Source organism: Acidimicrobiia bacterium, from assembly GCA_041393965.1.
Lineage (GTDB): Bacteria > Actinomycetota > Acidimicrobiia > Spongiisociales > UBA5794 > UBA5794.
Genome location: JAWKJB010000002.1, coordinates 630,107 through 687,777, shown reverse-complemented (window position 1 = coordinate 687,777; position 57,671 = coordinate 630,107). Strand labels below are relative to the sequence as shown.

Annotated in this window: 55 protein-coding genes and 3 rRNA genes (1 of these 58 cut by a window edge); 31 read left to right on the top strand and 27 right to left on the bottom strand. The window is 62.0% G+C overall.

Annotated features, from left to right (window positions below):
* The first annotated feature begins 681 nt into the window (after positions 1-681).
* The 5 genes from R2823_08235 (at position 682) to R2823_08215 (ending at position 6,649) form a co-directional block, all read left to right on the top strand.
* Complete coding sequence (locus R2823_08235) at positions 682-2,379, top strand: ABC transporter substrate-binding protein (GenBank protein ID MEZ5176176.1); 1,698 nt, start codon at positions 682-684, stop codon at positions 2,377-2,379.
* 225 nt (positions 2,380-2,604) lie between these two features.
* Complete coding sequence (locus tag R2823_08230; GenBank protein ID MEZ5176175.1) at positions 2,605-3,528, top strand: ABC transporter permease; 924 nt, start codon at positions 2,605-2,607, stop codon at positions 3,526-3,528.
* Positions 3,521-4,555, top strand: coding sequence for an ABC transporter permease (locus tag R2823_08225; GenBank protein ID MEZ5176174.1), 1,035 nt, complete (start codon positions 3,521-3,523; stop codon positions 4,553-4,555). The genes R2823_08230 and R2823_08225 overlap by 8 nt, the downstream gene beginning before the upstream one ends.
* Positions 4,555-5,625: an ABC transporter ATP-binding protein gene (locus tag R2823_08220; protein MEZ5176173.1), complete on the top strand. Its 1,071-nt coding sequence runs from the start codon at positions 4,555-4,557 to the stop codon at positions 5,623-5,625. Before R2823_08225 ends, R2823_08220 begins: the two co-directional genes overlap by 1 nt.
* Positions 5,615-6,649: a dipeptide ABC transporter ATP-binding protein gene (locus R2823_08215; GenBank protein MEZ5176172.1), complete on the top strand. Its 1,035-nt coding sequence runs from the start codon at positions 5,615-5,617 to the stop codon at positions 6,647-6,649. The genes R2823_08220 and R2823_08215 overlap by 11 nt, the downstream gene beginning before the upstream one ends.
* Positions 6,650-6,694: 45 nt before the next feature.
* On the opposite strand, the gene ligD is transcribed toward R2823_08215, so the two are convergent.
* Positions 6,695-9,223 carry a DNA ligase D gene (ligD, locus tag R2823_08210; protein MEZ5176171.1) on the bottom strand — a complete coding sequence of 843 codons (2,529 nt, stop codon included), beginning with the start codon at positions 9,221-9,223 and terminating at the stop codon, positions 6,695-6,697.
* Positions 9,224-9,328: 105 nt separating this feature from the next.
* Between ligD and R2823_08205 the strand changes: the two genes are divergently transcribed.
* The 3 genes from R2823_08205 to R2823_08195 are packed head-to-tail and all read left to right on the top strand — an operon-like array spanning position 9,329 to position 11,304.
* The gene (locus tag R2823_08205; protein MEZ5176170.1) at positions 9,329-10,189 is read left to right on the top strand and encodes a Ku protein; all 861 of its coding nucleotides are present in this window, start codon (positions 9,329-9,331) and stop codon (positions 10,187-10,189) included.
* Positions 10,186-11,076, top strand: a complete 891-nt coding sequence (locus tag R2823_08200) for a tetratricopeptide repeat protein (GenBank protein MEZ5176169.1) — start codon at positions 10,186-10,188, stop codon at positions 11,074-11,076. Before R2823_08205 ends, R2823_08200 begins: the two co-directional genes overlap by 4 nt.
* 48 nt (positions 11,077-11,124) lie before the next feature.
* Positions 11,125-11,304 carry a hypothetical protein gene (locus R2823_08195; GenBank protein MEZ5176168.1) on the top strand — a complete coding sequence of 60 codons (180 nt, stop codon included), beginning with the start codon at positions 11,125-11,127 and terminating at the stop codon, positions 11,302-11,304.
* On the opposite strand, the gene R2823_08190 is transcribed toward R2823_08195, so the two are convergent.
* Both R2823_08190 and R2823_08185 read right to left on the bottom strand, forming a co-directional pair.
* Positions 11,297-12,577 (bottom strand): glycosyltransferase family 39 protein, encoded by a 1,281-nt coding sequence (locus R2823_08190; protein ID MEZ5176167.1) that lies wholly within the window; start codon positions 12,575-12,577, stop codon positions 11,297-11,299. The genes R2823_08195 and R2823_08190 overlap by 8 nt on opposite strands.
* A gap of 35 nt (positions 12,578-12,612) precedes the next feature.
* Positions 12,613-14,562 carry a PLDc N-terminal domain-containing protein gene (locus R2823_08185; GenBank protein MEZ5176166.1) on the bottom strand — a complete coding sequence of 650 codons (1,950 nt, stop codon included), beginning with the start codon at positions 14,560-14,562 and terminating at the stop codon, positions 12,613-12,615.
* 503 nt (positions 14,563-15,065) lie between these two features.
* Here R2823_08185 and R2823_08180 point away from each other — a divergent pair.
* The 3 genes from R2823_08180 (at position 15,066) to rrf (ending at position 22,167) form a co-directional block, all read left to right on the top strand.
* Positions 15,066-16,593, top strand: a 16S ribosomal RNA gene (locus R2823_08180).
* A 259-nt stretch (positions 16,594-16,852) separates the two neighbouring features.
* Positions 16,853-21,997, top strand: a 23S ribosomal RNA gene (locus R2823_08175).
* 53 nt (positions 21,998-22,050) lie between these two features.
* Positions 22,051-22,167 (top strand): 5S ribosomal RNA (rrf, locus tag R2823_08170).
* Together the 16S, 23S and 5S rRNA genes form the textbook arrangement of a ribosomal RNA operon.
* A 256-nt stretch (positions 22,168-22,423) precedes the next feature.
* Here rrf and R2823_08165 read toward each other — a convergent pair.
* Positions 22,424-22,549 carry a di-heme oxidoredictase family protein gene (locus R2823_08165; protein MEZ5176165.1) on the bottom strand — a complete coding sequence of 42 codons (126 nt, stop codon included), beginning with the start codon at positions 22,547-22,549 and terminating at the stop codon, positions 22,424-22,426.
* 570 nt (positions 22,550-23,119) lie between these two features.
* Between R2823_08165 and R2823_08160 the strand changes: the two genes are divergently transcribed.
* The 5 genes from R2823_08160 (at position 23,120) to R2823_08140 (ending at position 27,222) form a co-directional block, all read left to right on the top strand.
* Complete coding sequence (locus R2823_08160; GenBank protein MEZ5176164.1) at positions 23,120-23,719, top strand: hypothetical protein; 600 nt, start codon at positions 23,120-23,122, stop codon at positions 23,717-23,719.
* Between the two features lie 91 nt (positions 23,720-23,810).
* Positions 23,811-24,152 (top strand): single-stranded DNA-binding protein, encoded by a 342-nt coding sequence (locus tag R2823_08155; protein MEZ5176163.1) that lies wholly within the window; start codon positions 23,811-23,813, stop codon positions 24,150-24,152.
* Positions 24,153-24,216: 64 nt separating this feature from the next.
* Positions 24,217-25,755, top strand: a complete 1,539-nt coding sequence (locus R2823_08150) for a gamma-glutamyltransferase (GenBank protein MEZ5176162.1) — start codon at positions 24,217-24,219, stop codon at positions 25,753-25,755.
* On the top strand, positions 25,748-26,323 hold the full coding sequence (locus R2823_08145) for a GNAT family protein (protein ID MEZ5176161.1): 576 nt from the start codon (positions 25,748-25,750) through the stop codon (positions 26,321-26,323). The genes R2823_08150 and R2823_08145 overlap by 8 nt, the downstream gene beginning before the upstream one ends.
* Positions 26,324-26,433: 110 nt before the next feature.
* Complete coding sequence (locus tag R2823_08140) at positions 26,434-27,222, top strand: SURF1 family protein (GenBank protein ID MEZ5176160.1); 789 nt, start codon at positions 26,434-26,436, stop codon at positions 27,220-27,222.
* Here R2823_08140 and R2823_08135 read toward each other — a convergent pair.
* From R2823_08135 to efeU, 3 genes are read right to left on the bottom strand one after another with little or no spacing between them, the layout of a single operon-like run.
* Positions 27,161-28,279, bottom strand: coding sequence for an FAD-binding oxidoreductase (locus R2823_08135; GenBank protein ID MEZ5176159.1), 1,119 nt, complete (start codon positions 28,277-28,279; stop codon positions 27,161-27,163). The genes R2823_08140 and R2823_08135 overlap by 62 nt on opposite strands.
* Before the next feature lie 37 nt (positions 28,280-28,316).
* A complete protein-coding gene (locus R2823_08130) occupies positions 28,317-28,712 on the bottom strand; it encodes a cupredoxin domain-containing protein (GenBank protein ID MEZ5176158.1) in 396 nt (131 codons plus the stop codon).
* 19 nt (positions 28,713-28,731) lie between these two features.
* Positions 28,732-29,556 carry an iron uptake transporter permease EfeU gene (efeU, locus tag R2823_08125; protein ID MEZ5176157.1) on the bottom strand — a complete coding sequence of 275 codons (825 nt, stop codon included), beginning with the start codon at positions 29,554-29,556 and terminating at the stop codon, positions 28,732-28,734.
* Between the two features lie 106 nt (positions 29,557-29,662).
* Between efeU and R2823_08120 the strand changes: the two genes are divergently transcribed.
* Positions 29,663-30,379 carry an alanyl-tRNA editing protein gene (locus R2823_08120; protein MEZ5176156.1) on the top strand — a complete coding sequence of 239 codons (717 nt, stop codon included), beginning with the start codon at positions 29,663-29,665 and terminating at the stop codon, positions 30,377-30,379.
* Between the two features lie 18 nt (positions 30,380-30,397).
* Here R2823_08120 and R2823_08115 read toward each other — a convergent pair whose 3' ends face one another.
* Positions 30,398-31,042: a nitroreductase family protein gene (locus R2823_08115; protein MEZ5176155.1), complete on the bottom strand. Its 645-nt coding sequence runs from the start codon at positions 31,040-31,042 to the stop codon at positions 30,398-30,400.
* A gap of 312 nt (positions 31,043-31,354) precedes the next feature.
* Here R2823_08115 and R2823_08110 point away from each other — a divergent pair, with 312 nt between their 5' ends.
* The 4 genes from R2823_08110 to R2823_08095 all read left to right on the top strand — a co-directional run bounded on the left by R2823_08110 (position 31,355) and on the right by R2823_08095 (position 34,892).
* Positions 31,355-32,479, top strand: coding sequence for a DUF3179 domain-containing protein (locus R2823_08110; protein ID MEZ5176154.1), 1,125 nt, complete (start codon positions 31,355-31,357; stop codon positions 32,477-32,479).
* A 183-nt stretch (positions 32,480-32,662) separates the two neighbouring features.
* Positions 32,663-32,890 (top strand): PLDc N-terminal domain-containing protein, encoded by a 228-nt coding sequence (locus tag R2823_08105; GenBank protein ID MEZ5176153.1) that lies wholly within the window; start codon positions 32,663-32,665, stop codon positions 32,888-32,890.
* 45 nt (positions 32,891-32,935) lie between these two features.
* Positions 32,936-34,576: an ATP-binding cassette domain-containing protein gene (locus tag R2823_08100; protein MEZ5176152.1), complete on the top strand. Its 1,641-nt coding sequence runs from the start codon at positions 32,936-32,938 to the stop codon at positions 34,574-34,576.
* Between the two features lie 46 nt (positions 34,577-34,622).
* Positions 34,623-34,892: a hypothetical protein gene (locus R2823_08095; GenBank protein MEZ5176151.1), complete on the top strand. Its 270-nt coding sequence runs from the start codon at positions 34,623-34,625 to the stop codon at positions 34,890-34,892.
* Positions 34,893-35,076: 184 nt separating this feature from the next.
* On the opposite strand, the gene R2823_08090 is transcribed toward R2823_08095, so the two are convergent.
* Positions 35,077-35,760, bottom strand: coding sequence for an alpha/beta hydrolase (locus R2823_08090; GenBank protein MEZ5176150.1), 684 nt, complete (start codon positions 35,758-35,760; stop codon positions 35,077-35,079).
* A gap of 52 nt (positions 35,761-35,812) precedes the next feature.
* Between R2823_08090 and R2823_08085 the strand changes: the two genes are divergently transcribed.
* The 4 genes from R2823_08085 to R2823_08070 are packed head-to-tail and all read left to right on the top strand — an operon-like array spanning position 35,813 to position 37,586.
* The gene (locus R2823_08085; protein MEZ5176149.1) at positions 35,813-36,202 is read left to right on the top strand and encodes a VOC family protein; all 390 of its coding nucleotides are present in this window, start codon (positions 35,813-35,815) and stop codon (positions 36,200-36,202) included.
* 27 nt (positions 36,203-36,229) lie between these two features.
* Positions 36,230-36,484 (top strand): hypothetical protein, encoded by a 255-nt coding sequence (locus tag R2823_08080; protein ID MEZ5176148.1) that lies wholly within the window; start codon positions 36,230-36,232, stop codon positions 36,482-36,484.
* On the top strand, positions 36,481-37,101 hold the full coding sequence (locus R2823_08075; protein ID MEZ5176147.1) for a lipoprotein: 621 nt from the start codon (positions 36,481-36,483) through the stop codon (positions 37,099-37,101). Before R2823_08080 ends, R2823_08075 begins: the two co-directional genes overlap by 4 nt.
* Positions 37,102-37,148: 47 nt before the next feature.
* Positions 37,149-37,586 (top strand): hypothetical protein, encoded by a 438-nt coding sequence (locus R2823_08070; GenBank protein MEZ5176146.1) that lies wholly within the window; start codon positions 37,149-37,151, stop codon positions 37,584-37,586.
* A 12-nt stretch (positions 37,587-37,598) separates the two neighbouring features.
* On the opposite strand, the gene R2823_08065 is transcribed toward R2823_08070, so the two are convergent.
* Positions 37,599-38,714: an ABC transporter permease subunit gene (locus R2823_08065; GenBank protein MEZ5176145.1), complete on the bottom strand. Its 1,116-nt coding sequence runs from the start codon at positions 38,712-38,714 to the stop codon at positions 37,599-37,601.
* Positions 38,714-39,667 (bottom strand): ABC transporter ATP-binding protein, encoded by a 954-nt coding sequence (locus R2823_08060; protein ID MEZ5176144.1) that lies wholly within the window; start codon positions 39,665-39,667, stop codon positions 38,714-38,716. Before R2823_08060 ends, R2823_08065 begins: the two co-directional genes overlap by 1 nt.
* Before the next feature lie 94 nt (positions 39,668-39,761).
* Between R2823_08060 and R2823_08055 the strand changes: the two genes are divergently transcribed.
* Positions 39,762-40,955 carry a benzoate/H(+) symporter BenE family transporter gene (locus tag R2823_08055; protein MEZ5176143.1) on the top strand — a complete coding sequence of 398 codons (1,194 nt, stop codon included), beginning with the start codon at positions 39,762-39,764 and terminating at the stop codon, positions 40,953-40,955.
* Between the two features lie 28 nt (positions 40,956-40,983).
* Here R2823_08055 and R2823_08050 read toward each other — a convergent pair whose 3' ends face one another.
* On the bottom strand, positions 40,984-41,421 hold the full coding sequence (locus R2823_08050; GenBank protein ID MEZ5176142.1) for a hypothetical protein: 438 nt from the start codon (positions 41,419-41,421) through the stop codon (positions 40,984-40,986).
* Between the two features lie 74 nt (positions 41,422-41,495).
* Positions 41,496-42,098 (bottom strand): HD domain-containing protein, encoded by a 603-nt coding sequence (locus R2823_08045; GenBank protein MEZ5176141.1) that lies wholly within the window; start codon positions 42,096-42,098, stop codon positions 41,496-41,498.
* 199 nt (positions 42,099-42,297) lie between these two features.
* On the opposite strand from R2823_08045, the gene R2823_08040 reads away from it, so the two are divergent.
* Both R2823_08040 and R2823_08035 read left to right on the top strand, forming a co-directional pair.
* Positions 42,298-43,191 carry an NAD(P)-dependent oxidoreductase gene (locus R2823_08040; GenBank protein MEZ5176140.1) on the top strand — a complete coding sequence of 298 codons (894 nt, stop codon included), beginning with the start codon at positions 42,298-42,300 and terminating at the stop codon, positions 43,189-43,191.
* Positions 43,184-43,795 carry an RNA methyltransferase gene (locus R2823_08035; protein MEZ5176139.1) on the top strand — a complete coding sequence of 204 codons (612 nt, stop codon included), beginning with the start codon at positions 43,184-43,186 and terminating at the stop codon, positions 43,793-43,795. The genes R2823_08040 and R2823_08035 overlap by 8 nt, the downstream gene beginning before the upstream one ends.
* Positions 43,796-43,800: 5 nt before the next feature.
* Here the strand turns inward: R2823_08035 and R2823_08030 are convergent, their stop codons facing one another.
* On the bottom strand, positions 43,801-44,568 hold the full coding sequence (locus R2823_08030) for an SDR family NAD(P)-dependent oxidoreductase (protein MEZ5176138.1): 768 nt from the start codon (positions 44,566-44,568) through the stop codon (positions 43,801-43,803).
* 65 nt (positions 44,569-44,633) lie between these two features.
* Here R2823_08030 and R2823_08025 point away from each other — a divergent pair, with 65 nt between their 5' ends.
* Positions 44,634-46,343 (top strand): aldehyde dehydrogenase family protein, encoded by a 1,710-nt coding sequence (locus R2823_08025; protein MEZ5176137.1) that lies wholly within the window; start codon positions 44,634-44,636, stop codon positions 46,341-46,343.
* A gap of 8 nt (positions 46,344-46,351) precedes the next feature.
* Here the strand turns inward: R2823_08025 and R2823_08020 are convergent, their stop codons facing one another.
* From R2823_08020 to R2823_08005, 4 genes are all read right to left on the bottom strand, one after another.
* A complete protein-coding gene (locus R2823_08020; GenBank protein MEZ5176136.1) occupies positions 46,352-47,536 on the bottom strand; it encodes an acyl-CoA dehydrogenase family protein in 1,185 nt (394 codons plus the stop codon).
* A gap of 89 nt (positions 47,537-47,625) precedes the next feature.
* Positions 47,626-48,324, bottom strand: coding sequence for a ribonuclease HII (locus R2823_08015; GenBank protein MEZ5176135.1), 699 nt, complete (start codon positions 48,322-48,324; stop codon positions 47,626-47,628).
* Positions 48,325-48,371: 47 nt separating this feature from the next.
* Positions 48,372-48,917, bottom strand: coding sequence for a YqgE/AlgH family protein (locus R2823_08010; protein MEZ5176134.1), 546 nt, complete (start codon positions 48,915-48,917; stop codon positions 48,372-48,374).
* The gene (locus R2823_08005) at positions 48,914-49,747 is read right to left on the bottom strand and encodes an MBL fold metallo-hydrolase (GenBank protein MEZ5176133.1); all 834 of its coding nucleotides are present in this window, start codon (positions 49,745-49,747) and stop codon (positions 48,914-48,916) included. Before R2823_08005 ends, R2823_08010 begins: the two co-directional genes overlap by 4 nt.
* 36 nt (positions 49,748-49,783) lie before the next feature.
* Here R2823_08005 and R2823_08000 point away from each other — a divergent pair, with 36 nt between their 5' ends.
* Positions 49,784-50,404 (top strand): YbhB/YbcL family Raf kinase inhibitor-like protein, encoded by a 621-nt coding sequence (locus R2823_08000; GenBank protein ID MEZ5176132.1) that lies wholly within the window; start codon positions 49,784-49,786, stop codon positions 50,402-50,404.
* Positions 50,405-50,408: 4 nt separating this feature from the next.
* On the top strand, positions 50,409-51,452 hold the full coding sequence (gene add / locus R2823_07995; GenBank protein MEZ5176131.1) for an adenosine deaminase: 1,044 nt from the start codon (positions 50,409-50,411) through the stop codon (positions 51,450-51,452).
* Between the two features lie 16 nt (positions 51,453-51,468).
* Here add and R2823_07990 read toward each other — a convergent pair whose 3' ends face one another.
* From R2823_07990 to R2823_07950, 9 genes are all read right to left on the bottom strand, one after another.
* Positions 51,469-52,287 (bottom strand): alpha/beta hydrolase, encoded by an 819-nt coding sequence (locus R2823_07990; GenBank protein MEZ5176130.1) that lies wholly within the window; start codon positions 52,285-52,287, stop codon positions 51,469-51,471.
* 12 nt (positions 52,288-52,299) lie between these two features.
* On the bottom strand, positions 52,300-52,866 hold the full coding sequence (locus R2823_07985; protein MEZ5176129.1) for a hypothetical protein: 567 nt from the start codon (positions 52,864-52,866) through the stop codon (positions 52,300-52,302).
* The gene (gcvT, locus tag R2823_07980; protein MEZ5176128.1) at positions 52,863-53,909 is read right to left on the bottom strand and encodes a glycine cleavage system aminomethyltransferase GcvT; all 1,047 of its coding nucleotides are present in this window, start codon (positions 53,907-53,909) and stop codon (positions 52,863-52,865) included. The genes R2823_07985 and gcvT overlap by 4 nt, the downstream gene beginning before the upstream one ends.
* A 51-nt stretch (positions 53,910-53,960) precedes the next feature.
* The gene (locus R2823_07975) at positions 53,961-54,182 is read right to left on the bottom strand and encodes a hypothetical protein (GenBank protein ID MEZ5176127.1); all 222 of its coding nucleotides are present in this window, start codon (positions 54,180-54,182) and stop codon (positions 53,961-53,963) included.
* 218 nt (positions 54,183-54,400) lie between these two features.
* Positions 54,401-54,886: a MerR family transcriptional regulator gene (locus R2823_07970; protein ID MEZ5176126.1), complete on the bottom strand. Its 486-nt coding sequence runs from the start codon at positions 54,884-54,886 to the stop codon at positions 54,401-54,403.
* A 113-nt stretch (positions 54,887-54,999) separates the two neighbouring features.
* Positions 55,000-55,980: a TrkA family potassium uptake protein gene (locus R2823_07965; GenBank protein ID MEZ5176125.1), complete on the bottom strand. Its 981-nt coding sequence runs from the start codon at positions 55,978-55,980 to the stop codon at positions 55,000-55,002.
* A 29-nt stretch (positions 55,981-56,009) separates the two neighbouring features.
* Positions 56,010-56,507 carry a bifunctional nuclease family protein gene (locus R2823_07960; GenBank protein MEZ5176124.1) on the bottom strand — a complete coding sequence of 166 codons (498 nt, stop codon included), beginning with the start codon at positions 56,505-56,507 and terminating at the stop codon, positions 56,010-56,012.
* Positions 56,508-56,519: 12 nt separating this feature from the next.
* A complete protein-coding gene (hpt, locus tag R2823_07955; GenBank protein MEZ5176123.1) occupies positions 56,520-57,104 on the bottom strand; it encodes a hypoxanthine phosphoribosyltransferase in 585 nt (194 codons plus the stop codon).
* Positions 57,101-57,671, bottom strand: partial view of a D-alanyl-D-alanine carboxypeptidase family protein gene (locus R2823_07950; protein MEZ5176122.1) — the 3' portion only. Its footprint extends 476 nt past the window's final position; the window shows 571 of its 1,047 coding nt (coding positions 477-1,047); its start codon lies beyond the right edge, outside the window; the stop codon is at positions 57,101-57,103. The genes hpt and R2823_07950 overlap by 4 nt, the downstream gene beginning before the upstream one ends.

Below are 57,671 nucleotides of genomic sequence, written 5' to 3'. Positions count from 1 at the left end.
TCTGCAGGCGCGAGATCCGAATGCGGAAGGCGTCCCGAGTGGGTCGGAACGGACCCTGCCGGTGAAGCACCATCGCCGTGCTCACTGTCGCCAGTGACTCAAAACGCCTCGGGACAGACCTTGCGCCGATGAGAGCGGACGCGAGGCACGGAGCCGCCTTTGCGTGAGAACTCGGTCCGGTCCGGGGTTCGTTCGGCGGTTCCGAGTGACGCCTCTGCTCGGAAGTATATGTCTTGGCGGTGAGCACCATTCGGGTTGCGAATCGACCGTGCCCTGAAGGACTCACCAATCCGAGTACCCAGGGTACGCGGCCCCCGTGTGTGGGGGTCGGCAGCCCGCAGAACGCGGGTATGCCAGCCATCTTCTGGAAAAAGACATTTGCGGTAGGGCGTGCACAGCGGCATACTTATGGCTCGGTGGGCGCGCGCGATCCGCGCGTGTCCCAAGTGAGAAGTGGGATTCAAATGCCTGTGAGGCACACCGATATTCTCCGAACGCCGAGCACCGAGGCAACCACCGCCCACACCGTCGTCTTTCGATGGATGGGCGCGGACGGCTTTGATGCATCGGTTCGGCGAGCCATCGGTCGAGCCTGACGGTCGTTACGGCGCACCTCGGTGCGCCGTCGGTGTGTATCCGTTCGGGTGACCACCGGGGATCCCAAAAGACAAGGAGACAACTTTGACACGACTAAGGAAGAGGCGTTCCATTGCGTTCTTCGTCCTTGTCGTTGCGCTTGCCCTCGTGGCAGCCGCGTGTTCCAGCGATGACACCGCTGACGACACGACGACGACAACGACAACGACGGCTCCGCCAGCGGACACCACCACGACCACGACTCCGCCAGTGGAGCCGCCGACCGACACAGGCAAGACCCTGTCAGGTCTGAAGGTCGTGGACGACAGAACCTTCACGGTTGAGCTCGTGAATGCCGATCCGGAGTTCCCGGTTCAGCTTGCATACACGGCGTTCTTCCCGCTGCCATCGGTGGCGTACGAGAACACGCTTGGGTTCAACAACGCTCCGATCGGAAACGGTCCATTCATGATGGACGGCCAGTGGGAGCAGGACACGGCGATCAACCTCGTCGCATATCCCGACTACAAGGGTGAGCGGAAGCCAACGATCGACGGGATCAATTTCGTGATCTCCGCCGACCTCAAGACCAACTATCTCGAGGCCCAGGCGGGAAACCTCGATGTCCTGACGGGTATCGATACGGACTTCCTGGCGTCGGCACCCACCGACTTCCCGGATCGTTTCAAGACCTCGCCAAGCACGAGCATCCTGTATATGGCGTTCCCGGCATACCTGCCGCAGTTCACCAAGGAGCACCGTCAGGCGCTGTCAATGGCGATCGACCGTGAGCTCATCATCGAGAAGATCTTCAACGGATCCGGCGATGCGGCGCACTCGGTGGTTCCGTCGAACCTCGGTGGTCGTGATACGGTCTGCCCGAGCTGGGAGTACGATCCCGATGCCGCCAAGGCGCTCTGGGACGCAGCCGGTCCGCTCGACGGATTCGATGTCTGGTTCAACGCAGGTGGCGGTCACGACCAGTGGGTCGAGGCAGTCGTCAACATGTGGGCACAGAACCTCGGCATCGATGCCGGTTCCGTGAACTTCCAGACCGCTGAATGGGCGGACTACCTTGACCACGCCGACAACGGCGAGTTCACGGGTCCGTTCCGTCTTGGTTGGGGACAGGACTACCCGTCGCCACTGAACTTCCTCGAGCCGCTGTACGCCTCGTACATGACGGCTGCCGACGGTGGTTCAAACGCCTCGGAGTACAACAACCCGGCCTTCGACGAGCAGCTCAAGCTCGGGAAGGAAGCGATTGCCGCCTCCGGACAGCTCGAGGATGCGATTCCGTTCTACGAGGCAGCAGAGGACATCCTCTGTGACGATGCCCAGACGATGCCGATTCGCTTTGGTGTCAACCAGTTCGTCTGGAACGAGGGCACGGACAATGTCTACATGGACGCGTATGGGAATGTCGCCTACGATCTGATCACCGCCGACGACGGCGTCGTGTCGCAGGACCTGACGAACCCGCAGTCGCTGTTCCCGATGGACGCAAACGAGTCTGAGGGCACCGCGGTGCTCATGGGCAATGTGTTCACGGGTCTTGTCCAGTTCGACGGAGCGACCGGCGAGCCATACATGGCGCAGGCCGAGTCGATCACCTCCGACGATGGTGGTAAGACCTGGACCGTGGTGTTGCGCGAGGGCTGGACCTTCCACAACGGGGAGCCGGTAACGGCGCAGTCGTATGTGGATGCGTGGAGCTTCGGCGCACAGGCCAAGTACGGCTTCCAGAACAACGGCTTCTACAAGAGGTTTGTCGGCTACGACGAGCTGAACGCAGAAGGCTGATCTGGACGACATCCAGTCATGTGAGAGAGGCGGCCCCCGGGCCGCCTCTCTCATTGCGTCTCGGTCATCAGTTGTCAGTTGTCAGTTGTCAGTCATCGGTCATCAGTTGTCAGTCATCTGGCATCTGGCATCTGGCATCTGTCCTCTGATACCTGGAATCTGTCATCCGGTATCTGAACCCGCTAGAGTCCCCGTGCGCACGCGCCGGCACAGGAAGGGCACGGTTTGGGTCGATACCTCATACGCAGAGTGCTCCAGTTCATCCCCGTGTTCTTCGGCGCAACCTTCCTCCTCTTCGCGTTGGTATTCCTCATGCCCGGCGATCCGATTCGTGCGCTATCCGGCGACAAGCCCCTCGAGCCGGCGGTCATCGAGGCGCTCCAGGAGCGCTACAACCTCGACAAGCCCTTCTATCAGCAGTACGCCATCTATATCACCAATGTGATGAGGGGTGACTTCGGCACCGACTTCCGAGGTCGACCCGTCTCTGACATCATGAAGACCGCGCTGCCGGTCACCGTGCGACTCGCCCTCCTCGCCTTCGCATTCGAGTTGGTGATCGGCCTCGTTGCCGGTGTTGTGGCAGGTGTCCGCAAAGGGAGATTCTTCGATTCGCTCGTGCTGGTCTCAACGCTCATCGTGATTGCCATCCCGGTCTTCGTCCTTGGCTTCATCGCGCAGATCGTGTTCGGGTTGAAACTGGGGTGGTTCCCCATCTCCGGATACCGGCATGGCATCCAGAGCCTGCTTCTTCCCGCAATGGTGCTCGCGTCGCTCTCGCTTGCGTACATCGCCCGCTTGGCCCGAACCAGCCTCGTCGAGAACACGCGCGCAGACTATGTGCGCACCGCAAAGGCCAAGGGCCTCAGCCCGAAACGGGTCATCGGCATTCATACCCTTCGGAACTCACTCATCCCCGTCGCCACTTATCTTGCAGTCGACCTCGGCGCGCTCATGGGTGGCGCCATCATCACCGAAACCATCTTCAATCTCCCGGGTCTCGGGCGCGCGGTCTTCGATGCGACCCGTTCCCAAGAGGGGACGGTGGTGATCGGCATCGCGACCTTCCTCGTGATCGTGTACCTCGTGGCGAACCTGCTCGTCGATGTGCTCTACGGCGTCCTCGACCCGAGGATCAGGTATGAGTGACATCAGGGACGACGCGACCAGCACACCGGAGGCCGACGGAGCCCCACACCTGTATGCCGATGAGGCGAAGGCCCGGGCGAGCCGAGATCCGGTCAGGGCACAAGCAGAGAAGGCCGAAACCGATCGCGATCAGCCCATCCGCCAAACGCCGGGACTCGATGTCGGCCTTGCCGACATACCACGCGACGCGAGCCTGTGGGGTGACGCGTGGCGGCAGCTCAGGCGGCGCCCCATCTTCGTGATCTCCGCCGTGATGATCATCCTTCTCGTCATCATCTCGCTCTTTCCCAGCGTCTTCGCGACACATGACCCGAGGGACTGCAAGCTCATCGACTCGCTCCTGCGGCCGAGCTCCGAGCATTGGTTCGGCACGGACCTCCAGGGATGCGACTACTACTCGAGGACCATCTACGGAACCCGGGTGTCGATCACCATCGGTATCGTCGTTGTGTTCTTCTCGACAATCATCGCGATCATCGGTGGTTCGATCGCTGGCTACTACGGCGGAGCTGTCGACTCCATCATCGGTCGCATCACCGACATCTGGTTCGTGATCCCGACCATCCTGGGCGGCATCGTGATCCTTTCGCTCACGCAGAGCCGCGGGATTCCGCAAGTGAGCCTCGTCCTGATTGTGCTCGGGTGGGCGACGATGCTCCGCCTCGTACGATCGTCGGTGCTCGCCGTCAAAGCCAACGACTATGTGGATGCCGCGCGCGCAATGGGCGCAGGGAACACCCGCATCATCGTCCGGCATGTGCTCCCCAACGCGATCGCACCGGTGATCATCGTGGCTGCGATCAACATCGGCGTCATCATCGCCGCGGAAGCAGCACTGTCCTTCCTCGGCGTCGGGTTGCAGTTGCCAGCGATCTCGTGGGGTCTGATGATCAGCACCGCACAGCAGCGCATCATCACCGCTCCGTACCTGCTCGTCTTCCCCGGCATCTTCCTGTCGGTGACCGTGTTTTCGTTCATCCTGATGGGTGACGCTCTTCGTGATGCCCTCGACCCGAAACTCCGCTGATGACGACGACCGCACCCAAGAAGCCGAAGATCCGCCAGGAGACTCTCGCAGGACGACCCCTCGATCCCGACGCACCCCTGTTGGAGGTCGAGGACCTGCATGTCGAGTTCCGGATCGAAGACGGCATCGTCAAGGCTGTGAACGGCTTGTCATACACCTTGCACCAGCAGGAGACCCTTGCGATCCTCGGCGAGTCGGGCTCGGGGAAAAGCGTGAGTGCCCAGGCCGTGATGGGGATCCTCGACACACCACCCGGCTATGTCACCAAGGGCAGTGTCAAGTTCCGAGGCGTCGACCTCTTCGCCGCCCATCGCAAGACCAAGGCCCTCGCCCATGTCGTACCGGAGGTGCGGGGAACACGCATTGCAATGGTGTTCCAGGACGCTTTGACAGCGCTCAACCCGGTCTTCACCGTCGGTTGGCAGATCGGTGAGATGTTCCGCATCCACGAGGGGCTGTCACGCAAGGACGCGAAGCAGCGGGCGATCGAGATGATGGACCGCGTCAAGATTCCCTCCGCGGCTGAGCGCGTCAACTCGTACCCGCACGAGTTCTCCGGCGGGATGCGCCAGCGCGTCATGATCGCCATGGCGTTGTCCCTCGATCCCGATGTCATCATCGCCGACGAGCCGACCACCGCCCTCGATGTGACCGTGCAGAGCCAGATCATGGAGCTCCTCAACGAGCTGCAGCAGGACACCGGCATGGGGTTGATCCTGATCACCCACGACCTCGCCGTTGTGGCAGAGGTCGCCGATCGGGTGACCGTGATGTATGCCGGTCGGCGCATGGAACGCGGCTCCATCGACGAGATCTTCCACCGTCCCGCGCATCCGTACACGCTCGGGCTCATGGACTCGATCGCGCGACCTGATGTTCATGTCGAACGACTCACACCGATCCCGGGTTCGCCACCGGATCTGCTCAACATCCCGTCGGGGTGTGTGTTCCATCCGCGATGCAAGTACGCACAGCCGAACTGTGCCGAGTCGGTCCCGCCGCTCGATGTCGTCGCCGAGGATCACGAATCTGCGTGTTTCTACTGGGAGGACATCCAGCGTGGCACCTGAGCACCGATCCGACGAACCGATCCTCAGGGTTCGCAACCTCAGGAAGTATTTCAATGTGACCAAAGGCATCGTCTTCAAGAAGACCGTCGGCGTCGTGCAGGCCGTCGACGATGTCTCGTTCGATCTCTATCCGGGGGAGTCCCTCGGTCTCGTCGGGGAATCCGGCTGCGGGAAGACCACCACCGCGAGGACGATTCTCAGGCTCGAAGAACCGACCTCGGGCGAGGCCTACTTCGACGGGAAAGACATCTTCAAGATGTCGAGATCCGAGCTGCGCGACCTTCGCAGCGAGATCACGGTGATCTTCCAGGACCCGTACGCGTCGCTGAATCCCCGGATGACCGTTGGTGACATCATCGCCGAACCGTGGAGCATCCACGGTGGGCTTCCGAAGAACCAGCGGAAGGACCGCACGAAGGAACTGCTCGAGATCGTCGGGCTGAATCCGAACAATGTGTCCCGGTATCCCCATCAGTTCTCGGGCGGGCAACGGCAACGAATCGGCGTCGCACGAGCCCTTGCCATGAATCCCAAGACGATCATCTGCGACGAACCCGTATCGGCGCTCGATGTCTCGGTGCAGGCCCAGGTTGTCAATCTGTTGAAGGACATCCAGAAAGAATTCGGGGTCTCGTACCTGTTCATCGCCCACGATCTCGCCGTCGTGCGCCACATCGTCGACCGGGTTGCCGTCATGTACCTCGGCAAGATCGTCGAGACCGGTGGCGAGTTCGATGTCTACGACCGAACCGCACATCCATACACCCAGGCGCTGCTGTCGGCGGTTCCGGTTCCCGACCCGACCGGACGAGAGGACCGCAAGCGCATCATGCTCGAAGGCGATGTCCCGAGCCCAACGAACCCGCCCTCGGGCTGTCGGTTCCGCACCAGATGCTGGAAAGCACAGCAGAAGTGCGCAGACGAGGAACCGGAGCTCATCGATCGCGGCCATGGTCATCCGGCTGCATGCCACTTCCCTGACTACGAATTCGCCGCGGACTCCCAGGTCACAACGCCGGCCTGACTCGGATCACCGCTGTTCGGCAACCACACCCGGGAACGATCGGCGTCAACGATCGCGCCGGACCGATTGGGGCTTCTCCACAAGCGCTGCGAGGGCGCTGAGTGCTGTCGCGAGGTCGGGAGTTTCGGTCAGCACCGGCCGCAGCGGGTCGTCGCGCATCTGTGCGAGGCGCCGCACCGCAGACTTGATCGTGAACCGTGCCGGATCGAGCGTCGGGGTGACCTCGGCCCAACGCAGCGGCATCGACACGGTTGCCCCCGGCACGGGTCTGACTGCGTAGGGAGCAGCGATGAGCTTGCCGCGGCCGTTCTGCACATGGTCGATGTAGACGCGGTCGCCGCGAGCCGCCGGGTTGCGGGTCGTGGTTGCGATCGTGTCGTGTTCGTTCTCGATGATGCGTGCGATCAACTCCCCGAGAAGGCGCTGCTGTTCGTATCCGTAGGCGGCCCCCATGGGGATCAACACATGGAGGCCGGATTGCCCGCTCGTCTTGACACAGCTTGGGAGCGCGATTGAGTCGGTGAGGTCCTTGATCGCCCTTGCGATCGCCACCACCGCCGAAAACGGGGCTCGTTTCGGGTCAAGATCGAGCACACACCAGTCCGGCCGGCCGATGGTCGCGACCCGCGATGCCCAGATGTGGAGGGGGATGGCTCCCAGGTTCACGATGTAGCGAAGGGCGTCTCGCGACTCGCAGACGAAGTAGTTGTTGCCGCGTTCGTCGTCGGACGATCCGATCCATTCGGTCCGGATCCAATCAGGCGCGAAGTCTGGTGCACTCTTCTGGTAGAACGACTTCCCTTCGATACCGTCGGGATATCGCACCGTCACGAGGGGTCGATCAGCGAGATAGGGGAGGAGATGGTCTGCAACACGGTCGTAGTAGTCGAGCAGGTCACCTTTTGTGTGGCCGGAATCGGGCCAGAACACCTTCTCGCGGTTCGTCATGGCTGCCTGTGGCACCGGAACCGACCCGTTGGGGTCCGTGTCGGGGTCCGCGTCGATTCTCGCGGAGCGTCCGGATGAGAGGTCGGCAATGTCACTCAGGGCCGAATCGGAGTGCATGCGAACGAACACGGGTTGGCGAAGCACCCCGCTGCCGGTCACCTCGGTATAGCGAACCTCCGCGGCAAGAACCGGTTCGACCCATGCCGACGCAGCATCGTCGGGCAGATCGGGGATGTGGGTGGCGAGCGGTTCGGCGGCCTCGATGGATCGCACGATCTCGGTGCGTTGTTGCTGAGAGAACCCGCTGCCGACCCGTCCGGCATAGGCGAGGGAACCGTCCCGGTGCGCTGCCAGATGGAGCGCGCCCATATCACCGCTGTTGGATCGAGTCATGCCGATCACCGCGAACAGGCCGCTGCGTTGGATCCGCAGTTTGAGCCAGTCCGAGGACCGCCCGTTTCGATATGGCGAGTCCGCACGCTTGGCCATGACGCCCTCGAGGTGCATGGAAGTTGCACGGTGATACAGGTCGACTCCGCGCCCGACAACATGATCAGCGAATCGGATGGGCCCGCTCGTCGGCACGATCAACTTCAGCGCTTCTTTGCGTTGCGTGAGGGGGAGCGGGGTGAGGTCCCAGTCCTCGAACCGGGGGAGATCGAACACGAAGTAGGTCGCACGATGACGGCTCGCTGCTGCGGCAACATCGTGCCGGTTGGTCAGCCGTCCCCTCCGCTGAAGGGCGGCGAAGGACGGGAGGCCATCGTCGTCGAGCACAACCACCTCTCCGTCGATGACGGCGGAGCGAACCGGAAGTGCCCCGACCGCCGCCGCGATCTCCGGGAAGGTCTGGGTCGCATCGAGCCCCGATCGGTAGTGCAAGAGCACAAGGTGTTCGCTCTTGTGTGCAACGAGGCGGTAGCCGTCGTACTTGATCTCGAAGACCCAGTTCGGATCCGAGAAGGGCTCGTTGGCGACCTCGGCGAGCATGGGTTCGAACACGCCGCCGTGTGGTTCTTTGACCGGTGCCCCCCAGCGGGCGAGGCTGTCGCGAACCGTATCGCCACCGGAGACACCGGTGGCGACATCGTCGAGTGAGCGGCCAGAAAGCGTCGAGGTCTCGTCGAAGTCTTGCTGATCGGTCGCCCACCGATCGGGTTTCTTGATCAGGAGCCACTCGTCGCTGCCCCTTGCGGTCCTGACAAGGGTGAAACGACCGCGGAGCTTGTATCCGTGGAGGTCGAACAGGAGCTTGCCATGGTCGAGACCGTGACCCTTCCCGTCGATGAAGGTCATCGGGCCGTGATCCCAAACGATCATCGTGCCAGCGCCGTACTCGCCGTCCGGGATCACACCTTCGAAATCGGCGTAGGCGAGTGGATGATCCTCGGTGCGAGCGGCGAACCGTTTGACGGTTGGGTCGAGTGACGGTCCCTTCGGGATGGCCCACGAAAGCAGAACTCCGTCGGACTCGAGACGAAGGTCGTAGTGGAGGCGCGACGCGGCATGCTTCTGGACGACGAATCGTCGCGGGCCATCGGAGACCGCATCACCGAATGGCTCCGGAGTCGCGTCCGGATCGCGTTTGCGGCGGTACTCGGCGAGGCGGTCATTCTTTGGCGACATCAAGCAATGGTAGGTCCCGTCCCACTGCCGGGCTGTGGGCTGGACAGGCGGTTTGATGCAAAACCGTGGTCGAAGCGACAATCAGCATCTAGAGTGGTTCTTCGCATGGCCGCACGACCGATGGCATCTGGGACAATCAGCTTCGGGCTGGTGGCAATCCCGGTACAGCTGTTCTCGTCGACGGAGTCCGGATCGAAGATCCAGTTCAACTCCATCCACGAGTCCTGCGGCACGCGCATTCGCCAGCGGCTGTACTGTCCGACCCACGACGCGATCGTGCCTCGAGACGAGCTGGTCAAGGGTTACGAGTTCGCCAAGGATCAGTATGTGATCTTCACGCCAGACGAGCTGAAAGCCATGGAGCTCAAGGCAACGCACTCGATCGACATCAAGCAGTTCGTTCCGATATCGGCCGTCGACCCGATCTACTTCGAGCGGGCGTACTACCTCGGGCCCGGTCCGGGCGGTGACAAGCCATACGCACTCCTCGCAGAGGTCATGCGGAAGACGGAGCGGGCCGGACTCGCCAAATACGCCGCACGCGGAAAGGACTACCTCGTCCTGCTTCGGCCGTTCGAGGACGGTTTGATCATGCAACAGCTGCGGTACGAGTCCGAACTCAGGGCCTTCGACGAGGTGGAGACACCCGATACGGCGGTGGATTCGGCGGAGCTGGCTCTCGCGACCCAGATCGTCGATCAGATCTCGACGGATGTATTCGAGCCGGAGATGTTCGCAGACAGCGTCACAGACGACATCCTTGCGGCAATCGAACAGAAGGTCGCAGGGCATGAGATGACGATCGCCCCACCCGAGGAACACAAGGCACAGGTCGTTGACTTGATGGAAGCCCTCAAAGCAAGCCTCGGTGAGCCCACCGGAGACCCCGATGCGGCGCGCAAGCCAGCGAAGCGGGCGAAGACAGGCAAGTCACCTGCGAAGAAGCGAGCAACCGGCAAGCAGTGACGGACGACGCTGGCTCTCGATTCACGACGAGTCAGATCGCGGATGTGCTCGACTTGACACCGTCCCAGATTCGCGGATTTGTCACAGCCGGAGTGTTCAATGTCGAACATGGAACACGCGGCCGATACCTGTTCAGTTCTGCGGATGTCGCCGTCTTGGCCATGGCGGCACGGCTCATGGCCGCGGGGGCATCAACGGCCAAGGTGCGCAGGGCCCTGCGAGACCTCGTCAAGTCATCGGATTCGACCAGCGCTGACGGGGGAGTCATGAGCGGCGTCGTGCTGTCGGTGGTTGGCGACGAGGTCGTCGCTCGAGCTGACGATGCGTCGTGGAACATGGAGTCGGGTCAGACCGTACTGGTCTTCGATGAGGTCCTCGAAGCAGACATCGTGTCGCTCGCCGACGCCCGGATGAGGCGCGCGATCGGCATGCCATCCGACGGGCGGACAGCTTCGGAATGGTCGGCAGACGACTGGTTCATACATGGGGACATGGCGGAAGAAGAGAACGAAGCCGATGCCGAAGAAGCCTATCGGCGCGCCCTCCGGATCGATGCGAGCCACCCCGAGGCGAACCTGAACCTCGGACGACTCCTCCACAGCCGCGGCGACCCCGCAGCTGCCCTCGTCCACTACCGCAGGGTCGTCGACGCCTATCCGAACGACTCGCTTGCCTTGTTCAATGTGGGGGTGGCGAGTGAGGATGTCGGCGCAGTCGGTCAGGCGATCAAGGCCTACCGGAGGGCGCTGGAATCCGAGCCCTCATTCGCTGACGCCCACTTCAACCTTGCGTCGATCTACGAGCGAACGGGCGCACGCGACCTTGCGGTCCAGCACTTCGGTGAGTATCACCGCCTCATCGCCGCCGGACGCTCCGGTTCGGCATAACCCGCACAGGTGGCGGTACGCTGCGAGCCAACAGCGAAAGGACGGCTCGTGGCGCAACAGCAATGGCCGACATGGATCGTGGTTGTGGCCGTGATCATCTTGATCCCACCGATCGTGTGGGGGCTCTCGACGGTGATGCACATCGCCGCGGCCATGTCGATCGGCGGGATCCTGGTCGTCGTTGCCATCATCTGGCTGTTCGCGCGCCTCAAACAACGCGTCAGCTGATCCCCGCTGCCGCATCCCTCTGTTGCGCGCCGGTCCCTTCGATTCGTGCACCACGGTTCGCCTCGACGAGTGCCGAGATCGTGATGGCTGCAACGAACACGAGCATCACATGAAGGAAGTACCCGTAGCGGGGCTTCGCCCAATACACGACGGTACGCAGCATCCAAGTGGAAACGATCAGCGGGACGATCAGCCAGATCAGGGATCGGGACCAGCGTCGGTAGGCGACAAGGGCCGCGAGGCCCAGGACGAGCAAGACCGGCAGCGCGAGCATTGCTTGGAGCATCCACCGGTAAGAGATGGGCCTGTCTTCGAAAGACTCCGGGTTCAGCGGGTCCCCGCCCGGCGTCACCTGCTGCGTGCTCCAGAACAAGGCATAGTCGGGCGTTCGGACCAGTTGCACGGTCCCGTAGCCGATGTCGTCGACGAGCGAGAGGGGGTGCTCGCGCAGATAGCGGAGGCCGAGCTCCCATCCGAGGCGGTTGGCTTCCTCGGCACCGAGTCCGTCGAGTGGACTCCCCTCGGGGTACCAGCCGTAGGTTCCCGAATCGTTGTGCGCGAAGTAGAAGTTGATGCCAGCTCCGGTCGACAAGCCCGCATCCGGAGCAGCAACGAGAGCGTTGCGGACATACCACGGTCCGATGATGACGAGCACGCCCAAACCGATCAGGAGGGTTGTCCGGATTCGGGCCGTGACGGATGAGATCCCCGATGCGACCCAGACGAACAGGACAAGCGCCGGGATGTAGAACACAGCTTCTCCCCGGGTCAGCATCGCGAGCCCTGCGAGTCCTCCGGCCACCACGGCAAGCCAGGGAGGTCCGTCACCGAGTGTCACGACGGCGAGCATTGCGGCGAGCATGAGCAGGACGAAGAGGTGCTCAGTTGCGAGCACTGGCGAAAACAGGACGAACATCGGAACGAAGGCGAAGAGCGCGGCAGCGATCAGCGCCGTCTGACGGGTCGCATAGATGCGTCGTCCGATGGCATAGATCAAGCCGACCGACGCCGTCGAAGCAACAATGGGGGCAAGCGCCAACCAGGTCGCCGCCCGCGACACAAGCATCCACACGGCGAGATATGCCGGCTGCATCGGTAGGTAGAACGATGTGCGAGCGGGGTAGCCGAGCTGTCGGTGGTCGATGAGGTCTTCGGCGAGCATCCGGTAGGCGTGGAAGTCGGAGACCGGGGTTGGTTGCGCGGCGAGGAGCCAGATCACACGGAGCGCCAATCCGCAGGCGACGATGGTGATGAGCGCGGCGTTGTGACGCACCCAGACGAGTGGCCGGGTTCGCTGCGCCGGATTCACTACACGGCGCCGCTCACGAGCAGCATCGCAACAAGGACGATGAGGTAGGCCGCCGTCCCGCCTCCGACGACGACTCCGCGGAGCCATGCCGGAATCGTCGACTTCCCGAAGATGAAGTACAGAATCACGCCGAGGATCGGGATGAGAAGGATGGCTGTGAACCATCCGACGACGGCGCCCCGGGACATGTCGTCTTCTCGCCGGACCATGTCCCATATGGCGAGCCCGATCCAAGCACCGACGAGGGCGAGAGGCAGGAAGTACCCCCACAGGGTCAGGATGAAGGTCCATATGGTCGGTTCGGTTACGGGTACTCCTGACACAACGATCTCCTTGCCTCGTATCTCGACTCCCTCGGGAAGGTCCGGGGTGGTGATCTCGGTGAGGTCGGGTTTGACGAACACATCGAATGCGGGCTTTGGAACCGCGGTGGCGGCACCGGGCATCGTGGCCTGCGCATCGGGTGCGGGCCATGTGCGGTAGTCCGAGCCTCGGGGCGTGTTGGCTTTGCCATCGGCTTGGGCTCCCATCAGGAAGAACAGGGTGCCGAGATCGAACTGGAACGGCATGTCGATGCCGTCACAGGTGTGGTAGAGCCCGACCAGGGGCGGAACGGCCCATCCGGCCATGAGGTTCCCGTCGAAGCAGTTGCCCTTGCTGAGCGGGCCGACGAGTCCGAGATCGGCAATGCCCGTGCCAGCGATCGTGTTGTCGCGGACGATGTTGTCAGACGCCCACCAGATATTCTTGTCAGGAAGCACATTGGTGACGATCCCGATGCGGTCGTGATTGACGACCAGATTCTTCTCGACCAGGTCACCCTCACCACCGGCAAGAACGATGCCTTCCCCCCACGCGAGGCGAGCGAGCCCCTTCGTCGGGGTGTCGGCATTGTTGTTGTTGATGACGAGATTGCCTCCGATGTACACCTCGCGATGCGGGGGATACAGCTCGGAGTCGAGGGAGTTCGGCGCCATGCCCCCCATGTTGTTCTCGTAGGTGGAGTTGATCAGGTACAGCTCGCCTCCGGCGTTCGTTCCCGAATACGCCAGCCCGTTCTCCGCTGACACGGAGTCCGTCACGACGGCGTTGCACGGGTAGCACTGGCCGATGTAGATGCCCGAGTCGCGGTTGCCGGATGCGTACACCTCATTGAACAGTCCATCGACCGAGTCGAAGGCGTAGATGCCGTAGTCGCCGTTGTTGTGTGCCGTGAGATACGACCCCCGGTAGCCGGTCACACCGGTCCAGTAGAAGCCGTTGACCTGGTAGTTGCGCGCCGTGATGTTCTCGATGGCGACGCCGTCTGCGACCACATGGAAGCCGTTGGACAACTCGAATTCGCCATCGACGATGGTGGAGTTGCGATCAGCACCCCGGATGATGAGTGACGGGGTCCGAACCGTGACTGCTTCGTGATAGATGCCGGGTTCGATGGTGATGAGGTCGGCGACTTCAGCAGCGTCGACGGCCTCTTGGATCGTCGGAAAGTCCGCTGGAACGGCGATCGTGTTGCCGCTCCAGTCGGCCACAGCGGGAGATTCCTCCGAAGCGAGCTGTTCGTATGCCGGGACATCGCCGACGATGACATAGCCAGCCATCCCCCCGCCCTCGGCGTCGCCGTGGAAGGTGCAGAAGTACGGATAGACGCCAGGCTCGTCGAAGGTGCGCCTGAACCGGTCGCCTCGTTCCATCGTGAGGTCCGACTGCCAAGAGCCATCGGCCGCAAAGACATTGTGCGGGTTGTCGCCAACCATCAGCCACTCGACCTCGTCGCCGGGGCCGATCTCGATGACTGCCTCGTTGTACGCGTCGTCGTAGCCGAAGACTTGGTTCTGGCCGGGATCCGCCGTCGTGCCACCATCACACGCAGCGACCATCACCGCAAGGGCCGTCGCCGCGCCGACGAGGAGCAGCGTTCGAATCTGACCCGCTCGGATGTCCCTCACAGCCGCCAACCTAGCGGCGTTGCACCGTGAATGCCGTGCGGCGCGCACTGGTTCGATCTGGTTGGAATGAGAACTCGAGACTTGTGGTTGATGTATGTCGCAAGGGTCGTTACAGTTCTGTTCCCGGCCGAATCCGGCCGGGTACCACTCGCGCTGAGGGTGGTATACTGTGAGGCCCTCCGCGGACGGCGGCGACGCCATGCGCGACGGGACATCGGGCTCCTTGACAACTGAACAGTGTGTCAATCGGCTGTCGCAAGACAGGCGATTGAGATTGACAGGCGCTTGCCGCGAATGCCCTCGGGCATCCAACGGTGAGCGTTGATATCCGTCAGACCGACCGGACGCGGGCTTGCCCGCGTCGTGGACGGAACGACGGGTGTACAAAGCCAAACGGTCATACAAACAGAGGACCCGTCCTCGTATGACCGCATCCTTTTGAGGGATGGAAAACTCCTGGTTCGCACAACATGCGAACACAGGATCTGTTCTCATCGAGAACTTCGATGGAGAGTTTGATCCTGGCTCAGGACGAACGTTGGCGGTGCGCTTTATGCATGCAAGTCGAGGGAGAAGCATTCGTCCCGTAAGGGCCGAATGTGGAAACCGGCGAACGGGTGAGTATCACGTGAGAAACCTGCCCCCTAGATCGGGATAGCCCGAGGAAACTCGGATTAATACCGAATATTCTCATCGAGTCGCATGACCCGATGAGGAAAGGTCCGCTGCTAGGGGATGGTCTCGCGGCCTATCAGGTAGTTGGTGAGGTAACGGCCCACCAAGCCGAAGACGGGTAGCTGGTCTGAGAGGACGATCAGCCACACTGGAACTGAGATACGGTCCAGACTTCTACGGAAGGCAGCAGCAGGGAATATTGCACAATGGGCGAAAGCCTGATGCAGCGACACCGCGTGCGGGATGACGGCCTTCGGGTTGTAAACCGCTTTCAGGAGGGAAGAAAATGACGGTACCTCCAGAAGAAGCTCCGGCCAACTACGTGCCAGCAGCCGCGGTAATACGTAGGGAGCAAACGTTGTCCGGATTTATTGGGCGTAAAGGGCTCGTAGGCGGTTCAACAAGTCGGTCGTGAAAGCCCGGGGCTCAACCCCGGGATGCCGGTCGAAACTGTTGTGACTTGAGTTCGGTAGAGGTGAGTGGAATTCTCAGTGTAGCGGTGGAATGCGCAGATATTGAGAGGAACACCATTAGCGAAGGCGGCTCACTGGGCCGATACTGACGCTGAGGAGCGAAAGCGTGGGGAGCAAACAGGATTAGATACCCTGGTAGTCCACGCCGTAAACGATGAACACTAGGTGTAGCGGATTTATTCATGTCTGCTGCGCCGTAGCTAACGCATTAAGTGTTCCGCCTGGGGAGTACGGCCGCAAGGCTAAAACTCAAAGGAATTGACGGGGCCCCGCACAAGCGGCGGAGCATGCGGCTTAATTCGATGCAACCCGAAGAACCTTACCTGGGTTTGACATCATGGGTCTAGCTGTGGAAACACAGTGTGCTTACGCGCCCATGACAGGTGGTGCATGGCTGTCGTCAGCTCGTGTCGTGAGATGTTGGGTTAAGTCCCGCAACGAGCGCAACCCTTGTCCTATGTTGCCAGCACGTAATGGTGGGGACTCATGGGAGACTGCCGGGGACAACTCGGAGGAAGGCGAGGACGATGTCAAGTCATCATGCCCCTTATATCCAGGGCTGCACGCATGCTACAATGGGCGATACAATGGGCAGCGATCCCGCGAGGGTCAGCCAATCCCGTAAAGCCGTCCTCAGTTCGGATTGAAGTCTGCAACTCGACTTCATGAAGCCGGAGTCGCTAGTAATCGTGGATCAGCAAAGCCACGGTGAATACGTTCTCGGGGCTTGTACACACCGCCCGTCACATCACGGAAGTCGGTAACACCCGAAGTCAGTGGCCTAACCCCTCGTGGGAAGGAGCTGCCGAAGGTGGGATCGGTGACTGGGATGAAGTCGTAACAAGGTAGCCGTACGGGAACGTGCGGCTGGATCACCTCCTTTCTAAGGAGCAACCACGAACCGGGCTCACCCGGTTCCAGTTCCTAGTGAATTGTCAATCTCTCCTCCGAACGCCTGCGGGCGTGACGAGGGGCACACTGTTCAGCTGTGAAGGCGTCCGGTGATGAACCGGATTTTGGGTCCCGTTTTGGGATTCATGTCCTTCAGCCGGCGGCTTTCGGGTTGCCGGCGGGTCGGCATCGGCCGGCTTGAGCTCTTTGAGAACTGCATAGCGAGCACAAAGTCAAAGTATTCAATTGTAATTCAAGCTACTACGAGTAGTTGGTGGATGCCTTGGCGCTAGGAGCCGATGAAGGACGTGATGGTCTGCGAAAAGCCCCGGGGAGTTGACGAATGAGCGTTGATCCGGGGATATCCGAATTGGGAAACCAGGCTGGGGTCATGCCCAGTCATTCCGGTCTGAACACATAGGGCCGGTAAAGGAAACCGAGGGAATTGAAACATCTCAGTACCTCGAGGAACAGAAAACAACCGTGATTCCCTGAGTAGCGGCGAGCGAAACGGGAAGAGCCCAAACCAGTGCGGTGTGATAGGTCGACGCCGTTGCCGTGCTGGGGTAGTGGGACTCGTGAGACGGATCGTCGAATCCGTCAGAGAGTTACAAACTCACCAGATAGCCGAATACCACTGGAAAGTGGAGCCACAGGAGGTAACAGCCCCGTAGGCGAAATCTGTATGAGCTCTCCATGAAGTTCCCAAGTAGTACGGGGCACGTGAAATCCCGTGTGAATCTGCCAGGACCACCTGGTAAGGCTAAATACTACCTAGCGACCGATAGCGGATCAGTACCGTGAGGGAATGGTGAAAAGTACCCCGGTGAGGGGAGTGAAACAGTACCTGAAACCAACTACTTACAAGCAGTAGGAGGGATCTTCGGATCCTGACTGCCTGCCTTTTGAAGAATGAGCCTACGAGTTATCGATGTGTGGCAAGGTTAAGCCGAGAGGTGTAGCCGCAGCGAAAGCAAGTCTTAATAGGGCGCCGAGTCGCATGTCATAGACCCGAAGCCGAGTGATCTATCCATGGACAGGGTGAAGCGAGGGTAAGACCTCGTGGAGGCCCGAACCCACCTAGGTTAAAAACTGGGGGGATGATCTGTGGATAGGGGTGAAAGGCCAATCAAACTCGGCGATAGCTGGTTCTCCTCGAAATAGCTTTAGGGCTAGCGTTGCGTGTTCCTCTCTGGGGGTAGAGCACTGATTGGGTTAGGGGGCCAACAAGCTTACCGACCCCAGTCAAACTCCGAATCCCAGGGAGCCAAGCGCAGCAGTCAGACCATGTGGGATAAGCTTCATGGTCAAAAGGGAAACAGCCCAGACCGCCAGTTAAGGTCCCAAAATCATGACTAAGTGGGGAACGATGTAGGGTTGCCCAAACAGCCAGGAGGTTGGCTTAGAAGCAGCCACCCTTTAAAGAGTGCGTAACAGCTCACTGGTCGAGTGATCCCGCGCGGATGATGTAACGGGGCTCAAGTCATGTACCGAAACTGCGGATTCGCGCTTCAACCCAGGCCTTCGTGGTCCAGGGGGCGCGAGTGGTAGAGGAGCGTCGAGTGTCCCTTGAAGCGGCGGCGGAAGCCAGTCGTGGAGGGCACTCGAGTGAGAATGTAGGCATGAGTAGCGAATGAAGAGTGAGAATCTCTTCCGCCGAATGTCCAAGGTTTCCTGGGGAAGGCTCGTCCGCCCAGGGTTAGTCGGGACCTAAGGTGAGGCCGAAAGGCGTAATCGATGGATAACAGGTTGATATTCCTGTACTACCCAAGACGCGTCCATGCAGAATCTGGTTTGCTAAGGAAAGCCCTTCGGGGCCTACCGACCCAGCCAGTAGTACGCAAGCGATGGAGTGACACAGAAGGGCAAGTGGACCCGGGCGATGGTTGACCCGGGGTAAGTGCGTAGGTCGGGATCCAGGCAAATCCGGATCCCACAAGGCTGAGACACGATGCCGAGCCGCTCATAGGCGAAGCCACCTCACCCATACTGTCGAGAAAAGCTTCTAGCCAGCTTCTTGGGTACCCGTACCTCAAACCGACACAGGTGGACAAGTAGAGAATACTAAGGCGAGCGAGAAAACTCTGGTTAAGGAATTCGGCAAAATGGATCCGTAACTTCGGGAGAAGGATCGCCCCGGTAGGGTGTAGGACCTCGCGTCCGAAGCCCGATGGGGTTGCAGAAACCAGGCCCAAGCGACTGTTTATCAAAAACACAGGAGGGTGCCAAGTCGTAAGACGATGTATACCCTCTGACGCCTGCCCGGTGCCAGAAGGTCAAGTGGATCGGTTAGCTCTTCGGAGCGAAGCCGTGAAATCAAGCCCTGGTAAACGGCGGCGGTAACTATAACCGTTGAACAGACACCTGAATGGCGGTTGTAAAACCTGGCTATATGCTGGAACATCCGAGTATCCGACGGTACGAGTTCGTGTCACATGTCCGTGATAGATGTGTGGTATGAACCGTGACAATCCGTTCGGTGCGGACAATCAGCAGGAAACCAAAGTCACGACGCAACGGCTCGATTCGAGCTGGGTTGTCGGCTTCGTGGATGGAGAAGGCTGCTTTTCAGTGGCCATTCACTCCAATCCGCGCAACGCCCGACGCACGAGGGGATGGCAACTCACCGCCACCTTCCAAGTGTCCCAGCACGAGGCCGAGCGCGCAATGTTGGAGCGTTTTCACACCCATCTCGGGTGTGGACATGTGTATCACAAAGGTCCCGGTGGTTCGGTGATGACCTCTTCGGTCATCCGACTGGCCGACCTTGCTGAGCGGATCATTTCGCTCTTCGAACAGCATCGGTTGCTCGTGAAGGATGAAGACTTCCCGATCTTCGCGACGATCGTGCGATTGTTGCGAGTAAAGGAACATCTGCGTCCGGATGGATTCGATCGAGTGGTCCGGCTTGCATTCTCCATGAATGCTCATGGAAGACAGCGAGCGTGGCCGATCGAAGACATCCTGCAGGGATCCTCAGAGACTGTACGCCAGGCCCGTCGGTGAGAACGATGGGATGATACAGTCCGATCCTCATGGCGACATGGGGAGTCAGGCAGAAATGACCTGACCAGCTTCGAGCGGGCCGTCCCCGCTCAGACGAAGCAAGTAACAAGAATGCCTAAGGTAGGAAGTCCCTCTAGCAGGCAAAGAGGGAGCTGCCCCTCCCGCTGGTGACAGCGGTGAGTGCAGTTGGCTATATGCTGGAAACTCCGGATGTATCCGTGCGGTACTCGTTCGTGTCACAGGTGCTACGCACCTTGTGGTCATGAGCAGTGAAAACCCGCCGGTGGGTGACTATGGAATGGTCACGCCGGACAATCAGCAGGAAAGACTCAGCAGTGAATGGGTCGTCGGGTTCGTGGATGGAGAAGGCTGTTTCAGCGTCCCCATCTATCGAAACTCCGGTATGACCCTGGGATGGCAAGCCCGTCCCGAATTCGCTGTCGCTCAGAATGCTTCCAGTCGAAGCGTTCTTGAAGAACTCGTGACATTCTTCGAGTGTGGGAAAGTGTTCCTGAATCGCAGACACGACAATCACCGTGAGGATCTCCTCCGGTTTTGCGTGCAGCGACGCAGGGACATTGAGCAGAAGGTGATCCCGTTCTTTCGGGAGAATCGGCTGCGCACAACGAAGCGAAACGACTTCGAGAAGTTCGCACACATCGTTGAGATGATGAAGGATGATTGGCACCTGACACCGTCAGGAATTGCCCAGATCGCCGGAATCGTCGAGACGATGAATCATCGGAAGCCCTCTGAGTATCTGAGAATCCTCAGAGACCATACGCCAACCGTCTCCATGTAGCAGTGCGAGATGAAGATATGGTCCGGACCCAGCGGCGACGCTGGGAGATCGGCAGAGATGTTCGATCCGCCGTCCGAGAAGTAGTGCACTCGGAACGGTCTATAAGTAACAGAATCAAGCGAAATTCCTTGTCGGGTAATTGATTTGCCCGTCAGTGGAGGTGACTCCACTTATCAAACCCACTCATAACGGCGAAGCCCACACCGACTGCTCGGCTCAAGGACCGAGCGATAGTCGACGGGTAATGCCGTGGGAAGTCCTCTGTCGGAGCCAACCGATATGACCCCGTAACGACTGAATCCTTCGGGATTCGGTGCCGGAACATGTCATACACGCAACCTATGTTGTGGAGATATGGCAAATCTACGGCCGGCACAATACGTGGGCTCTCGTTCAGTAATCGACCCCTTTGGTCACATCGCCCTGGCAATGGAAGTTCTTTGGAACCCATACTAGCGATACTGATCAGGTGCTGTGAAGACCCGCAAGACTTGCGAATTCGTGTTGGAACCACGGTTCAATGCATGCGAGTTTGAGCAGCAGAGAGCGCCAGCTTTCAGCAAGGATTGATTGCGATCCTCTTGGATCACTGAACGAGATGAAGGCATAGTCTGTCCCCTGAGGAAACTCAGGGATACGATGAAGTTCCGACCTGCACGAATGGCGTAACGACTCGGGCACTGTCTCAACCAGAGACTCGGCGAAATTGCAATGTGAGTAAAGATGCTCACTTCCCGCAACAGGACGGAAAGACCCCGAGACCTTTACTGCAGCTTGACATTGAAGCCCTTCATGTGATGTGTAGGATAGGTGGGAGTCGATGAAGCGGCCGCGCTAGCGGTCGTGGAGACAACGTTGAAATACCACCCTTCCCATGGAGTTCTTCTAACTTCGGTCCGTTATCCGGATCAAGAACAGTGTCTGGTGGGCAGTTTCACTGGGGTGGTGGCCTCCTAAAATGTAACGGAGGCGCCCAAAGGTTCCCTCAGCCAGGTCGGCAATCTGGCGGCGAGTGTAAAAGCACAAGGGAGCTTGACTGCGAGACAAACAAGTCGAGCAGGTACGAAAGTAGGGTTTAGTGATCCCTCGGCGGCACGTGGGTGCGCCGAGGCCAACGGCTAAAAGGTACCTCGGGGATAACAGGCTCATACCGCCCAAGAGTCCATATCGACGGCGGTGTTTGGCACCTCGATGTCGGCTCGTCTCATCCTGGGGCTGAAGCAGGTCCCAAGGGTCGGGCTGTTCGCCCGTTAAAGAGGCACGCGAGCTGGGTTCAGAACGTCGTGAGACAGTTCGGTCCCTATCCGTTGTGGGCGCAGGAGATTTGAGGAGAGTTGTCCCTAGTACGAGAGGACCGGGATGAACGTACCTCTGGTGTGCCAGTTGTCCTGCCAAGGGCACGGCTGGTTTGCTACGTACGGAACGGATAAGCGCTGAAAGCATCTAAGCGCGAAGCCGGCTCCAAGATGAGATCTCCCACTGAGAAATCAGGTAAGACCCCTGGTAGACGACCAGGTTGATAGGCCGGAAGTGGAAGCGCAGCAATGCGTGAAGCTGACCGGTACTAATAGGTCGAGGGCTTGAATTTGAATATCGCGATTTTGTGCTCGCTATGGAGTGCTCAAAGAGCATTCACATGATTCTGGTGACCACAGCGGCAGGGATCCACCCGTTCCCATTCCGAACACGGAAGTTAAGCCTGCAAGCGCCGATGGTACTTGGGCCGAAGGGCCCCGGGAGAGTAGGTCGTTGCCAGACATTCCAAAGAGACAAAGGGTCGTATCGCTTTACTGACGTACGGCCCTTTTCTCGTTTCTGGGCATGCTTCTCCTTCGCCGTCCCTTGCTGGATCGGCTCCGTGGGACTCTGATTCGTGATACTCCGGTTCATGCTGCCTGCTGACGCTGGTCCGGGAGCGTTGCCGTGTGCAACACCAACCTGTCTCCGCTCATCACTGATTTCTGGTGTTCCTCCATTGGGGCGGTGTCACACGCGTCGTGATCGTCGTAGTTCTCTAAGGACGCAGCGAGGAGGTGACGCCAAGATCTTGGTGAAGTGCATGAGCAGTCTGATCGGGAGGGGTGGGCGATGATGCCTTCCACCCGAAGCGTCCGTTTCGGACCCGATCCTTGTCCGACATGTCGACCGTCCCGGTTCCGCCAGAGTTTGGGTTGAGGAGGTCAGCGCTACTGATCGAACAGCCAGCGATCACGACGCGAGCCAACAGAACGACAACTCACATCGGCCTTTGCAACATACTCATCCGTCAAGTGTGGAGGCTATGTTTGTACCATTGCAGCACACGGCCGGGATGTCGCATCGCATCATTCCGACATCCACACACCACGCCGTTCCGAGAGGACTGTCCATGGGTTCAAACGGTAAGGGCACATCGCGACGACCGAGCGCGTCTCAGAAGCGTGGTTCCTCGGGTAGCCGCAAGGACTCCGGTACGAGATCGACGCATAAGCAATCGACAGGACGGAAGTCCACGAACAAGAGTCGTTCGTCAAAGAAGGGCGCTCGGTCTGGCCAACTTTCGGATGACAAACGCAGCAGCGACCGCCGGCAATCGGCCAAGAAGAAGCAGTACAGTGCAACGACTCGATCGGTTGAGGCGAAGCGCCGTGAAGAGGCACCGAAGCGTCGCAGAGACCTCCAGGGTGCAGCCGTCAATCTGCCGAATTGGGTGATTGAGAACCTCGCCCGGGTGACGCCGAAGGACCGCGTCGGGCCGGCACTCGAGGCGCTCGGCGCGGCTTCCGAAGCTCTCGCTGACGGCAAGTACCAGTCCGCGGTCAAGCACGGGCAGCGCGCCAAAGCCCTTGCACCCAACGATCCAACGATTCGAGAGACGATCGGTGTGGCCGCCTATCGGGTGGGGGATTGGTCCACGGCATTGAACGAGCTTCGTGCATACCGGCGGATGGCCGGTGAAACGACACATCTCCCGATCGAGATGGATGTGCTGCGGGCCATGGGGCGGAATCGTGATGTTGAGACCGCATGGAAGGAACTTCAGAAGCGGGGTGGTCACGGGCTGGTGATGAACGAAGGAACCGTGGTGTATGCCTCCTACCTCCTTGACAACGATAGAGCCAGTGAGGCGTGGGAGATTGCAAACCCCGGCCGCATTGTTGCCGAACCCAATGATGCCCACCTGCGTCTCTACTTCGTAGCGGCCAGGGCTGCGGCGGCTCTTGGCGACCGTCATACGGCCAAGCAGCTGGCCAACACCATCGTGATGGCGGACCCGGGGTTTCCGGGCTGGGACCAGCTTGAAGCCGAGATCTCCCAGATCCCCAACTAGTGGTATCTGCCCTGTGCGGCGTCGACCAATCCTGTCGTAGGTACACGATATGTTGTTCGCATGCCTCGCACTTCCACGGAAAGGAAGTGTCGTGGATCTCAACCTCGCAATCCTCAGTGGCCATCTGGCTGCAACCCCGGAGCACCGGTCCTTCAGCTCGGGATCGAGCCTTCTCCGGTTCCTCGTCACCATTCGATCAACAACACCCCGCCGGCGCGTCGATGTGATTCCCGTTACATGGTGGGATCCCGATCCCGAGGCCGTTGCCGGTGCATACGAATCCGGACAACCGATCTGGGTGTGCGGTTCGGTGCAACGCAGGTTCTGGTCAACAGATGACGGACGGCGGAGCCGGATCGAGATCATCGCTCACGATGTCCAGTTTCGTCGCGATGAGCTGATCACGGCCGAGAACGACTCGTCGGCGGCGTGAGGTGCAGACATCTTCGGCACGGCTCTTACAGGGAGTGCCCCTCGAGTCGGTCTAGAGTTGTGCGATGCCTCGCACCCTCATCGCAGCCGCATCCGATGTGGCCGCAGCGGCAGGCAAGGCCGTGGCGGACGATGGTGGCAACGCCGTAGACGCAGCCATCGCTGCGACGGTGGCCTCCATGACAACCGAACTCGGCATCGTGTCACCCGGTGCGGGGGCCTTCATTACGATCTGGCCGGCAGATCACGAGCCGGTAGTCATCGACGCCTACGCAGAGATGCCGGGTCGGGGGAGACCGAGTGCACTGGAACCCGACACACGAACGGTGTCGATGCAGTATGGCGGGGGCATGGAGACCGTCGTGGGGTGGGGAAGTGTGGCGACGCCCGGAGCATTCGCCGGATTCGACCGTGCGTCCAGTCTCTTCGGAACAGCGCCGTGGTCAGAGCTCTTGGAACCATCGGTCGAACTCGCACGCAGCGGTTTCGCCGTCACCGAGGCGAGCGCGTATTATCTCTCCTACTCACACGAGGTCGTCTACGGATGGGACGCCGAGGCCGCCGATCTGTATCACCGAACCGATGGAGCCCCTGTCGAAGCGGGCGATATCGTCACCAATCCTGACCTTGCCGACACCCTCGAGGCGCTCGGCACGGAACACACGGGGCTCCTGTACGGGGGTGAACTCGGGGCGGCGCTGGTGCAAGCGTGCACCGAGCGAGGTGGCCTCCTCACCGCCCGCGACCTCATCGAATACGAAGCGATCGAACGGGCGCCTGCGAGGATCGACCTGCACCGATGGGATGTCGCGACGAACGCTCCACCAGCTGTGGGAGGCATCACCGTTGCTGCCCTCGTCGCGTTGATCGAACGCCTCGGCATCACGGGCTGGACGGCACGCGATGTCGCGAACTACGCCGCAGCACAACACGCGGTCTTCTCGTTTCGCCGTGCGGACCTCGACGGAGATAAGGACCGCATCACAGCGGCGGCCACCCTCCATGCGATGGCGACGGAAGGCAACCTGGCCGCCATGCACCGATCGCCATCAACAGTGCATGTCTCAACCGTTGATGCAACCGGCATGGGCTGCGCCATCACCAGCTCGGCGGGATACGGGTCCGGGGCCGTCATTCCCGGTACAGGTTTCGGGCTCAACAACTCCCTCGGGGAGATCGAGCTCATCTCTGAAGGGCTGCATGCCCTTGAGCCCGGTCAACGACTCCTTTCCAACATGGCGCCGACGGTCGCCCGTAGCCCTGCCGGGGAGACGCTCGCTATCGGTTCGCCCGGAGCAGACCGTATCACCTCTGCCATCGTGAGCGTTCTGTTGAACCACATTGTGTGTGGCATGGATCTTGAGGCCGCAGTCGCCGCGCCCCGAATCCACGCTGAGTGGTTCGAAGGGGTCCCGACGCTGGCCGTCGAGCCCGGCGTTGACACCTCACTCGTTGAGGATCTCGCGATCAGAACCCTGCAGCCCCTCGCGATGTACTTCGGAGGAGTGCAGGCCGCGTCGATCGATCCTGACGGCACGATGCACGGTGCAGCCGATCCACGACGCACCGGTGCTGTCGCAGCCGGTGGGGCTGAACATGTCTGACGATACGGTTGGCAACGACCGCTCTGCTGACACGCTCACGACCGCCATTGACGGCGTTGTGCTTCGTCGCTATCACGCAGACATGGTCGATGCGCTCGTTGCCGCAGCGGACTTCGAGGAGATCTCCACCTACATGGGGGACGGTTTCCCGTATCCGTACACCCGCGATGATGCGGAGGCCTGGATCGCTGTCGCCACTGCGGACGACCCACCGATTCAATACTCGATCTGGGTCGATGGCGAGCTCGCTGGTGGTCTCGGCGCGTTTGCGGGGACCGACGAGCGGACCGGAACATACGAGATCGGCTGGTGGTTGACGCCCGCGCGGTGGGGCCACGGCATCACTTCGGCGGCTGCGCGACGACTCGTCGACGAACTGTTCGAACAGCGCGATGTGATGCGCGTCTGGGCACCGATCATGCATCCGAACGCCGCTTCCGCCAGGGTGGCCGAGCATGCTGGGCTGCTCCGAGAAGGAATCTCGTTCGGCGCGTACCTCAAACGGGGTGTCCGGTACGACCAGATCCACTACGGGCTCACCCGTCCGCAATGGCAGGTGTCCCGCTGATTCATCAACAACAAAAACTCGAAGCCGGCCCGAGAGCCGACATCGCCGTTCGGCCACGCCGAGATCGGACGACAGGGCACTAGGTCGGGCAGCGGCCGTACGCTGCGCGCGTGAGTCAACGGTTCGACCGAACAGTCTTGGGACGGCCTCGGTGGATCGCGGCGACGGCCGTGGCGCTGGCCGTTGCAGCGGCCTGCGTGCTGCTTGGTTTGTGGCAGTTGGACAGGCTTGCCGAGCGACGGGATCGGAACGCGACCATCGCCGCCCGGTCGGTCGAGGAAGCTCGACCGCTTGCGGCGCTTCGGTCGGAGTTCAACGATGATCCTGATCGGCTCGCCTACCGCCATGCCTTCGCGACGGGCACCTACGACACCGACCTCGAGTTCTTCTCCGTCGGGAGGGTCTACGGAGACACCGCTGGGACGCTCGTGGCGACCCCGATGCGGCTTGCCGACAAGTCCGTTCTCATCGTCGTGCGTGGCCTCGTCCCCAACGGAACACCGGGCCCTCCCGCCGCGGGATACGAACCGCGCGCGACCCCGACCCGTATCGAAGGGCGTCTCATGGCGGGGGAGGCCCCATCGAGAATCGGCGAACCCGCGCCTGAGGGGGGCCACCTGTCCGCTCTCAGCAGGCTCGACTTGGACTATGTCGACCAATGGGTCGACGGTGAGGTGGTTCCGTTCATGCTCCTGCTCGATGACCAAGACCCAAAGCCCGCCAACACGCCGCTACCTCTCCCCGATGGCGACCTCACCGACGGAAGGCATCTCGGTTACGCTGTGCAATGGTTCGCTTTTGCGGCCATTGCGGTGATGGGTCTTGTGGCACTGCTGTTCAGGGCGAGTCGAGTCCCTGGTGCGAGCGAAGACGCGCTGGATCGAGCTCGGATGGAGTGAACCCGATCTCGGTGAGTGCTGCTGGTGGCATCGAGTCGGCAATGAGCGACGCGGCGAGGGCGCCGAGTGCCGGACTCGTCATGATGCCATAGCCGCCCTGTCCCACGAGCCAGAAGAACCCCCGATGATGCGGATCGTATCCAACAGCAGGCGTTCGGTCGGGTGCGAAGGTCCGAAGACCCGCCCAGGTGTTCTTGATCGACCGAATCGGGGCCGCCGTGGCCGCCGAAACCTTCTCGATGCCGAGTGCGATGTCGAGTTCGTCCGCTCGTGCGTCCCGTGGTTCGCTCGGGAGTTCGCTTGCAGCTGAGCCGAGCAGGAGCGGTCCGGTGGGTTTCAGGTACCAGTTCTCGTGGGCGTCCACCACCATCGGCCATGGCTGTGGGTCGGAGCCCGGGTCGAATGTGAACACGCTTCGCAGGAGCGGGCGCAAGCCGAGCGGTTCGACACCCCCCATGGAGGCGATACGGTCGCCCCAGGCCCCTGCCGCATTGACCACGATTGGAGTCGTGTACTCGCCGTCGTCTGTCGTGATTCTCCACAGGTCGCCAGTGAATTCGAGCCCATGGACGGGAGCCGTCGTCAGGATGGACACGCCAAGGTTTCGCGCCGCGCGGACGAAGGATGTCTGGAGCGCATCAACATCAATATCTTTGGCTCCGGCCTCATAGAGACCCCCCGACACGAGGGCGGCGGGGAACAGCGGGCACATCTCTTCGACAGCGTGTGGCGTCATTCGAAGCAAGTCGGGAACTGCTGGTTCGTATTCGATGGCGAGATCATCGAGGGCTGGTTCATCGTTGGGTTTGGCAACGAAGAGGAGCCCGCGGCAGGTCGTGAGTTCGTGCTCGGCGAAGTAGCGGGACGATGCCTGCGTCAACTTCGAGATGGTCGCGTTGCCGTAGCACTCCGTGTAGAGAGCTGCTGACCGTCCCGTCGCGTGATAGCCGAGCGTCGCCTCGGCTTCGAGGAGTACGGTATCCATCGCCGGATCGAGGAATGCTGCACAGGACAGCCCAGCGATCCCGCCACCGATGATCACGACATCGACCTTCATCCCGCCGACGATACCCCGGACGGGGAGAGGCTGGGGTCTACCCGGCGACAACCAGTTTGGCGACCATACCCATCTGGTAGTGGCCGGGGAGGTTGCAGATGATCACATAGTCACCGGGCGGGAGGTCGAGTGTGAGCCGAACATTGCCCCCGGGGAGGATGTCCTCGATCTCATCGACCAGCCTGAGTCCGGAGACATCGGCGACTTCCTTGTCGACCGGAAGGTCGGTGTTGCTCCCGGCGAACACCTCGATTTCGTGGACCTTGTCGCCTTCATTGGTGACCGCAAAGGTGACCGCTCCCGTGTCGACGGTCAGCTGTGACAGCTCGATCGCGTCGTTCCGCAGCGTGGTGTCGATAACGGTTCCCTCATCTCCGGAACACCCGGCGATGGCAAGGGCGGCCACGGCGAGCAGGACGGCAAGGTATCGCATGAATGGTGCTCCTTCGGTTTCAGTTGACAGAGACAGGAACGCGCTGACCGATCGGCCGCAACACATACCAGGTCATCGGAATGGCGAAGGCCAACCATGCGAAGACCTCCGCGTATGTGGGAACGGGTTGGAGACCGAGGAATGCGGTCGCAAGGCTTGCTTGAACCGTGCCCGGCCCGATCAGTGAGGTGAGGTCAACGGCGGGGGATTGGCCCCAGGTGATCCAGCCGAGCTCCGCGAACTCGTGAACCGCGTACGCGACCAGTCCAGCCGCGACAAACACCAACACGACGCCGGTCACTCGGAAGAAGCGACCGAGGTCAATTCGTGCGCCGCCTCGATAGATGCCGTATCCAAGGGCACACGCTGCCCCGATGCCGAGGAGAGCGCCGATGATGCCCTCAGTGACCCGGGAACTGCCGTCGAGGATCGCAAACAGGAAGACGGCTGTTTCGATGCCTTCCCGGATGACGGCAAGGAAGGCGAGCGCTACGAGGGCAAACATGGACTTCCGTGCGAGAGCGTGATGCGCCTTCGCCTCGAGGTCGGCGTGGAGCTCGGATCCGTGTTGACGCATCCACACGAGCATGTAGGTGACTCCAGCGACTGCCACAAGGGCCAGGATCCCTTCGAAGGCGGCCCTTGCCGTCAGCGGGAGACGCTGGCCTGCGACATTCAGTGCAAAAGCGACGCCGAGACACGCTGCAACTGCGAGTCCTACGCCCACCCACATGGCCCGGATTGCCCGCCGGTCGCCGTTGCGGACCAGGAACGCTGCGACGATACCGACGATGAGGGCTGCCTCGAGGCCCTCACGGAGTCCGATCACAAATGTGGTTAGCACTGGCTTGTCTTTTCCTTAGGGTGCACCTTCACAATAATACACACTACGATCGTAGTGCAAATCATTCGCGCCTCGAGTCCGCCTCGAGTTCTCCTAGGGTGTGAAGATGACCGACCGCTTGTATTCCACCGATGCCTACGCACGCTCGATGTCCGCTGCTGTGGTGGCCACCGATTCGGACGATCACCGCGTCCTGTTGGACCGCACGGTGTTCTATCCCGGTGGGGGAGGACAGCCACACGACACCGGGTTCCTGTCGATCGCTGACGACCGGCTCGCGGTCGTGCGTGTGACACAGGACCGCGATGGAGTCTGGCACTGGCTTGACGGTTCTCTTCCGTCGGTGGGGACCACGGTTGAAGGAACGCTCGACTGGGAGCGCCGCTATCGCCTCATGAGGACACACACCGCCCTCCACGCGTTGTGTGGTGTCATCTGGCGTCGATTCGAAAGCCCCGTGACCGGTGGCAACATGGAGCCGGGACATGGCAGGCTCGATTTTGATATCCCGAATTGGTCCGCCGACGATCTGCCGCTCGTGCAGGTCGACCTGAACGCCGAGCTTGCGCGCCGCCGGGATGTGACGGTGTCGTTTCTGTCGAGGGATGCCGCCGATGCCGATCCGTCGCTCATCAGGACAAAGGTGAACCTCCTCCCGAAGAGCCTCACCGAGGTCCGGGTCATCGACATCGTCGGACTCGACCGGCAGGCCGACGGCGGTACGCATGTCGGTGAGACGGGGGAGGTCGGCGAGGTGACGATTCCCAAAGCCGAGAACAAGGGGAGAGGCTTCCGCCGCATTCGTGTGAACCTCGCCGAGTAGGCAGATCCGGTGCGAGCGTCACATGCCGCCGACCATCACCGCAACCTCCGGGAGGGTCTTGCGGGTGAGGTCAGGCACGAGGCAATGGTCTGCCGCGTAGCCGACGGGGAACAGGATGAACGGCCGTTCGTTGTCAGGCCGGTGCAGCAGCTTCTTGAGGAATAGCATCGGGCTCGGGGTGTGCGTGAGCGTTGACAGGCCCATCCGGTGCAGGGCGGCGATGAACATCCCACAAGCGATCCCGACGGACTCCTTGACATAGTAGTGATGCTGTCTTTCGCCGTTCGGGCGCGTGCCGTAGCGCTGCTCGAACACCACGATGATCCACGGGACGACATCAAGGAACTCCTTGTTTGCGTCCGTCCCGAGCGGTGCCAGGTCCTTGCGCCAATGCGGCGGAAGTCTGCCACCGTCGTAGTTCTCTCGTTCCTCCTTTTCGGCAGCAAGGCGGATCTCGTGCTTGGTCGCCGGATCGCCGACGACCACAAATGTCCACGGTTGCATGTGTGCGCCTGAGGGCGCGGTCGACGCAGCGAGGATCGCATAGTCGATCATCTCGCGTGGGACATCACGATCGGAGAAGTGCCTGACAGACCGTCGCCGGTCCATCTCTTCGTAGGTCGCCCTCGCCAACGCGACACGGTCCTCGTCCGGCACGGGCATGGGCGTGTAGGCAACGGTTCGGTACTCCATGGCGGAACCGTAGTGTGAACGCGAACCCCGGGTTCCCGTTCAACGAAAGGGTGCGTTCTGGCCCACGGAATCAGTCGCCGAGGGGGGTGGCGTTGCGGATGCATGCGGTCGGATTGGGAACGAGAATCCCACGACGGGTGTTGGGACAGTGTGAGGCATTCGAAGGATGTGGTCGTTGTGTCTCCAGTGTTACGAACATGGGCTCTGGTTGCGGTGTTGGCAGCCCTGACTGCTGCTTGCGGAGCCACCACAGAACGCGGTGACGCGTCGACAACGACCGCTGTGCCTGAGTCAAACCCTCGGCCCTCGACGAGTGACCCGAATGGAGACGCTCCGGGTGACGGATTCCCGCAGGGGCCCAGCGCCCTGGATTCACCATACGCTGAGGAGTTCCCGACTCCGCTTGTCGATGTCGATGCCATCATCTCGGGGGGTCCTCCGCCTGACGGTATTCCACCGATCGACGAGCCATCGTTCATCTCGGTCGCGGAGAATCCCGAGTTGCTTCCCGCGGAAGAGGCGGTGATCGCCCTCGACATCAATGGTGATGCTCGGGCTTATCCGGTGAGGGCGATGGTTTGGCACGAGATCGCCAACGATACGGTCGGTGGTGTACCGGTAACCGTGACCTACTGCCCACTCTGCAATTCGGCGGCGACCTACGAGCGGACCATCGACGGGCAGACGACCACATTCGGGACATCCGGAAAGCTGTTCGCTTCGGCTCTCGTGATGTACGACCGAGCCACCGAGTCGCTGTGGACGCATTTCAACGGGATGGCCGTCGTCGGCATGCTCACGGGAGTCGAACTCGTGGAGCATCCGTCGCCGCTGCTCGCGTGGTCCGACTTTGTCGAGTCGTACCCGGAAGGGAGTGTGTTGGATTGGGAGAGCGCCGGATTCAACCGTGACTACGGTCGCAATCCGTACTCGGGCTACGACACGCCTGACGGTGATCCTTTCCTGTTCCGGGGATCACTCGACAACCGCGCGAGCGCCATGCAGCGCGTCGTCGGTGTCGAACTGGAGAACACCTCTGTCGCGTTCGCGGTCTCAGCTATCGATGGGGGAGAGGCGCACGCGACGAATACCGTCGTCGGCACGACCGACATCGTGATCCTGTGGAAAGCGGGCCAGGCATCGGCGCTTGAGGGCAACAAGGTTGACGCCGGGCGGGATGTCGGGTCCGTCGGCGTCTTTCGCGCCGAACTCGACGGGACCACGCTCACCTTTGAGGCGATGGGTTCCGGATTCCACGATGCACAGACCGGCTCTCTGTGGACGATCGCTGGCGAGGCTATCGGAGGCCCATTGGCGGGGCATCGCCTCGAGCGGATTCCCCATCTCGACACCTTCTGGTTCGCGTGGTCGACCTACCAGCCGGACACCACCTTGATCAGTGAATGAGCCTGATCTCCAGTCAGAAGGTGTGGCGCGTGCCCAGGGTATCCAGCGGAGGTGTGTGCGTTCCCACGCTCCGAAGCACCGACTGAAGCGCCCGTACCGTGGGCCACATGTGACCTTTTCGTTGAACGGGAACCCTGGGTACGCGTTGACCGTAGGCTTGGTGGTGGACGCTTGGAGTGGGTCATGAACTTCGTCGCTTGGATTCCGATCTTTGCAGCTGTGTTGCTGCTGACCGCGTGGTGCCTCTGGCATGTACTGACGAACGCGCCGCGGTTCATTCCGCGCTGGGCATGGATCCTGTTCATTGTCGTGACCATGCCGGTTGGTGGGATCATCTATCTGCTGGTCGAGGTGTTCGATGCAGGCACCGTTCGCGACGATGCCGAGGGTAGGCACCCACAGACCGAGTGACGGGCCCTCTCGCCACGCGATCGTCCACAATTCCTGAGGAGCTTCATGGCCATTGAGGTCGCCAACGCCGTGTTCTTCTACCCGGACGGAACCCCTGTGATCGACGAGCTGTCGTTCAGGGTCCCGACCGGGTCGGTCACCGCGCTCGTCGGTCCGAACGGTGTCGGAAAGACGACGATTCTCAACCTGATCGCAGGCGAACTCGAATTGGCCGATGGCACGATCCGTTCCGACACCGAAGTCGCCTACATGCGACAGAACCCTGGCTTCGATGATGAGGAGTCAGCCACCGTCCGCGACGCCCTCGCCTTGTCCCTTCCGGCGTCCCTCAAGCAACTGCACACGGACCTCCAACGCCTCTACCGGGACATCGCCGAAGGCAACGATGTCGGCACAGACCTCGGCGACACCCTCGAGCAGTGGCAGCACCTCGGGGGATACAAGGAGGAGGGCTCATGGGATCAGATCACCTCGGCGGTGCTCGGTCAGCGGCTCGTCGATGCCGGCCCGAGGCTCCTGCGCGAGCTGTCGGGCGGTGAACGCAAGGCCATCATCCTGCGTTCGTACCTCCTGTCGTCCGTCCCGACACTTGTCCTCGACGAGCCCGACAACTACCTCGACCTGTTCTCGAAGAACTGGCTCCAGGCTGAGCTACAACGGATCTCCAAGACCGTCTTGATGGTGTCCCACGATCGGATCCTGCTGTCGAACGCGGTGGATCGGATGGTTGTTCTCGAACACAACGGTTCGTGGACCCATGCGGGGAACTACCGCACCTTCCGCAAGGCCCGCCGGGCACATATCGAACGCCTCGTCAAGGATCTGTCGCTGTGGGAACGGGAGGAGCGACGACTCCAACGCGACTATCGCCAGTGGCAGGTCCGGGCGCACAGCAGCGAGGCCGCCGCACAACGCGCCCGGGTGGCGGAGGCCCGCTGGTTGCGGTTCCGCGAGGCCGGACCGCCCGAGTTGCCGCCACCTGAACGGGAGATCTCACCGCGATTCTCAGGGTCGCGGGCAGGAAAGGAAGCGATACGGATCGAGAACCTCGAGGTGCCCGACCTCATCTTGCCATTCGATCTCAAGGTCTACCACGGCGATCGGGTCGCGCTCCTGGGGGAGAACGGTGTCGGGAAGTCGTCGCTGTTCAAGATGCTCATCGCCGACGAGCTCAGCGAAGGGGCGTCGGTGCGATATGGGCCGAATGCTGTCCGTGGCTACTTCTCGCAGGAGAACACCCTCCCGGACAACAGCGGTGACCTCAGGACGATCCTTGGGCGGGAGTTCCCCAACGACCAGGTCATTCGCTCGACCCTTGGGCGCTACGGGCTTGCCCGTCACGATCGTCACAAGTACACGGAGCTCTCCGGGGGACAGAAGGCACGGATTCAGCTGATCTTCCTCGAGCGGCAAGCCCCCAACCTGTTGTTCCTCGACGAACCGACCGACAACCTCGACCTCGAGTCGATCGAGGTGATCGAGCGCGTGCTGCTCGACCTCGACGCGACCCAGATCGCCATCACCCACGACCGGGAGTTCACGCGAATCTTCGACCGGTGGATCGTGTTCGACCGTGACGGGCTTGTCGGCGAGGTTCTCGATCGCGATCTTGCCATCCGGATCGTGAGCGGTCGACGATTCTCGATCCTCGACACCCCCGGCGTGCAGCTCCTGACGCGACGGTGATGTGCACCTGGAACAAGATGGTTGGTTGCGGGCCTACCATCGAACCATGACGCGGGACCGAACACGGACCTTTGATGTGATCGTGGGGCTGGTCGCCGGGTCAATTGTCGGTGCCATCGTCGCGGTCAACTTCATCATCACCGTCGGTATCGGATACGATGTGTCGATTCCGGATATCTTCAGGGAAAGCGTCCTCGCCGGAATCGTGACGATCGGGATTCTGGTTGCTGGACCGATCGTCGGTGTCATCCTGATGCGCCGGCGGCGACGCAAGCGGGCCTCCGTGGACGAGCAGCGGGTGCGAAACGATCCTTGATCACCCGTCACGACCATCCGTCATCGTTGCCATCACCTACCGCCCATAATCCATGTTATGTAACATCGCCGGGAGAAGCTGTCAAGATACTGATGGCGTCGGCGAACAGACTGCGTTGAATGCGCCCCCTCCCCACCCAACGCCGGTTGCGGCATCGAGAACAACCGCATTGGGCATGGCCGACTCAGTGCGCGCTGGCAGCGTCGCTCAGGACGGCTGCGAGTTCAGCCGGTGCGGTGACCATAGGCCAATGTCCGGTGTCGATGTCGACGAAGGACAGGTGTTTGGCCGCTGCCAGCTCGGGGACATCTCCCCCGGCGATCCAGCCCTTGGCTTGCTCGGGATTGAACTCTGGACAGATCACGACGGTCGGTACTTGAAACCGGCGGTCATCGGTCAGGCTGACGACGCCTCGAGACACCCGCTCGGGAACCGGCACGGTGTCGGACGCAAGCGCGGTACGCGCCTCGGCGTCGAGGTCTGCGCTGTCGGCGCCCTCGAACGGCCCCCAACCGGGGAAGGCCATCACACCATGAACGGGTTCGAAGAAGTCCGCGTAGGTGTCGCCGCTCGCTGCGGGGAACCCTCCGATGAGCGCCACCATTCCGACCTGGTCGGGTCTTCGGTCGACTCCCATCCACGCAAGCGTGCACGCTGCCGAGTGGCCGACCACCATCGGCCGATCGGCTCCGTCGATCGCGGCAACCACGGCATCGAGCTGATCAGCAAGTGTTGCCGTCGTGGATCCATCATCGACGCCGGGAAGAGCCACAGGAACGGGTCGGTGGCCGAGCCGCTCGAGTTCGCCAGCGACACCATTCCACACCGTGTTGCGGAGCCAGAGCCCGGCTATGAGGAGCACATCCACCCGATCGACTCTACCCGCGCCGTTCCCCGAGCGTGCCGCTAGCCTCGTGCTCATGGCCTCCCGTGTGTCGCACACGACGATCAACTGCACCGATGCGTTCGAGCTTTCCGAATGGTGGAAGCGCTTCCTCGGCTTCGAGGACATCCCGGATGATCCCAACCGCGCCGGGGACGAAGAATGCATGATCGTCGATCCCCGGTCTGGCCATCAGCTGCTGTTCATCGAGGTGGATGATCTCCAGGAATCCGACGGCCGTATCCACCTCGATCTGGTGCCAACCGATCGTCGACGGGATCAGGAGGTCGAACGGGCGGTGACGCTTGGAGCCACGCAGGTTGCCGATCGCCGGAATCCCGACGGGACCGGCTGGGTCGTGATGGCCGACCCCGCTGGCAACCTCTTCTGCGTCCTGCGAAGTGACGAAGAGCGCAAGTCGCCGTAGCCGGTAGCATGCCCGACAGTCCGGGGAATGGCGATGGTACTGACGGCGACAGTTGTGGGTGGGCTCGTGGCTGGTGCCGTGTGGGGATTCTCCAAGCGGGCATTCGTTGCCTACGGAACCGTCTGGGTTCTCACCCTGGCCGTCGAGACTGCCTTCCTTGTGGACTCCTCGGAACGGCAGAAGCCGGCGTATTGGATCCTTGCAGCGATCTTCTTCCTTGTTGGGGTCGCGCTCATCGGCGTCGGCACCTGGGTACGGGGCCGTTCGGAAGGGGTGCCGTGAGACGGCTCGTGACGGCGCTTGTCGCCGCGGTTGTCGTGTCGGGGTGCTCGGGGGCAACCTCCGGCGGCGGGCCCGCGAGCTCGACGACGCCACCGCTCCCTTCCACGGTCCACAACGGCATCGTCCAGCAACCGGTGCCGCTCGGAACCCGTGTCGTGGCGATGAGCATCGCTGACGGAGCGGCCGGGTTCGAGGTGACCTATCCCTTGGTGAAGGCAACCGGCGTCGGTGCAACGAGCCTGCATCTTCCGTGGGACAAGGTCGAATCCGTTCCCGGTGTCTTGGCACCGGAACCGGATTATCTCAGTATCGCCGACAGCTTCTATCCCACCGACCACATCGCTGTGTCGCTCAGCCTCGCGGTGGTGGACACCGTCGCCGCTCGGCTGCCACCGGATCTTGCCGACGCCCGCTTCGACGATCCGGCGGTCATCGACCGATTCGAGTTGTTCGCTTCGTGGGCGGCGGCGCACGCGCAGCATCTCGAGATACCCGTCATCGCGGTCGGGAACGAGGTCGATGTCTACTTGGCCGCGACCGGACGGTGGGACGAGTATGGGGCGTTCCTCGATGAAACGATTCCGATCGTTCACCGCCTGTTCCCTGGCATTCCGTAGGGGTCAAGACCACACTCGACGGGTACCTTGGTCCGTTCAGGGACGAAGTGCAGGAGCTCCACGATCGGGCCGATGTCGTGCTCCTGACCCACTACCTGATCGAATCGGATTTCTCCGCCAAGCATCCCAAGGCTGTCGGTCGTGCCCTCGACGACGCGGTCAACGCAGCAGGAGCGAAGCCGGTCATGTTTCTTGAGTTCGGCTATCCGACCGCTTCGTTGCTCGACGGTTCGGAGGAGCAACAAGCAGCCTTCGTTGAGGCGACTTTCACTGCGTGGGACCGCCATGTCGACGCGATCCCGTTGATCGAATTCACCTGGTCGAGCGACGCGGCCGACGCAACCATCGACTCATATCGTGACTACTACGGCATTGCCGACGATCGTTTCGCGGCCTATCTCGGGTCGATCGGCTTCATCCGGCAAGACGGCACCCCGAAACCTGCGCTTGACGCCCTCACCACGAACATCGCAACGCGGCGCTGAACGAAGGCGGCACTAGTCGATGTCGCGCCGAGCAAACACGGCCACTGCCGTACCGACGGCAAGCACGAGGTAGACGCCGACCGCAACGGCAGCCATCGCGGTCCCGTGCGAGTACACCGAGTCGTACCAGTCCCCCGCGCTCACGAACCGACCGACCTCTCCCCCGGTCCCAAGGGCTGTGAGGTTCTCCGACAAATCGAAGGGTCGCAAACCCTTGAACAGGGCAAGGCTGAGGATCGGACTCGCCGCGAAGTATCCGAGTGCCGCGGCGACACCCCCAACCGTGTTCCGGGTGAGGACCGAAACCGACAGCGAGAAGGTTGCGACCACCGCCGCCGCGACACCACCGAGGAGGATCACCTTGACCACACCAAGCCAGAAATCGCCGTCGACACCGGCAGTACTGCCCCTCCAGAGCCCCGACGGCACCATGACGGCAACGAGGAGCGTGAGCAGCAGCACATGGATCGCAGCCGCGGATACGGCCGCGACGGCGAGTTTGGAACCGAGCACTCTTCCGCGTCGTGGCTCCCACAACAGCACGGTCTCGACGGTCCCCGACTTGTATTCGGCGCCGATGAACGACGCCCCGAGAATGGCGGCGAGGGCGAACATGAACAGTCCGATCTGGGGAACCAAGCCGCTCGGGATCGGTGCGAGGGTTCGGTACTCGACACCGTTGATGGTCGTCCAACCCGGCACATACTCGTAGACCTCGACGCTCTCGAGATCAGGGCATCCCTGGCGATACCCGAAGTTTGGCTCGTAGAGGCTCACGAGACAGAAACGACCGTCCTCGATCCAGACGCCGAACGCTTCGGGATTGCACTGGTCGTCGGCCATCTCCTCACCGGACTCGAATAGTGCGAGGTACTCGTTGTATCCGGGGTCATCGATGTCGCTGTTGCCGTCTGCCCAGTTCTCCCATTCCCGGATCGAGGATCGGCGGCACTCCTGAACCATCTCGTCGATCTGCTGTGCGATCTGGCTCTCGTCTGGCGGCTCCGGACTGTGGGTGACGAAGGTGACAAGACCGGCGATCACGATGGCAACCGCCGGCAACGCGAGGAGCATCCGCGGAAGCCTCCGTGCCCACATGCGCCGCCATTCGATGACGAGGAGTCGCATCACGACGGATCCCCCGGAGGATCCTGATCCACTTGCTCGCCGGTGAGCTGGAGATAGACGGACTCGAGCGTTGCGGCCTCGACGCGCAGGCCCCGCAGGTAGCGGCCCGCATCGGCGAGCGTCTTCGTGACTCGCGACGCTTCGTTCTCGCCCGCTTCGACGAGGATCGTCTCACGATGCGCGTCGCTCAACCGAACCGAGTAGCCCGCAGCGGTGAGCACCGCAGCAGCGCCCTGTGGGTCGTTGATCGTCACAAGGAGCGTTCCTCCCCCGTTGGCAAGGACATCGGCCACCCGTCCCGATGTGATGAGCTTGCCCCGGTTGATGATCGCAACCGAATCACACATGAGCTGCACCTCGGCGAGCTGATGGCTCGACACCAACACCGTTGCTCCGGACGCGCCGTACCGCCGGATGAGGTCCCGCATGTCCTTGATGCCCGCGGGGTCGAGCCCGTTCGCGGGCTCATCGAGGATCAGCAGTTCAGGCTTCTTGAGGATGGCCCCCGCCACGGCGAGCCGCTGTTTCATACCGAGGGAGTAGGTTCCGAACGGGTCGTCCGCTCTTGATGTCAGCCCGACTTCGCCGAGAACGCGGTCGACCTCCGTCACGGGGATACTGCGTGTGGCGGCAAGGAGCTCGAGATTGACGCGACCTGAGAAGCCGGGAAAGAACTTCGGAGTCTCGACGAGAGCCCCGACGCGGTCCATCACCGACGCAAGACCATTGTCGATGCCGGTACCGAGCAGTCGCATCGTGCCTCTCGTGGGAGCCACGAGTCCGAGAAGGCATCGGATCGTGGTTGTTTTGCCCGCACCGTTCGGCCCGAGGAATCCGAAAACACCGCCGACCGGGACGCGCAGATCGAGCGCATCGATCGCGACCGTCTCCTTGCCGCGCAAGGTCGAATAGACCTTTCTCAGGCCATCGATCTCGACCGCGGCTGCCGCCACCACTCCCCTACCTCAGATGCGCGGAAGCGTAGACCACACCCGCAAATAGGCAACCAAAATTGAGACGAAACCGATTCGGTAGAGTCTTCCCGTGGTGGAGTACACGCATCGGCATCGGTTTCTCAGGCCGCTCTCAGCCGGCCTTGCCCTGTCGGCGTTCTATGTCTCGGTTGTCAGCCTCCCACTCGAGGCTTCCGCCGAACTGGGGCTCTCCCCATCCCAAACCTCGACCTGGATCCTGATCGCATGGGGTTTCCCGAGCGCCATCATGTTGGTGTTCGTCGCCGTGTACCGGATGCCGCTTGCCATCACCGGCAATGTCTTCATCCTGATCTTCGTCTTGCTCCTCGGCGGTGAGCTATCGTGGCCGCAGCTCGTCGGCGCGACCATGACTGCAGGTGTTGTCGTTCTCGCCCTTGCGATGACCGGACTCACCGATCGCCTCGCCAAACTCCTTCCCCCTCCCATCGTTCATGGCGTCCTCGCAGGAGCCGTGCTCGGTTTGGTTGCTGACGCCTTCACGGCGCTCGGTGCCTCGACGCTGCTTGTCGGATCCACGCTGGTCGCGTACCTCGTGAGCCGTGCGATGTGGGGTGACCGCTTCCCTGCGCTCCTGGCGGCCTTGGGAACCGGTGTCGTGGTTGCGATCCTCACCGCGAGCACCGGTCCGGTGCCGGAACCGATCCTGCCACCCATTTCGCTGACCCTTCCGGTGTTCGATCCGCGTGCGATCGCAGCGGTGACGCCGGTCCTCGTCGTGCTGATCACGCTCCAAGCGAATGCCCCCGCTGTCGTCTTTCTCCGCTCGCATGGATACGAGCCGCCCGAACGGGCGATCGGACTTGTGAGTGGAGCAGGTACGGTCGTCGGGTCCTTCTTCGGCCCGATGGGTGTATCGCTGTCGCTCCCGTCGACTGCCATCATCGCCGGTGCCGAGGCTGGCGACGACGACCTCAGGCATTGGGCGGGCTATATCGCCGCCATCGCGGGCATCATCATCGGTCTCGCCGGTGGCTTCGCGACGGAAATCATCGCATTCATTCCGGGAGCCCTCCTTGATGCGATCGTTGGACTCGCGGTCTTCGGCATCCTCTCGCAGTCCCTCGGTGAGATCACGAAAGGCCCGTTTCTCATCGGGCCCCTCGTCGCGTTCGTCGTCTCGGTGTCACGCATCGAGCTGCTCGGGCTCGGCCGGTTCTTTTGGGCACTCGTCTTTGGTCTGGGTGTCTCACTGGTCCTTGAACGGTCCGCGTGGCAGACAAACCGTCATCAGGATGCTGCCCCCTGAGCCCGAACAGCTCCAGACGGCCGTTGACCTAGCGATTCACGAGGTGGAGATCGATCGCTGCCTTGAGCATGTCCGGTTCGTCTGTACCGATCCGGAACACCTTCCCCGACGAGCGTTCAAGTTCCACCGCGTCGAGGCCCCAGACATTGTACATCCACCCTCGTCGGACCTTTCGGATGCCGAAACCCTCGAGCCAATGGTTGCGAACGACGCGGGCCTCGATCACCTCGTCGAAAGCGATGCGCTCGACGGGCCATCCTGACCCGAAAGCCGCCGCGATCTCGCCGGATCCGATGGTCACCACAAGTCGCCCGAAGTGCATGACGAGGAGGAGGATCGCAATGCTGAAGATGAGCGTCCACCACACGAAGGCACCGGCAACAGCCACGATGATCTGGACGCTCGCCAGCAGAGCAAAGGTGAGGACCGAAGGAATGACGGTGACCTGGGCATGCCGATACTCCATGCCAGAAGCGTACTGTCAGAAACCGTCGCCGGATCGAACCGAGTTCGCTGGCCTCACCCGCGGGGTCCGGTGGGCTAGCTGACCGCCGCGAGCGTCGATGGGACCCGGAACGGCCGAATCGTCTCGGTGAACCGATGCTCCTGATGGGTGACGATCGAAAGAAGTGCCTGCACCGGGTCGGGATCGAACTGCGTCCCCATGTGTGCCGTGAGCTCCGAGATCGCGTACTCGACGGACATCGCCTCCTGATAGGGGCGCTCGCTTGTGATCGCGTCGTAGGCGTCGGCCACATGCAGAATGCGAAGTGACATGTCGATCCTTCCCCCACCGACAGCGCCGGGATACCCGCCACCGTCGAGACGCTCATGGTGCATCAACACCATCGTCGCCACCTCGGGATCCACATGGGATCGAAGCAGGTCATAGCCGAGCTGCGGATGCCTCTGAAGCTCCACCCACTCGTCGGCATCGAGTGGGCCAGGTTTGTTCAGGATCTCCGGATCGATACGGGTCTTCCCGATGTCGTGGAGCCGCGCAGCAAAGCCAATCACATCTGCCTGATGACGGGGAAGATCCATGAATCGCGCAATCGCGACGGCGATCTGAGCCGTGCGGATACCGTGGCTCACCAGATCGGGCGCCTCGTCACAGATGCGATGTTGATTGAGTTCCAGCATGTGTTCCCAGCAAAGGTGCTACCACATAGCGTGGCAGATCGACCACATATAGCAATAGGTCGGTCGGCCCCACTGCTATCGGCACACGATCCGGAACCTGAAGGGGTGTCAGGGCGACAACGGTGAACCGCCCTCGACAGCGTCACCCTATCGTGGCACCGAACGATCCGGCACTGATCGGCGGAAGGGGAAGATCTCCATGGGATCCATCGGGTTCATCGGCATCGGCATCATGGGTCACGCCATGGTGCACAACCTGCTGAAGGCCGGGCATACGGTGACGATGTGGAACCGAACCCCCGGACGCGGCGAGGACCTCGTCGCCAAGGGTGCTCTCCGAGTGGACACCCCTGCGGCTGTCGCCGAATCCAACACCGTCGTGATGATCTGTGTCTCTGACACCCCCGATGTCGAGGAAGTCGTCTTCGGCACGAACGGTCTCGCTGCCGGCATACAGGACAACGCGCTCATCATCGACCACTCGACGATCTCAGCAGCGGCAACGAGGGCCTTCGCGACTCGCATCAACGATGCGGGAGGCGCTTGGCTCGATGCTCCGATCAGCGGCGGCGCTGAAGGTGCGGTGGCGGGGACGCTGAGCATCATGATCGGCGGCGATGCACACGACATCGAGCGGGCCCGACCATTCCTTGAGGCTGTCGGCACCACGATTACCCATGTTGGCCCGCAAGGTGCCGGCCAACTCGTCAAGGCCATCAATCAGGTTCTCGTCGTCGTGAACCAACTCGCCGTGTCCGAGGCCCTTCTGCTCGCACAGGCCGGGGGGCTGGACCTGGAAGCGACGCTCGCCGCCGTCGAGGGAGGAGCGGCCGGGTCGTGGATGCTGTCGAATCGTGGTCCACAGATGATCAGACGCGACTGGAGCCCGGGTTTCACCGTCGACCTTCAACAAAAGGATCTACGACTCGTCCTCGAGACGGCAGACGATCTCGGTGTTCCGGTGCCAGGCACCTCCCTTGTGTTCCAGCTCTACCGCGCCCTTCAGACGCGTGGGCTCGGGTCCGAGGGCAACCACGCGCTCGTCAAGGCACTCGAAGAGCTCTGTGGGATCACCGTGGGCGCCCGTGACTGATGGGGACAGGACGGTCGGCGTCGGCCCGTACCCCGGACCGCTGCCAACCGATCCCAGGTACGACCCGCAGCTCCTTACCGCTGGCGATTCCCGCAATGTCGTGGACCGCTACCGGTACTGGACCCGCGAGGCCATTGTCGAGGACCTCGATCGCAAACGGCATCCGTTCCATGTCGCGATCGAGAACTGGCAACACGACTTCAACATCGGAACGGTTGTGAGAAACGCCAACGCGTTCGCCGCGCACACGGTTCACATCGTCGGGAAGAGACGCTGGAACCGGCGCGGGGCGATGGTCACCGACCGGTACCAGCACATCGAACACCATGCCACCGTGGCGGACTTCGTCGCCTTCGCGGAAGCGATCAAGCTGCCGCTCGTCGGTATCGACATCATTCCGTCCGCGAGCCCTCTCGAGGATGCTCGGTTGCCTGCACGCTGCGGTCTCGTCTTCGGACAGGAAGGGCCGGGCCTTTCCGAAGAGATGCTGGCCGCATGCGAAGAGGTGCTGATGATCAGCCAGTTCGGCTCGACACGCAGCATCAATGTCGGTGTCGCGAGTGGCGTCGCGATGTACACATGGGTGCTCCAACACCGAACCTGAACGCGTCAGCGGGGAGCCATCCGCAGCGCACCGTCGAGGCGGATCGTCTCCCCGTTGAGGTAGCCGTTGCGGACGATCGCGAGAACCAGGTCGGCGTAGTCGTCCGGTGTTCCGAGGCGTTTCGGGAACGGGACGGAGCTCGCAAGCGCTGTCCGCATGTCCTCATTGAGGCCGCCGAGCAGCGGGGTATCGATCACCCCGGGGGCGATGGTCACAACGCGCACGCCGACGGAGGAGAGGTCTCGCGCCATCGGCACGGTCAGGCCGACAACGCCGCCCTTTGACGCCGAGTATGCCGTCTGTCCGATCTGCCCTTCGAACGCCGCGACCGAAGCCGTGTTGATGATGACACCCCGTTCGTCGTTGGCGACCGGTGTGGTCTTGCTCATCGCGGCGGCCGCACGCGTGGCCGTGTTGTAGGTGCCGATGAGGTTGATGGTCACCACACGGGTGAACCGGGCGAGGTCGGCGGGGCGGCCATCACGATCGATCGTGCGTTCCCCGAGTCCGATTCCTGCACAGTTGACCGCGATACGCAAAGGCGCCGCTACCCCCGCGAGCTCTACGGCAGCTTCCATGTCATCAGCACTGGTCACATCCCCTGCAACGAAGCGAGCTCCGTTTCCCAGATCGGAGGCGAGTGCCTCCCCCGCCTCTGCGTTCAGGTCGACAATGGTCACGAGCGAACCTGCCGACGCGAGGCGGCGAGCTGTCGCCGCACCGAGTCCCGACGCTCCCCCGGTGACCAGTGCCGCGGTCCCATCGATGTCCATCAGCCGATCCTACCCGGCTCCTGGCCGCGCAGGTGCCTCATCGGAAAGGCGAGTAGATTGCACCCATGGATACCACCCACATGGACGCCACGATCGGACGGCTCAGCGATGCGAAGAACCGGTGGGCGGACCTTCCGATCGATGACAAGATCCGGCACCTCGACGGTCTCAAGGATGCAATCGTGAAGGTCGCGCGACCCTGGGTCGAGGCCGCGGTGAAGGCCAAGGGGCTCTCCATGTCGTCTCCGGTCGCAGGAGAGGAGTGGACGAGCGGTCCCTTCTCCGTCCTGTGGTACCTCAAGGACCTTCGAGCGACCCTCGTTCGGCTCGCAACGGGGGTACCGGTACTCGATGGGTACGCGACTCGAACCCTGCCGAGCGGTCTCGTTGCGGTCGATGTGTTCCCGAAGAACTTCGACGAGGGGCTGCTGTTTTCGGGGATCACCGCCGAGGTATGGATGCAGGAAGGGAGCACCATCGAGACAATCGAGGAGTCGGCGGCCGCCTTCTACCGGTCGCACGCCGACGACCGCAAGGGAAACCTCCAAGTGGTCCTCGGCGCGGGGAACATCTCGTCGATACCGGTTCTCGATGTCATCTATGCCCTGTTCGTCGAGGGAAAGACGGCGATCCTCAAGCTGAATCCGGTCAATGACTACCTCGGATCCTTCTTCGAGTCGGTCTTCGCCGAGATGATCGACGATGGGTATGTCGGCTTCGTCTACGGGGACGCCGATGTCGGGGCATACCTCACGGAACACGAACTCGTCGATTCGATCCACATCACGGGTAGCTCCTCGAGCTACAACGCCATCGTCTTCGGTCGCGGCGCCGACGGTGAGGCCAATCGGCTTTCAGACGCTCCGGTCAACACCAAGCCCCTCTCGGCGGAACTCGGCGGTGTCACCCCTGTCATCGTCACACCAGGCCAATGGTCGAAGCGCGATCTTCGTTTCCAAGCCGAACATGTCGTCAGCCAGAAGCTGCACAATTCGGGTTTCAATTGCGTCGCTGCACAGGTCCTGGTACTCCCGAGGGCGTGGGACCAGAAAGGTGCATTCCTCGATGAGGTACGCGCGGTGATGCGCGAAGCCGACGATCGTCCCGCCTACTACCCCGGCGCAAAGGAGCGGTGCGAGCGTGCCGTTGCTGCGTCTGGTGTCGTGGAAGCGTTCGGGGACGAGGGCTCGCGCTTTCTGGTCACTCATGTCGATCCGAACGGTGCCAGCCATGCCTGGTTCGGGCACGAGATCTTCGCCCCGATGCTTGCTGTCACGGAGCTTCCGGGAGCCGACCCAGCCTCCTTCCTCATGAATGCCGTCGCGTTCGCCAACGATCGCCTGAATGGAACGCTTGGTGCCAACATCATCGTGGATCCGAAGACCGAGCGAGCCTACGCCGCTGCGGTCGAGCGAGCCATCGCGGACCTCGATTACGGCACCGTGACGGTCAACGCCTGGTCGGGTGCTGCCTACTTCCTCGGTCGATGCGCATGGGGCGCGCGTCCGGGCCATGCGAGAACCGACATCCAGAGCGGAACGGGCGTCGTTCACAACGCCCTGATGTTCGACAGGCCGCTCAAATCGATCGTCCGCGGGCCGTTCGCGGAGGCCCCTCGGACCTTCACAAAGGGGGAATTCCACCTCGGACCGAAGATGGTGTACTTCGTGACGAACCGCAAGGCGCATGTCGTCGGCGAGAAGCTGATCGCGTACTGTGACGAGCCGTCCAAGGCGAAGCTTGCGAGCATCGCCCTGTCAGCAATGCGGGGCTGAATCGTCGGTCAGCTGAAGGCTGACAGCCCGGTGATCGCCTGGCCCAACACGAGCGTGTGAACTTCGTTCGTGCCTTCGTAGGTGTAGACCGACTCGAGGTTGTTCATGTGCCGTACCACCGGGTATTCGAGGGTGATGCCGTTCGCCCCAAGGATGCTTCGCGCCTCCCGAGCCACATCGAGCGCCATGCGCACATTGACCAACTTTCCGAAATTGACATGCTCTGACGCAAGGGTTCCCTCGTCCCGTTTCCGTCCGAGGTGCAAGGAAAGCAGCATGCCCTGGTTGACACCGATGAGCATCTCGACAAGCTTGCGCTGGGTGAGCTGAAACGAACCGATCGGCTTGTCGAACTGGACCCGTTCCTGTGCGTACCGCAGCGCGGTGTCGAAACACGACCGTGCTGCACCCACCGCACCGAAGAGAATCCCGAATCGGGCCTCGTTGAGACACGAAAGCGGCCCTTTGAGCCCTGCAACATTCGGAAGAAGGGCGTGGGGTGGGAGGCGCACATTGTCCATCACGAGCTCCGAAGTCACCGATGCCCGAAGGGAAACCTTCTTCTCGATCTTGTTCGCGACGAACCCGGGCGTGTCGGTTGGAACAATGAACCCTCGGATGCCATTGTCGGTGGTCGCCCATACGATCGCAACATCAGCAATGGAGCCGTTGGTGATCCACATCTTCGTGCCGTTGAGAATCCAGTCATCGCCGTCACGCTTGGCGTTGGTCCGCATCGACCCGGGATCCGAGCCAGAATCCGGCTCGGTGAGACCGAAACAGCCGATGACCTCGCCGGTTGCCATACGCGGCAGCCATTCCTGCTTCTGTTCCTCGGAGCCGAATGCCCAGATCGGATACATGGCGAGCGATCCCTGGACGGACACGAAGCTGCGAACGCCACTATCGCCAGCTTCGAGTTCGGTGCAGGCAAGGCCGTATGCGACCGCACTCGTTCCGGCGCAGCCGTATCCCTCGAGGTGCATGCCGAGAAGTCCCATCTCCCCCATCTGGGTGACGAGATCCGTCGGGAAGACCCCGTCGTCGAACCAGTCGGCGACATACGGGACCACCCGGTCGTTGACAAACTGGCGAACCGTGTCACGAAGGAGCCGTTCATCGGGTTCGAGGAGATGATCGACTTGCAGGAAGTCGTTCGGATCGAGCTTGCCCGGGGCAATCGAGTGTGCCATGGAGTCCTCTTGTTCGGCTGTGCACCGACGATACCGTTGGGCCGGAAACTCCCGAGCGAATGAGGGCTTCGCGTGATGCCCGCGTGCGGTCAGAACATCCTCAGGGTTTCAACAGGAGCCTCGCATCCCGGGACACCTTCCCATGGGAGCGACGCCATGAAAGCCCATGAACGGCGGTGAACCGTTGAAGGACCGAGTGACGCGAGAGCGGCGCGATGCCGATGGCACGGATACCCCTTGTTCGAATCGAACGCGTACCACGGGTACTCGGCTGATGCGGCACGCATGATGCGGTCCCGTGTCACCTTGGCGACGATCGATGCCGCTGCGATGCTCAACGACCGCTGATCGCCTTTGACAATCGTCGTGGTGTTGCCCCTCCCGACGAAGTCCCATTTGCCGTCGACCAACGCGTGGTCGAAGTCTGTACCGAGGGCGGCGATGGCGCGGTGGGTGGCGACCCGCTGGGCGGCCGACATGCCGAGTTCGTCGCACTCGACCGCAGAGGCATGCCCGACCGACCATGCCTGTGCCCAGTCCGTGACCCGATCGAGGATGCGCTCACGCTCGTCTTCGGTGAGTTGCTTCGAGTCCCTGATCTTGTACATGCGGTGATCCTTTGGGATCACGACGGCGCCGACCGTCAGCGGACCGGCCCAGGCGCCTTTGCCGACCTCATCGAAGCCCACAACGACCTCGCGTCCCGAAGCCCATAGGGCACGCTCGAGGTCCGTCTTCGGGGAGCGGGCCCGCAGCGACGGTCGGAGCTTCGGGACGGTGGTGGCCATGTCGGCAGGCTAGTGGCCCGCTCCAAGACCCAGCGTCACCTTCGCGGTCAGTTCCATCGTGGGTCCGGCGGGAAACTGGCATACAGGGCCGAACGACCCGGCAGGCGTCTCACCATCGTCACCCAGAGATCGTCGGTGTCCGGTACGAAAAGATCGTCGTGGTGCGCCGGTGTTGCCCACCATGATCCGGTTGCGATCTCGCCTTCGAGCTGCCCAGCATCCCATCCCGAGAAGCCTGCGAACACCCGCAGGTCCGTTGCGTCGTCGGGAGGGTCGTCGGGAGGGACGAGTCCCACATCGGGGAAGACCGTGCCCATGGCAAAATCCCCCGTCGCTGAGTGGGCAAGCACCATGGCGGCATCCACCTGGACCGGTCCCCCGATGTGCACGACCCGAGGGGCCGACACCTTAGCGGCGAGGTCAGGCAACACCTCGGCGACGGCCAACTCGGACGGCTTGTTGAGAATCAATCCGAGGGCACCGTGCTCGTCGTGCTCGCCGATGAACACAACCGACCGGTAGAACGGGAGCGTGCCGATCAGGGGCGTCGCGACCAGGAGATGCCCGGCGAGGAAGCGATCGTGTCCGTTCATGGAGCGAGCTCCATGCCGTCCATTGCCACCTCGAACCCTGCTGCCCGCGCCTTCGCTGCGATCGTCGATCCGGCGTCGGCGAGGGGATTCGTGTGGTTCATGTGGGTCAGCACGATGCGTGTCGAGTCGGTCAGATCGGCGAACCGGTCGATGGTGTCCGGTACGAGCGGGTGCCGCACCTGTGCGAAGTCCCGGTTGGTGAGCTCTTCAACCGACGAGAAGGTGGCGTCCAGGAGGGCAATGTCGTGCTCCGCGATGACCTCGGCAGCTCGTGGCCAGCCCTCCCAGCCGTCGATGTCGGGGACATACAGGAGCCACGGGCGGCCCTTGCTCAGGACCGAAACGGCGATGGTGTCGGTGTACTCAGCGCGGTGTGGCACTGCGATCCCGACGATCTCGAGCGACGCGTCGACAGTCGCCGACGGCGCGAGCGTTTCCGGCAGCAGGTTCCCTCGGGTGATCAGCGTGCTCCATGGCTCGTTTGCGGCGATGAACGACTGGAATCCCGGTGTCGCGAGAAGCCGCACCCCCTGCGTATCGGAAACTTCTGTGCCGAAATGCAGGAGACCCGCGTAGTGACCCATATGGGCATGGGTGACCACAACCGCGTCGACGACCCGAGACCGGTCCGGTGGGTAGTGATACCAGCGAACGAGCCGGGCTGCCTGCGGCCGGAAGTCGGGCGAAGCGTCGAGCAGAACGATGGATCCAGCGGGTGAGCGGACGACGATCGACGATGCCGAGCGATCGGGCCCCACCCCGTGTCGTTCCCCCACCTGGGGAGTTCCTCCGTCCTGTCCCGCTCCGAGGATGAGACACGCTGCTTGCATGGCAGTATTGTCGCAGGACTGACGAAGGAGGTAGCCATGGAACTGGTAAGCAACTCATTCGCCGATGGCGAACGAGCGGATGACCGCCTCGTGTTTGCGGCCCCCGATCCCGACGAACGCACCCATCTGTCGTCGAACCGCAACCCTCACCTGTCGTGGAGTGATGTGCCGGAGGGAACGAAGTCGTTCGTTGTGACCTGCATCGATCCCGACTGCCCGAGCAGCGGTGAAGATGTGAATCAGGAGGGACGGGAGGTTTCCGCCGACCTGCCGCGCATCGATTTCGTCCACTGGCTGCTTGCGGATGTGCCTGCGGACATCACGGAGATCGCAGAGGGGTCTCACTCGTCTCAGGTCACTCCGAGAGGGAAAGGCCCCGATGCGCCGGTGGGTATCCACGGCGTGAACAGCTACACCGATTGGACCAAGGGCGACCCCGACCTCTCCGGAGTGTGGCACGGCTACGACGGGCCGGCACCTCCGTGGAATGACGCGATCCCCCACCGGTACATCTTCACCGTCAGCGCGCTCGACATCGAATCGCTCGGTCTGTCACCGGGATTCACCCGAGACGAGCTGTTGGGGGTCATGGACGGCCATGTTCTGGAGGAGGCGTCGTTGACGACGGTCTACTCGACGAATCCGAGCGCTTCTTGACGCGATGACCGGACCCGATGTCGCGGCGCTGCCGAAGGCGGTGCTGCACGACCATCTCGATGGTGGGTTGCGGGTCGAAACCGTCGTGGAACTCGCCGATCAGGTCGGCTACCGCGGGTTGCCGACCAATGACATCGAGAACCTCCGCGCCTACTTCCATCAAGGGAGCTCGGGATCCCTCGTCCGGTATCTCGAACCGTTCACGCACACGGTTGCGTTGATGCAGACCGAGGAGGCGATCAGCCGGGTCGCCTACGAGTCGGTTCGGGACCTCGCTGACGACGGGGTTGTGTACGCCGAGATCCGATTCGCCCCCTCGCTCCTCACCACCGGCGGTCTCAGCCTTACAGCCGTCCTCGAAGCCGCCATCGAGGGCTGTCGTCGTGCAGCATCGGTCGGCGGAATCGTGATCGGTGGCGTCATCGCCTGTGCGATGCGCCAAGACACCGATAGCGTCGAGGTGGCTACGGCCGCGGCGCAGGTGGCCGGGAGGGGCGTCGTCGGATTCGATCTCGCGGGGCCCGAGCGAGGCTTCCCGGCGGACGACTTCATCGAAGCCTGTCGTATCGCTCGTGGGGCGGGGCTCGGCTTGACCGTTCACGGCGGGGAAGCGGATGGTCCCCACTCGATGTGGCGCGCACTTGCACGGTGTGGGGCCATGCGCATCGGTCACGGCGTACGCGTCGTTGAGGACTGCGACTACGACGGTCGCACCATTGCGAGCCTCGGCCGATTCGCGACGAGCGTCAGGGATCACCGGATACCGCTTGAGGTCGCGATCACCTCAAATGTGCACACGGCATCGGTTCCTTCGCTTGAGAAACACCCCTTCGGTGCGCTCTACCGGGAAGGTTTCAATGTGTCGATCAACACCGATAACCGGCTGATGTCGGGTGTCACGGTGTCGAGCGAGTACCGCCTCGCGGCGTCACGGTTCGATCTCACCGAAGACGACCTGTATCGGATCACGATCTCGGCAATCGAGGCTGGCTTTGGCGACTACCGCGAGCGCCGCGCGGTCATCGAGGCGATCGATACCGCTCGATGAACGCGCCTGAGGATTCTCAGAAGAGCTTCGATTCGATCCAGTCACCGACATCGGCCACGACCTGTTCACCTTCCGGCTCGAAATGCACCTCATGGCGGAGTCCCGGGTACACCCTGCGCTCCACACTCACCGACTCGGTGAGGGGCTCGCTTGCCGCCGTTGGAACGAGAATGTCGTCGCCGCCGTGGATGACGAGCGTCGGAACGGTGATCTCACCGAGATGGGGTGCAAGGCTCTCCTGTTCGGTGAACACCGCCCGTCCGAGACCGAGTGTCCCGCGCTGCTGAACAAGGGGATCCGCGGCATAGTCCTCACCCACCCGCGGATCGCGAGACAGGTGCTCACCCTTCACCGGCGTGGCGGTACCCAAAGTGGGAGCGAAACGGCCGAGCACCTTGGCTGCCCCGCGCTTGAACGCAGGCGTGCTGTCTCCGAGTGCGGGTGCGCTCAGGACGGCGACATTGGGCCGAGGTACACAGTTCCGGATCAGATAGCTGGTGGCGATGAGTCCACCCATGGAATGACCGTAGAGCACCCATGGTCTGCCGCTCACGGCGACCGTGGCGGATGCCACCTCGGAGACATCGCGCGCGAAACGCTCAAAGGAGTCCGCATGCAGGGGCCGTCCACCGGACTTCCCGTGGCCACGAAGATCGAATGCGGTGACTCGTGCACCCCGGCGGGCCAGTTCGATGTGGCGCTCGGTCCAGCGTCCGGCGTGCTCACCGAGGCCATGGACATGCAAGAGCTCGTACCGGAAGGCGGGGCCCGTGATCGTGACGGTCCGCAGGACCACCCCGTCGTCGGTCGTGAAGGTACCCTCAACCGGTTCCATCAATCCTCCTCATCATGTCGTGGCGTGGACTCGCAGCCAGGCCCGTACGATGTCAGCATATGCGTCGCGGTCCTCCCAATGCTTGGACGGCACGCGGATCGTGATCCCTCCCGGAAACTCACCGAGCTGCCGAGGAACCGGATCGACACCAGCGGGAAGGTCACCCATGGCGCGGGCGGGTGTCAGAACGATTGCAGCCAGCGTGTCGGAAGGGACGGCGCGGACGACCTTCGGAATCTGTTCAAGGGATCGAACGAACTTCGCGAACCACCTCTGCCGTTCGACGAACTCGGTCGGATCCACTTCGGTTCCTCTCGGAATGACCCACGGAGCGCTCGGAGGTGGCGCAAGCGAACGGTCCCACCGAACCAGATCGTGCTCCGAGAACGCCTCGCACCGACCCGAACGGTTCGGCCATTCCCTCACGACGGTGTGAGCTTCGGGAATCGGGACCGGAATCGGTACCCCCCGCACATGGGGGATCTCTCGGGAGGGATCGAGTGTGATTCCCAGATCAAACGCCAGTCCTTCCCACGCGAGGCGGGACCACCAGGTGGTCGCGGGGTCGAGGGCGATCATCGATCGATGAAGGGAAGGTCCACCATTGTCGCCGGCACCTCACTGCCGCGAACGGTGACCGTCAGTTGGTCGTTTGCAGAGGGCGGGGGTGTGACATAGGCAAGGCCGATGCCGTGTCCGAGCGTCGGTGAGTAGTTCCCCGATGTGACAAGCCCCGAACCGGTCGTCGAGGTGACCCGATAGCCGTGCCGAGGAATGATCCGGCCCTCGGTCGTGAAGGCGACAAGCTTCGAAGGTGGATCGTCGCGCATCGCTTCGAGTGCTGTCCGACCGACGAAGTCATGGTCCCACGCCACGACCCAGTCGAGTCCCGCCTCCACCGGAGTGGTGTCCTCCGTGAGATCCTGACCCCAGAGCGGAAAGCCCATCTCGAGGCGGAGCGTGTCACGGGCACCAAGCCCTGCCGGTTCAACACCCTTGTGGATCAGCTCGGTCCACAGTGCCTCAGCGGTGCCAGCAGCAACGCATATCTCGGCACCCGGCTCCCCCGTATAGCCGGTGCCGGCCGCAACGACCCGTGATCCGGCATACTCACCCGTCTCGACTCGGAACCGTCGAGGGGTGAACCCCAACACCGTCTCGATGGTCGCGGGGGCGCTTGGACCCTGGACGGCGAGCAGTACCGTGTCGGATCGCACATCCACAAAGGTGACATCGTCTTGCACTGCGTGACGGAACCGGGCGAGCATCTCGTCGAAGTTCGTCCCGTTCGGCATCACCCACCATCGTTCGTCGTCGACCCACCACACGATGATGTCGTCCTCGATCCCGCCGCGCTCGTTGAGGGCCATCGTGTACTGGGCTCGTCCCGGCCCGATCTTGTTGATGTCGTTGCACAGTTGCGTTTCGAGGAGGCGGACGGCTCCGGGGCCCGAGACCTCGAAGCGGCCGAGGTGTGACACATCGAAGACCCCCGCTGCGGTGCGAACGGTGTGGTGTTCGTCGAGCACCCCCCGGTACTGCACCGGCATCGTCCAACCGCCGAAGTCGGTGAATCGTGCGCCAGCATCCACATGAACATCGTGCAGTGGCGATGCGGGCACCGCCCACCTCCTTGGTTCAACACCCAGTCAGGGTGCTCCGCGAGCCTAGTGTCAGCAGGCGTCGGCCTCTTGCCCCAGATCGAGCACCTCGGGCGGTCCCGGGATTCGAGTAGGGACCGGATGTTCGAGCGAGGCGTCTGGCTCCTCAAGTCCGTACTTCACGAGCAGATGCAAGTAGTCGCGCTGGTAGAAGACCTTGCAGCGAATCTCGGGGTACAGCTTGCGGAGTCGACGCACTTTTCGGTTCTTCTTCGTCACGAGCTTCTGGGACATCGTCGTGATCTCGATGTAGATGTCCTCGTCCGGGAGGTAGAAGTCGGGTCGGAACAGCTTCGTTGGCTCGCCTGAGTCGTCCCATTCGATCGGGAACTCGCGGGGTTCGTAGTGCCACTCGATTCCGTAGAAGTCGAGGAGTCGGGCGAATTCCCGCTCGCTGTTGTGGGCGAAGTCGGTGAGTTCGGCCGGTGACGGCCCGAAGAGATCGTCCGTGGTCAGGTTCCTGCCGCTCCCGAGATCGCCGATGGGGCAACCACTTGTGCGTGGTCGGGGAAGAGTTCGTAGATCTCGCCTGCGAGTTCGTGCTGCACGACACCAACGGCGATGCCGAAGACACCCTGCCCCTTGCGGAAAAGGTCGACAACTTCTTCCGGGCTCGTCGCGGCGTAGATCGTCGATCCGTCCGACAGCAGCGTGATGTCGCTTTGGCGCCAGGTCTCCCCCATCTGTGTGTCGAGCTGTTCGAACGCGGCCCTGATCTTCTGAAGACTCGTGCCTGCGTCGCTCAGGCGCTTGATGAGACGAAGCGTGACGATGTCCTCGAACGAGTACAGACGCTGGGTTCCGGATCCGGTGGCGGAACGGACCGAGGGGCCGAGAAGCCCGGAACGGTCCCAGTAGTCGAGTTGTCGGTAGGTGATGCCCACCACGGTGCAGACCTGTGGTGAACGGAATCCGAGCGATGCGTCCGTGTGTGCCATATTGGAATCTCCTGCCCAGAGGTTACATGTCGGTAATTCCACACTGCGGATTACCTGAACGGCAAGTTACGACCGGCCGATGGTGTTGTCAACGATGCCCGACGAAGTGCGGTCTATCGTGCGGAAGGATCGATGATTGATGAGAGCTTGTCGAGGTCGCTCATCGAGCCGAGCCCATACAGGACTTCTCCGACCTCGAACGGTGCCCGAGGGTCGGGGTTGATTCGCACATTGGTGTGCCCGGTCGCAACACCGATGATCATGGCGCCGGTGTCAGCCCGCAGGTTCAGGTCGGCGAGACTCCTGCCGACGAGCGGTGAATCGGGCGCGATGGTGAATCGCTTGATCCGAAAGTCCATCGTTGAATTCGACGCAACCGCGTCGAGGAATCCCACCAGCGCCGGTTCGGTCGCGAGCGCTGCCATTCGTTCGCCGCCGACGAGCTCGGGGGTGACCACGGCGGTCGCTCCGGCAAGCGTCAGCTTCTTTTCCGTCTCCTCATCCACGGCCCGTGCCGCGACCGCGATGTCGGGATGTAGCGACTTGACCGACAAGGTGATGACGAGGTTGTCGCTTGGTGAGGCAACCGCGGCGATCACGGCTGCTGCCGATTCGGCGTGAGCTTCGAGCAGCACGCCGTCCTTGGTGGCGTCTCCTTCCACGACGCTGGCGCCCAACGCCATGGCTCGCTCGGCAATCTCCGGGTCGCGTTCGATGACAACCGACTCGATACCGTCACGATCGAGGGCCTTCCACGCCGTCGATCCGACTCTGCCGAAGCCGCAGACGATGACATGGTTCTCCATCCGGTTGATCTCCTTGGTCATCTTCCGGCGTTTCCGATAGTCGGATCCGATCACGGTTTCGAAACCGTACTCGACGACGGCGGTCGCGGTGTACAACGCCGCTCCCATGCCCGCGACGAGTACGACGACGACCCAGATTCGCGTCCACCCATCGTAGGGGCCCCCGACTTCGGATGACCCGAGTGTTGAGATCGTGATCATCGTCGCGTAGAAGGCATCACCCCACGCAAGATGACCGATCACCACGAACCCGACGCCGCCGACGCCGATCACGAGGAGCAGACCCAAGATCCCTGCCTGGAGATTGCGAGGAAGCCTCACTGGGGCGAGGTGGGACCGAAGTCCTCCGGCCCGACCTGTTCGAGGAACTCCTTGAACTTCTCGATTTCCTCTTCATCCGACTGGTCCCGGATCTCAACCCCAGCCTCATCGAGAACATCCCGGTCGGCAAACAGTGGCACATCGAGCCTCACGGCGATCGCAACGGCATCGGACGGTCGCGACGAGATGGTATGGATGTCTCCTCCGACGGTGAGCTTCAGGTCCGCGTAGAAGGTCCCACCGCGCAGTTCGGTGACGACCACCTCGGTGAGTGTGGCTCCGAGTTCCTGGATGAGCGTGGCTGCCAGGTCGTGGGTGAGCGGGCGTTCGGTCGTGACGCCTTCGTTTGCGAGGGCGATCGCGGTCGCCTCCGGTGTCCCGATCCAGATGGGAAGGTATCGGGTGCCATCGTGCTCGCGCAGCAGCAGGATCGGCGTGTTGGTCGGGAGTTCGATCCGAACTCCGACGAGATCGAGCGGTACATGGTCGGCCATGCTCGAACCCTATCACCCGTCGAGCGATGCTCGTTCCGTCTGGTACGCGGTGTCGACAAACGCTTGAGGATTCTCAAGGAATCTCGGCATGTCCATCACCGCCCACACCGAGCGCAGGTTTCGGAACAGCCCGTTCCAGTCGAGTCCATACCCCAGGAGGTACTCGTCTCCGACTTCGAAACCGCGGTAGTCGATCGGGACATCGACGATGCGGCGAGGTGCCTTGTCGAGGAGCGCAACGGTGCGAACCGACCGTGGATCCTTCGCTTGGAGCATCCGCTGGATGGTGGCAAGTGTCAAGCCGGTGTCGACGATTTCGAGCACGAGAAGGAGGTCTCTCCCGTTGATCGCCTCATCGATGTCGAGGGTGACCGACACACGGCCCTCGGTCCCGAACCTTGTGAGCGCAAGGAACTGGGGCGTTGAATCAAACGGAAGATTGTCGAGGAGGTCCTTCATGAAGAGCAAGGAGCCCTTGAGAATGCCGACCACGACGAGATCTCCCGACGGGTGGTCGGCTGCGATGTCAGCTGCAAGCTCAGTCACTCTGCGTGAGATCGTGTCTTCTGCGATGACCTCAACGAAATCTTGGTTCATTCTCCACCAGCGACGGACGGAATCGCTTCTCGGATCCAGCGTCCGATGGCTTCCGCTTTCGGCAGGTCCACAATGGATGAGGTGTTCCACTGGCCGTCGTCGAGTGCCGGCATCGCGCGAAGTCGCCGTTCGTGGCTCTCTGAGAGGTCGCCGGGAGTGACCGCGCTGCCGCCGCCTCCCTCCTCGCTGTAGAAGACGCGCATCCACCGGTCCTTGATCGTGTAGGTGTTGTAGGCCCAGTCGATGAGCTCTCGCGTGTCGGCGAAGTGGTCGTCTGAGTGCATCACGACGGTGTAGATGGCCCGGCCGGCGCGTTCGGTGACACCGAGCAGCACCTTGTCCGCCCATGGGGTGTCCCCGGTCTTGAGCCCCACGACGCCCGGATAGGTACCGAGCAGCTTGTTTGTGTTCGTAAAGGTACGCGGGCTTCCGTTTGGACCGGCAGGCATGCTGACGAGCTTGATCCGTGCAATCCGCTGCACATCGGGATAGTCCTGTGCGGCGATGATGAGCTTCAGCAGATCGCTCGCTGTCGAGTAGTGCTCTTCGTTGTCGAGACCGTTGGGG

Bases quoted from the DNA above. Each gene is read 5' to 3' on its own strand.
- R2823_08165 (MEZ5176165.1), bottom strand. From the start codon at position 22,549: ATGTCGGACAAGGATCGGGTCCGAAACGGACGCTTCGGGTGGAAGGCA.
- R2823_08205 (MEZ5176170.1), top strand. From the start codon at position 9,329: ATGGCCGCACGACCGATGGCATCTGGGACAATCAGCTTCGGGCTGGTG.
- R2823_08080 (MEZ5176148.1), top strand. From the start codon at position 36,230: ATGGCGATGGTACTGACGGCGACAGTTGTGGGTGGGCTCGTGGCTGGT.
- R2823_08105 (MEZ5176153.1), top strand. From the start codon at position 32,663: ATGAACTTCGTCGCTTGGATTCCGATCTTTGCAGCTGTGTTGCTGCTG.
- add (MEZ5176131.1), top strand. From the start codon at position 50,409: ATGACCGGACCCGATGTCGCGGCGCTGCCGAAGGCGGTGCTGCACGAC.
- R2823_08005 (MEZ5176133.1), bottom strand. From the start codon at position 49,747: ATGCAAGCAGCGTGTCTCATCCTCGGAGCGGGACAGGACGGAGGAACT.
- R2823_08130 (MEZ5176158.1), bottom strand. From the start codon at position 28,712: ATGCGATACCTTGCCGTCCTGCTCGCCGTGGCCGCCCTTGCCATCGCC.
- R2823_08220 (MEZ5176173.1), top strand. From the start codon at position 4,555: ATGACGACGACCGCACCCAAGAAGCCGAAGATCCGCCAGGAGACTCTC.
- ligD (MEZ5176171.1), bottom strand. From the start codon at position 9,223: ATGTCGCCAAAGAATGACCGCCTCGCCGAGTACCGCCGCAAACGCGAT.
- R2823_07970 (MEZ5176126.1), bottom strand. From the start codon at position 54,886: ATGGCACACACGGACGCATCGCTCGGATTCCGTTCACCACAGGTCTGC.
- R2823_07985 (MEZ5176129.1), bottom strand. From the start codon at position 52,866: ATGATCGCCCTCGACCCCGCGACCACCTGGTGGTCCCGCCTCGCGTGG.
- R2823_08085 (MEZ5176149.1), top strand. From the start codon at position 35,813: ATGGCCTCCCGTGTGTCGCACACGACGATCAACTGCACCGATGCGTTC.
- R2823_08145 (MEZ5176161.1), top strand. From the start codon at position 25,748: ATGTCTGACGATACGGTTGGCAACGACCGCTCTGCTGACACGCTCACG.
- R2823_07990 (MEZ5176130.1), bottom strand. From the start codon at position 52,287: ATGGAACCGGTTGAGGGTACCTTCACGACCGACGACGGGGTGGTCCTG.
- R2823_08065 (MEZ5176145.1), bottom strand. From the start codon at position 38,714: ATGCGACTCCTCGTCATCGAATGGCGGCGCATGTGGGCACGGAGGCTT.
- R2823_08150 (MEZ5176162.1), top strand. From the start codon at position 24,217: ATGCCTCGCACCCTCATCGCAGCCGCATCCGATGTGGCCGCAGCGGCA.
- R2823_08000 (MEZ5176132.1), top strand. From the start codon at position 49,784: ATGGAACTGGTAAGCAACTCATTCGCCGATGGCGAACGAGCGGATGAC.
- R2823_08100 (MEZ5176152.1), top strand. From the start codon at position 32,936: ATGGCCATTGAGGTCGCCAACGCCGTGTTCTTCTACCCGGACGGAACC.
- hpt (MEZ5176123.1), bottom strand. From the start codon at position 57,104: ATGAACCAAGATTTCGTTGAGGTCATCGCAGAAGACACGATCTCACGC.
- R2823_08015 (MEZ5176135.1), bottom strand. From the start codon at position 48,324: ATGGCCACCACCGTCCCGAAGCTCCGACCGTCGCTGCGGGCCCGCTCC.
- R2823_07960 (MEZ5176124.1), bottom strand. From the start codon at position 56,507: ATGGCCGACCATGTACCGCTCGATCTCGTCGGAGTTCGGATCGAACTC.
- R2823_08115 (MEZ5176155.1), bottom strand. From the start codon at position 31,042: ATGCCCGTGCCGGACGAGGACCGTGTCGCGTTGGCGAGGGCGACCTAC.
- R2823_08120 (MEZ5176156.1), top strand. From the start codon at position 29,663: ATGACCGACCGCTTGTATTCCACCGATGCCTACGCACGCTCGATGTCC.
- R2823_08040 (MEZ5176140.1), top strand. From the start codon at position 42,298: ATGGGATCCATCGGGTTCATCGGCATCGGCATCATGGGTCACGCCATG.
- R2823_08030 (MEZ5176138.1), bottom strand. From the start codon at position 44,568: ATGGACATCGATGGGACCGCGGCACTGGTCACCGGGGGAGCGTCGGGA.
- R2823_08095 (MEZ5176151.1), top strand. From the start codon at position 34,623: ATGACGCGGGACCGAACACGGACCTTTGATGTGATCGTGGGGCTGGTC.
- R2823_08135 (MEZ5176159.1), bottom strand. From the start codon at position 28,279: ATGAAGGTCGATGTCGTGATCATCGGTGGCGGGATCGCTGGGCTGTCC.
- R2823_07975 (MEZ5176127.1), bottom strand. From the start codon at position 54,182: ATGTCCCAGAAGCTCGTGACGAAGAAGAACCGAAAAGTGCGTCGACTC.
- R2823_08020 (MEZ5176136.1), bottom strand. From the start codon at position 47,536: ATGGCACACTCGATTGCCCCGGGCAAGCTCGATCCGAACGACTTCCTG.
- R2823_08045 (MEZ5176141.1), bottom strand. From the start codon at position 42,098: ATGCTGGAACTCAATCAACATCGCATCTGTGACGAGGCGCCCGATCTG.
- R2823_08225 (MEZ5176174.1), top strand. From the start codon at position 3,521: ATGAGTGACATCAGGGACGACGCGACCAGCACACCGGAGGCCGACGGA.
- R2823_08025 (MEZ5176137.1), top strand. From the start codon at position 44,634: ATGGATACCACCCACATGGACGCCACGATCGGACGGCTCAGCGATGCG.
- R2823_08050 (MEZ5176142.1), bottom strand. From the start codon at position 41,421: ATGGAGTATCGGCATGCCCAGGTCACCGTCATTCCTTCGGTCCTCACC.
- R2823_08010 (MEZ5176134.1), bottom strand. From the start codon at position 48,917: ATGAACGGACACGATCGCTTCCTCGCCGGGCATCTCCTGGTCGCGACG.